Origin of the sequence: Flavobacterium fryxellicola, from assembly GCF_900143245.1 — a bacterium.
GTDB lineage: Bacteria > Bacteroidota > Bacteroidia > Flavobacteriales > Flavobacteriaceae > Flavobacterium > Flavobacterium fryxellicola.
Window position 1 is genome coordinate 1 of the sequence record NZ_FRDK01000014.1, and the last position, 55,042, is coordinate 55,042.

The window sequence follows — 55,042 nt, forward strand, 5'->3', positions numbered from 1 at the left end:
AAGTTTTAAGAGATCTATGTAATTTTCCAAAGCTTGTTATTTTGGCAGCTAAGTTAAGAAATCTTCAATTCCTCCCCAACTTTTAGGATTGATCCGTTTTTAGATGATTTCTTATATCGGTTAATGTCAATTGTATCGCAAAAGTGGAATAAATTATGTAGCGAGCAATAATCCAAATCCAACAACTCCTGTTATTCAAAACTACTTTCCTTTAATAAATGGACGTAATTTTTAATCGTGTTGTGATGAACACCTAGTTCTTAGGAGATTTCCCGATTGCTGAATTTCATCAACCTTAACATAATGATTTCTCTTAATTCCATAATTTCTAATAAACTTTGGACTTGATGTTCAGTGGTTTTGAATTATTAAAATAGACATCTTGTTTGTATAAATTAGTTCTAAGCATTTCTAGGTTACATCCTTTTTTTTATAAATAGCCAATATGGCAATTTTACCATAAAACTAAATAAAAATCGCATAACATTATCTGAAATGCAAACGCGATTTTTTGATCTTGTAATGGTATATCTTGAATTGGAATGCAAAGTAGATTTTCGGTGTTTTTTGTTGAATAGCAACAACTTGTTTATGCAGTTATTATAGTTCTTTTTTAAATTTAATAGCTTCTCTACGGTATTCCGTAAAGAAGCTTTTTCTATTAGTTATATGTTTGACTAATCATTTAAAGAAATAAAAAATCAGACACGTCCTATTTTACAATTTGACTTCAACTTTGTCAGTTTTTTAATAGTAGCCATACTAAATTTAAAATCTATGTTAGAGCAAAATCGACCGTATAGCAGAGTAGAAATTGACCGAGTTTTTGACCGAGTAAAAGCAGCCATGCACGTAACGGCTGCAGTAAGTGGAAAATCTAAGGGATTGAGCCAGGCACATTATTATGATGCTTACACAGGAAAGGAACTATTAGGCGGTGATGCTTACGACTACGAGCACATTCGATCATCAGAAGAAATTCACACGAGGTATAAATCTATCTTAACAGATGAACAAATCGCTTTAGTCGTCAACTGTGTGGAAAATGTCGCCGTTACACTTACCGCTATTATTAAATCTAAAGGAAAGAAAAAAACCGAAGATTGGTTGCGTAACAATGACAATATTGTTACCCACGGCATAGACTTGAAATTAGCTTTAACAAATTTAAAAAAAGCGGATGATGGCATTGAACGGATTGTAAAATGGTTTTAAATGTTTCCTTTTAAGATGATTTATTAGTAAGATTTATGCAAATGTGTGTTTCAACTTACCTGTTACCATAAATTATATTTCTAGATAAATCCTCTTTGTTCATTATTTGTAGCGACTTAATAATAATTTAGTAACATAGTAGATAAATTCATTTATATAAAGTACTTTAGTGGGAAGCTATTTTACCAAAACAAACCACTTTATTTATGAAAAGAAGATCTTTTTTAACCACTGCAACTTTAGCGTCTGCAGGTCTTACCTCACTTTTAATTACAGGTTGTACATCAAGTACCAAAAAAGACCAAGATTTGGTACCCGCTAACGTTATTGATACTAACTTTGAACTGGAAGAAGAAACTATTGCTAGTCTGGGAGAGAAATTAGCTTCTGGAAAATACACTTCGGAGCAATTAGTACAATTGTATTTAAAACGTATTGAAGCTGTTGATAAAAATGGTGCTCAATTGAATTCAGTTATCGAAATTAATCCTGATGCCATTGCCATTGCTGTTGCAATGGATAAGGAGAGCAAAGCAGGCAAAAGCAGAGGTCCTTTACATGGCATTCCAGTTTTAATAAAAGACAATATAGACACCGCTGATAAAATGCAAACTACAGCAGGATCTCTTGCAATGGTTGGTAATATTGCGTCAAAAGATGCTTTTGTAGTTAGAAAACTCAGAGAGGCAGGAGCTGTTATTATCGGCAAAACAAATTTGAGTGAATGGGCTAATTTTCGTTCTACGCAATCCAGTTCAGGATGGAGTAGTAGGGGTGGTCAAACTAAAAATCCTTTTATTTTAGATCATAACCCCTGTGGTTCTAGTGCGGGCTCAGGTGCTGCAGTGTCAGCTAATCTTTGCGTGGTAGCGATAGGAACAGAAACGGATGGCTCTATTGTTTGTCCCGCTTCGGTTAATGGAATTGTTGGTATTAAGCCAACTGTTGGTTTAGTAAGTCGATCGGGAATTATCCCAATTTCAAAAACACAAGATACCGCAGGTCCAATGGCAAGGACAGTATCTGATGCAGCTATTTTGCTTGGAGCCATTGTGGCTATTGACCAAGATGATGCTATAACTCTTGAAAGCAAAGGAAAAAATCATAAGGATTATACACTATTTTTAGATGTAAATGCTTTAAAAGGGAAACGTATTGGTGTAGAGAAAAAACCACAAGGTAATAATAAATATATAAATGCACTTTTAGATAATGCTATCAGCGTGCTAAAACAGCAAGGTGCAGTCATTGTTGAAATTGATTATATAGAAAAAATTAATGCTTTTGGAGAAGCTGAATTTGAAGTTTTACAATATGAATTTAAAGATGGATTGAATAGTTATTTGGCTATAGCCAATGCAAAAGTTAAAAATTTAAAAGAGGTTATTGATTTTAATATTAAGAATGAAGATAAAGCAATGCCTTACTTTAAACAAGAGACATTGGAGAGTTCAAATGCCAAAAAAGGGTTGGCAGATACAAAATACTTAGAGGCACTTAATCTAAGTTTTGAGGGAAGTAAACGTATTTTGGGCGCTGTTTTTGAAGAAAATAAGTTGGATGCTATAACCGGAATTACGATGGGGCCAGCTTGCAGTATTGATGTGATTTACGGGGATCGTTGGGGTGGATATTCCTTAACCTCTCCAGCAGCAATAAGTGGCTTCCCACATATTACAGTACCTTGTGGACAAGTTTATGAGTTACCTGTTGGATTGTCTTTTTTTGGAACTCCTTATAAGGAAGGCGAATTAATAGGTTTGGGTTATGCTTACGAACAAGCGTCAAAAAAACGTGTTAAACCAGAGCTTAAAGCTTCTTTTCTGTAATTAATTCTTATTTAAAAAGAGGTAAAAGAGCAAAAAGTGATTCACTTTTTGCTCTTTTTATGATATTGACCAATTTTTGTACTAATCAAGTTTCATCTGTAGGCAATAATATGCCAAATACTTTGGGCTATAAAGAAATAACCAGTCCAATTTTACCTTAAATTTTTTATCGGCAAATGCATCAAATGGTTTACAGCTTTGCCTCTGTTATTAAATTTGACCTTTAAACCAAGTTAAGAGTTAATTGTTGAACATTATGAAAATTGATAAATTAATCCTTTGTACTATTCTTTAAAGTCGACTGATAAAGAATTAACGCAATAGCGTTGACCAGTTTTCGTAGGGCCATCATCAAACACATGTCCGAGATGACTTCCGCAATTAGCGCATAGGATTTCAGTGCGTTTCATTCCGTGTGTCACATCCGAAATGTACTGTACTTTTCCAGGTATGGATTCATCAAATGAAGGCCAACCACAATGTGCATCAAATTTAGAATTACTTTCAAATAATGGCTCGCCGCAGGCGCCACAACAGTAGGTGCCTTTTTCATAATTCAAATTGTATGCCCCGGTGTGCGGATATTCAGTTCCTTTTTGACGCAGGATTCTATATCGTTCTTCACCTAATTGTTCTTTCCATTCCTGTTCGGTTTTTTCTATAGGATATTTCATGATGTACTACTTTTTTAAAAAATTATTATTTTGTATTTTACTGTTTAGCTGTTTACATTAAAACAGCATTTAGCTCATTGCAATTTAGTTATTTGTTTTTGATGAATTGAACTATTCTTTCTATTACTTTAGGATTACCAAGAATTTTTCGGTGTCCTAATCCGTCTGTTAATAGCAACTCTCCATTTCTAAGATGTTCATAAATATGTTTTCCTGCTTTTACAGGAACTTCTGGATCATCATTGTCATGGATTACCAGTACGGGAATACTGGTTTCTTTTGCTGCTAGAAAAGCAGAATAATCATTCATTTTTTCTCTATATTTTTTTTCGAAATGCAATCGTAAATGGGTGCTTACTTTTGCTTTCAATTGTAGTTTAGCTATAAAATCATCTATAATATCTTCTACAATATCACCGCTGCCAATTACTACGGCATATTGTACTGATAATCCTTGTTTTATGGCATTCAAAACAGACATTCCTCCCAAAGAATGACCAATGGCCACATCAAAGGGACCAAATTGCTTTTCAATTTCTAAAATTGTAGCAATAAAATCGACCATAATAGTAGTTTTTCCAGGAGATTTTCCATGTGCTGGAGCATCAAAACTTATAGTGGAATAACCATTATTTAGAAGTTCATCGGCTATTTTGAACAACTGTGTTCCGCGTCCGGACCAGCCGTGGACTAGCAAAATCTTCTTTTCACTTTTGCCATATTTGTATACAACTACTTCTTTGTTAATTGCAGGAATGGAAATCAGTTTTTGGATGCTCGTGCAATCCATTTCCAATTCTCTTTTTGGAATTTTGTGTTTTATAGGAGTAGTAAACAATTTAGCGGCAAATAAAGTAATCAGTTTTGGCGAGATAAAAGAGATTAATTTACTGGTTAATAAAATACTCTTAGGAATTTTCAAAGATTGTGTATGAATAGAACTTTTTTTTGTCATTATGATAAATTTTCAAGCGGGTTACTATTTTATAATTTTTTCACTAAATTTAGAAAAACATAAATGTAGTATTTTTTAAAAGGTTTTAGTTGGTATTAACATAAAAACAGATTTAGTACTTCTAGGAAATACTAAAAAATAAAGTCATTGAAGCTTCTTTCTTTCTAACAATAAATAAAGCAAAATTTCATACATGGAAATATTTCATATTAGTGCAGAGTGTTACCCTGTTGCAAAAGTTGGCGGTTTAGCTGATGTAGTTGGCGCATTACCAAAATATCAAAATAATGCAGGCAATGCAGTACGAGTAGTGATGCCTTGTTATGATACCAAATTCAAAAAAGAAAATCATTTTGAATGTGTTCATTGGGGACATGTAACGTTGGGTAATTTTAATTTTCCGTTTAATATCCTCAAAGAAAAAACAAATAAATTAGGATTTGAATTGTATCTGGTTGAAATTCCAGAATTATTTAACAGGAAAGAGGTTTACGGTTATCAAGACGATATCGAACGTTTCTTGTCTTTTCAAATTGCCACTTTAGACTGGATTATAGGAAGAGAAGATGTTCCGGATGTCATTAATTGTCATGATCATCATACCGGTTTGATTCCTTTTATGATGTTGTATTGTAATAAGTACGAAAAAATACACAATATACCATCAATGATTACGATTCATAATGGCTTGTATCAAGGACAGTTTGGTTTTGATAAATTAAAATATTTGCCTGAATTTGATTTGGCGCATGTGAATGTTTTAGAATGGGATAATTGTATTAATTCATTAGCTGTAGCTATAAAGTGTGCTTGGGCTGTGACTACGGTTTCGCCTAATTATCTGAATGAAATCAATTATTCAGCTAACGGTTTAGAATCCTTACTCAATTTAGTTCGTTACAAATCCAAAGGAATTTTAAATGGAATCGATATTGAGGTGTGGGATCCCGACACTGATCGTATGCTTGAAAAAAACTATTCTATTAAAAATTTTGAAAAAGGGAAACAAGAAAATAAAGAAAAATTGTGCAGCCTTTTTAATTTAGATCCCACAAAGCCTCTTTTTAGTTTTATTGGAAGATTGTTAGAAGAAAAAGGAGGAGATTTATTACCACATGCTGCAGCGTTAGCATTATCTGAGAATTTTCAACAAATTAATATCTTGATTTTAGGGTCTGGAAACACAACGATTGAAAACCAACTGAATAGTTTATTACCAGATTATAAAGGATTTTACAATACATTCATTGGATACAATGAAGAATTAGCACACTTGATTTATGCCGGTTCTGATTTTTTATTAATGCCTTCCCGAGTAGAACCTTGTGGTTTGAACCAAATGTATTCACTTAGGTATGGCACTATTCCTATTGTTAGAAGAACAGGAGGTTTAAAAGATACGATAGTAGATTTTGGTGATGATGGAAATGGTATTTGCCATGATCAGGCAAGTGTGGGAGATATATGTTATTCGATTCAAAGGGCAATATATTTATATGATGATAAACATCACTTGAATAAAATCAGAAAAATAGGAATGAACACGGACCATTCTTGGGAACGTGTTTGTCAAGAATATATAGAAATGTACAAACTAATAATTAACAAGAAATGAAAGCTAAGAAGAAAAATGTAATTGCAATTATTTTAGGTGGAGGACAAGGTTCCAGGTTATATCCGTTGACTGAATCAAGGTCTAAACCGGCTGTGCCAATAGGAGGAAAATATAGACTGGTTGATATTCCGATATCAAATTGTATGAATTCAGATATCTACCGAATGTTTGTCTTAACACAATTTAATTCTGCCTCACTAAATGCTCACATAAAAAACACCTATAACTTTAGTATTTTTAGCCACGCCTTTGTTGATATTCTTGCGGCAGAACAAACTCCTGACAATCCAACTTGGTTTCAAGGTACAGCTGATGCTGTGAGACAATGTATGCCCCATTTTTTGAACCATGATTTTGATTATGCTTTGATTCTTTCTGGGGATCAGTTGTATCAAATGGATTTTAATGACATGGTAGAAGAGCACATCAAACGGGAAGCAGATATTACCATTGCGACTTTGCCCGTTAATGCTAAAGATGCCCCTGAATTTGGAATACTAAAAACAAACTCCGAAAGTTGTATTGAATCCTTTATCGAAAAACCAGCTAAAGAATTGTTACCCGATTGGGAGTCTGATGTAAGTGAACAAATGAAGAGTGAAGGAAAACATTATTTAGCTTCCATGGGTATCTACATCTTCAACAAAAAATTGTTAGTGGATATTATGTCCAATAAAGACACCAAAGATTTTGGTAAAGAAATTATTCCTCAGGCTGTTGGACATAAAAAAATATTAAGTTATCAATACGAAGGATATTGGACTGATATTGGTAACATTGATTCCTTTTTTGAAGCGAATATTGGACTTACAGAAGACTTACCAAAATTTAATTTATTTGATAACGAAAATAAAATTTTTACTAGGCCAAGATTATTACCTCCTTCAAAATTTCAAAAAACTATTGTCGATAAATCATTAATTTCCGAAGGTTGTATTCTGAATGCCAAAGAAATAAATCATTCTGTAATAGGAATTCGCGCGAGAGTAGGAGATGGAACCATTATTCAAAATTGTTACATCATGGGTAATGACTTCTATCAGAACATAGATGATATGAATGAAGATCTTAAAAATGGACGGCAACTAGTAGGTATTGGAGAAAGATGTTTTATAAATAATGCGCTCGTAGATAAAAATTGCAGAATTGGCAATGATGTTTATATTAGTGGAGGTAGTCATTTAGAAGATTTCTCGAATGAATTGTATGCCATAAAAGATGGAATTGTTGTTATCAAAAAAGGAGCAATAATACCAGATAATTATACTATAAAGTAAATTAAAACTTTTTTTCTTAAATTAATATTCTGCTTTATTTAAAGTAGAAGCATAAAATTGCTATATGAGTAAAGTTATCTCGCATTCCCTTTTTACCGATTTTGACATTGATTTGTTTAAAGCAGGAAAACATTTCCGTCTTTACGAAAAATTAGGAGCACATCTTGTAACGGTTGATAACGTCGAGGGAGTATACTTTGCGGTTTGGGCTCCTACGGCGCATTCCGTTTCTGTTGTCGGGGATTTCAATTTTTGGACAAAAGGAGAACATCTGTTGCAAGTTCGTTGGGATTCTTCTGGAATTTGGGAAGGATTTATTCCAACTATATCAAAAGGTACAACCTATAAATATAGTATACAATCTAATAATGGTGGAGCGATTACAGAGAAGGCAGATCCGTTTGCTTTTTATTGTGAAAAGCCACCTCATACGGCATCAGTAGTTTGGGATTTAGAGTACCAATGGAAGGATACGGCTTGGATGGAAACGCGTCAAAACCATAATGGTCTAGACAAACCTTATTCCGTTTATGAAGTTCATTTAGGTTCTTGGAAACGTCATGCTGAGGATAATCGATTTTTGACGTATTTAGAATTTGCCGAAGATTTGGTAAATTATATAAAAGAAACGGGCTTTACTCACGTGGAGTTTATGCCCATAATGGAATATCCTTATGATCCGTCTTGGGGATATCAATTAGTGGGTTATTTTGCGCCAACTTCTCGTTTTGGAAACCCACAAGAATTTATGCTCTTGGTTGATAAATTGCATGAAGCAGGAATTGGAGTGATACTGGATTGGGTTCCTTCTCATTTTCCAGATGACGCACATGGTCTAGGATTTTTTGATGGGTCCAATCTTTTTGAACATCCAGATCGTAGAAAAGGCTATCATCCAGACTGGAAAAGCTTAGTTTTTAATTATGGACGAAATGAAGTTCGTTCATTCTTAATTAGCAATGCATTGTTTTGGTTGCACCATTACCATGCGGATGGACTGCGTGTCGATGCCGTTGCTTCAATGCTGTACTTAGACTATTCGAGAGAAGAAGGCGAGTGGGAACCTAATATTTACGGCGGCAGAGAAAATCTGGATACCATAAGTTTCTTGAAAGAATTTAATGAAGCTGTTTATTCTAATTTTGAAGGCGTTCAAACTATTGCCGAAGAAAGTACTTCTTTTCCTATGGTTTCCAGACCAACATCTGTTGGCGGATTAGGATTTGGTATGAAATGGATGATGGGTTGGATGCACGATACTTTAGAATATTTTCAAAAAGACACAGTTTACAGAAAATACCATCAAAATGACTTGACTTTCTCGATGACCTACACATTTTCTGAAAATTTCATGTTGCCACTTTCACATGACGAGGTAGTATATGGTAAAAAATCAATTGCAGGAAGAATGCCAGGAGACGAATGGCAAAAATTTGCAAATCTAAGATTATTATACGGTTATATGTTTATGCATCCTGGAACAAAATTATTATTTATGGGTTGCGAATTTGGGCAAAGCAGCGAATGGAATTTTGAAGGAAGTCTGGATTGGCACTTATTGCAATATCCGTATCATGAGGGAGTGAAAAAATTGATTACGGACTTGAATAAACTGTACAAAACGCAGCCTGCATTACACGAAAAGCAGTTCAGTCCTGAAGGTTTTGAATGGATCAATTATTCAGATCATCAAAATGCTGTAATGTCTTTCATCCGAAAAGGGAATGAACCAAAAGATGCTGTCATTGTAGTGTGCAATTTTACTCAAGTTGTGCGTCCTAATTACCGAATTGGTTTACCCAAGAAAGGAAAACTAATAGAAATTTTTAACAGCGATGCAGAAAATTATGGAGGTAGTGGAGTTTCTAATTCTAAAAAAATAATAATTGAAGCTATGCCTTATGACGGAAGAGATTATTCAGCTGAGCTGCTTTTACCTCCTTTGAGTGTTTCTGTATTTAAAATTTCATAAAACGAAGAGGTTTACAGATAAATCGAAGCTTATTTTTCTAACAATGACGTTTAGAGATAAAGAGGCATATTGAAGTTCACTAGAATCTTGGACTTGGTTTAATAGAAAGCATTTATCATAAATGTTTGGCCCACGAATTAAATGGAGAAATATTAATTTTTCTCCTGAAGCTGTATTTGATTTTAGTAATAAAAATTTAAATTTAATAGCTGTTTTGAGAGGCAATTTGTTTGTGGAAGATTTTATTATGCTGGAATTAAAAGCCGTTCAAGAGATAATTCTAAATCAAAGCAAACCTAATTAGTCAAATGAAAATCGCAAAAGAGCCAAAAAGAATTCTTGTAAACTTTACTGTAAAAAATATAATGTCAGAATGGAAATTTATATTTGTAAATGAATATAACAGCCAATTGCCATAAATAAAACGGAAAAATGAAGCTCATATCCCAGCCCTCTATGTATTTAAATTTGCTTGTTAAATTACATAAAAATCGCTCCTAATTCCTAACTCCCGTTGTCAAACAACTACAACGTTTTCGCTAATAAACCTCGCATATATAACTGTTTACAAAGTAATTTTGTAATTTTGAGACTTAGAAAAAGATTAAAATTAATACCATAAAAATGATCACAAATACAGAATTAGAATACAAAGGAGATTTATATCCTACTAAGATAATTGCTTTTGAACATGAAGTAGATTCAATATGTTTTCATACTGATAACAGTGTTATATTAAAAGTAACGGTATTAAGGGATAGTTTAATCCGATTTAGATTTACGACCAAGGGGTATTTTAGCAACGATTTTTCGTATGCAGTTGATAAAAGTCATTCTCATGGCTATAATTTTTTAGAAGTTTCTGAGGTAGAAGATTATTATCAAATTAAAACTAGTAAAGTACAATGCCGAATTCAAAAAATAGATATGAGACTTTCTATTTATGATTTGGATGAAAATATTATTTTAGAAGATGAATTGGGTTTTCATTGGGAGGAAAGTTATGAATACGGTGGAAACATCGTAAAAATGAGTAAAGCTTCTAAAGATGGGGAATGTTTTTACGGACTTGGCGATAAAGCGACCCAGTTAAACTTGAAAGGAAAAAGACTGGAGAATTTTGCTACAGATCAATATGCATTTCAAAAGGACCAAGAGCCATTATACAAAGTTGTACCTTTTTATATTGGCCTGCAAAATAAAAAATCCTACGGTATTTTCTTTGATAATACGTTCAGAACCTATTTTGACTTTTGTCATGAAAGAAGAAACGTTACCAGTTTTTGGGCTGAAGGAGGCGAAATGAATTACTATTTCATTTACGGACCGCAAATGCAAGACGTTGTTACAACCTATACAGATTTGACCGGTAAACCGGAATTACCACCGCTATGGGCACTTGGCTACCACCAATGCAAATGGAGTTATTATCCAGAAAGTAATTTAAAGGAAGTTGCAGCAAAATTCAGGCAATTAAAAATACCGTGTGATGCGCTTTATTTAGATATTGACTATATGGAAGGGTTTCGCTGTTTTACTTGGAACAAAGATTATTTTCCCGACCCTAAACGAATGGTAGCTGAACTAGCTGAAGATGGTTTCAAAACGGTGGTTATTATAGATCCAGGTATAAAAATTGACAAAGAATACGCTATTTATAAAGAAGCTTTAGAAAAAGATTTTTTCTGTAAACGGGCCGATGGTCCTTACATGAAAGGAAAAGTATGGCCTGGAGAATGTAATTTTCCAGATTATACAAATCCAGCGGTACGAGAATGGTGGGCAGGATTATTCAAAGAATTAATTTCGGAGATTGGGGTAAAAGGGGTGTGGAATGACATGAATGAACCTGCAGTAATGGAGGTGCCAAATAAAACATTCCCTATGGATGTGCGCCACGATTACGATGGAAATCCCTGCAGTCATAGAAAAGCACACAACATTTATGGAACTCAAATGGCTAGAGCGACCTATCACGGTGTGAAAAGATTTGCCTATCCTAAAAGACCTTTTGTAATTACGAGATCGGCATATGCGGGTGCGCAACGTTACACGTCTTCATGGACAGGTGATAATGTGGCCACTTGGGAACATTTATGGATAGCAAATATTCAAGTGCAACGTATGTCAATTTCAGGAATGGGTTTCACAGGATCTGATATTGGAGGATTTGCAGAACAACCTTCTGGAGAATTATATGCGCGCTGGATTCAATTGGGTGTATTTCATCCTTTTTGTAGAACACACTCTTCTGGCGATCACGGGGACCAGGAGCCATGGGCATTCGACGATGAAGTAATTAATATTACTAGAAAATTCGTAAATTTACGATATCAATTATTGCCTTATTTATATACCATGTTCTGGCAATACATTGAAGAAGGAATTCCAATGCTGAAACCCTTGGTGTATTATGATCAAGATGATATTCAAACACATTATAGAAATGACGAATTTGTTTTTGGAAATCAGATATTAGTTTGTCCTATTTTAGAACCCAATTCTGTAGGAAGAAGAATGTATATCCCAAGAGGCTCGTGGTATAATTATTGGACAAATGAGGAAGTTAAAGGTGGAAAAGAAATATGGGTAGACACGAAGTTTGACCAAATCCCACTTTTTGTGAAAGCAGGTGCTATAATTCCTAAATATCCTGTACAACAATACGTAGGGGAACTTGATTTTGATGAATTGACATTGGATATTTATTACAAAGCAGGTAAAGAAAAGTCAGTAGTTTATGAAGACGCCCAAGATGGCTACGATTACAAAAAAGGAAGGTATAGTTTTTTATCTTTTCAAACAACAGGTAAAGAAAAAGAACTAATTATTCAGTTACATAAAGAAGGGAAATATGATACTAATTATTCTAAGTACAAAATAAATCTTATTGGACTGCCATTTAAAGTAAATACTATTGAAATTGATAATGTTGAAGTTTCTTTTGATAGAAATACTTTAGAAAGAGAAGGCTATTTGATTGTTGATAAGGAGTTTACGTCGTTGCATATTACTGGGGAATAACAATAAATTTGAAACTTTTATATTTAATTATGTAAATTTAAAAGTTTATAAAACGTGTATTTTTGTATAATACTTAAAATATAAAATTATGAAAAAGCATTTATTTATAGGGATTCTTGCAGCAGGTATGATTTATTCTTGTGCAACTAATCCTCTTACAGGAAAAAAAAGTCTAAATTTTGTTTCTAATAGTGAGTTGTTTCCAACATCTTTTCAACAATACGGTACTTTTTTAAAGGAAAACAAAGTGATAACTGGAACCGCAGATGCTAGAAAAGTAGAAGCGGTAGGGCTGAGAATTAAAGCTGCTGCTGAGAAATATTTGACCTATTTAGGTCAATCACAATACTTGAAAGATTACCGATGGGAATATAAACTTATTGATAATAAAGAAGTGAATGCTTGGTGTATGCCAGGAGGGAAAATTGTGGTTTACTCAGGAATCTTACCTATTACAAAAGATGATGCTGGTTTAGCAACTGTAATGGGACATGAAGTTTCTCATGCCTTAGCAAATCATGGGGCGCAACGTATGAGTGCTTCTCAATTGCAACAATTAGGCGCTGTAGGAGTCGCAGTAGCAACTGGAGGTAAAAGTGAACAAACCCAACAAATATGGGGCCAAGCTTATGGATTGGGTTCTCAGTTTGGTGTAATGCTCCCTTTTAGTAGAAACCACGAAACTGAGGCTGACAAAATTGGACTTACTTTAATGGCAATTGCAGGATACAATCCTGATGAATCTATTGTTTTTTGGCAAAGAATGTCGGCTCAATCAGCAGGACAGGCACCACCAGAATTTATGAGTACGCACCCCTCTGATGCGACTAGAATAGCTAATTTAAAAGCTTTGATTCCAGAAGCTAAAGCTTTAGCTGCTAAAGTTGGAGTGATGAGAAGATAAAATGTTAAAATTATAATTTTTAGTTATAAAAGATTTAAAGGGCTATTCTCAAACGAGAGTAGCCCTTTTTCTAGAAAAACCTTTTGTAAAATAATACAAAACATAGTTTTAGATGAGTTCAAAGTACTTTTGTATCAAGTAAAATACAGAAGCAATTTGTTACTATCAAAAAAACACATTTTCAGATTTTTTAAATATAAATTAAATAAATTCGCGTCACAAAAAATGTAACATGGCAGATTTACCAAAAGGGAGTAAAAAATTATTGAATGCATGGGCTTTCTATGATTGGGCGAATTCCGTTTATACACTTACAATTGCGTCAGCAGTTTTTCCAATTTTTTATGAAGCTTTGTTTTCAGAGGGGAATCATTATATTACAATTTTTGGTTTTAGTTTGAAAAATTCAGCTTTGATTAGTTTTGTTACAGCGACAGCATTTTTAGTAGTTGCTTTTATCTCTCCGTTATTATCGGGAATAGCAGATTACGTAGGGAACAAAAAAGCATTTATGAAATTCTTTTGTTATGTAGGAGCACTATCCTGCATGGGATTGTATTGGTTTAATCTAGAAAATATCTACATTGGATTAGTGTTTTATTTTTTTGGATTGATTGGATATTGGGGCAGTTTAGTTTTTTATAATTCTTATTTGCCAGATATTGCTTTTGTAGAGCAGCAAGATAAAATTAGTGCGAAAGGATATTCGTTGGGATATATTGGAAGTGTTATTTTATTAATTTTCAATTTAGCGATGATAATGAAACCAAAAATTTTTGGAATTACAGGAACAGATGGAGAAGCTGCAATGAAAGCGATGCGCTATTCCTTTGTAATGGTAGGAGTGTGGTGGATCGTGTTTAGTCAATATTCCTATTATTTTTTACCAAAGGGAAATAAAAATGCTGACCGTAAGGTAACGCATCATGTTGTTTTCAATGGCTTTAAAGAATTGAAAAAAGTATGGTTTTTATTAAATGTAAATATTCCATTAAAGCGCTATTTAGGAAGTTTTTTTGTTTCTAGCATGGCGGTACAAACTTTAATGTTAGTAGCGACCTATTTTGGGGCTCAGGAAATAAATTGGTCTTCTGAGGAGGAAGGTACTGTCGGCCTAATTATTTGTATTTTATTAATCCAATTAGTAGCCGTTTTAGGAGCTGTTTTAACGTCAAGAGCTTCAGCAAAATTTGGAAATATTCCTACTTTGATTGGTATAAATTGTTTTTGGGTTATACTTTGCGCCGGCGCCTATTTTATTACCAAGCCAATAGAATTCTACATCATGGCAGGTTTAGTTGGGCTCGTAATGGGAGGGATTCAATCATTATCCCGTTCAACTTATTCAAAATTATTACCTAAAACAGACGATACCGCTTCTTTTTTTAGTTTTTATGATGTTGCTGAAAAAATAGGAATTGTAATAGGAATGCTTGTTTATGGGATAATTGACCAAATCACGGGAAGCCCTCGTTTAGCAATTGTATTTTTGGCATTATTTTTTGTTTTAGCTGTAGTTTTATTGAATAGAGTTCCGAAAAAAGGGGGTTTTAAATCCATAAAAACCTGATTAATAAAACAATTGAAGCAGAATTAGGACTTTGAAATAGCTCCTGAACCACTAACTTTAGTATCTTTTTTCGTTGGATTGCCAGCATATTCAATAGCACCTGAACCTGAAACTCTAGCATAGATACTTACTGAACAGAAAACAGAGGTGTCTCCAGATCCGGAAACAATTGCATTTACATTTTTAGCTTTTAAATTGGTAGCGTCTATGTCGCCTGAACCATTTAGATTACTAGTTAAATTTTTTGTAATTCCGGTTAGCTGTAGGTCTCCAGAACCGCTTAAATTAACCTCAATATCATTTGATTCTACTTCTAATTTCATGTCACCCGACCCAATTAATTTAGCCGAAAATGAATTTGATTGGATGCGGTTTTTAGAGGCGATAGCTCCAGAACCGGTTAAAAAAATCATATTAATACTTTCTACCGGTACAGTAATAACTATTTGTTTGCCTTTGCTGGTGCTGATGTATGTGTTTTTTTGGGTGTATATTTTTAATTGCTGATCTATAACTTCAACTTTGATCATAGGCAATAAATTTTCTTCTCCTTTTACCGTTATACCTCCTTCTTTTCCTGATACTAACTCTACATCAAAAAAACCTGTAACTACAATTGCATCATAAGAAGCAGTTGTTCTCGTTTGAGAAATTACTTTTCCATTTCCTTTAAATTTTGCGCTTGACGACCATTGTCCATGAGTCACAGCTGTTAATAATAGGGCACAAGTGACAACTAATTGAATTGAATTTTTCATAATTTTGTTGGTTAATTGGTTAATTGGTTAATTGGTAAATTTGTTTTTTGCTACTGATACAGTACCATAATCTGAGAGTACGACTATATTAATTAGTCCTCTCTTTTTATAATAACCGCTCTAATTCTTTGAGTTTAAAACTTCTTCATTGGAGTATAGTTCTAAGTCATTGTAATGCTTAAAGTTAGCATATTTTAACATAATATTAAAATCAAAAGCAAAATTTGATTTGTTTCACTTTCAATTCTTCGAAAGTACAATTATCTGAGATACCAGTTTTCGCTTCCTTAATTTTATAAAGTGTAGTGTCAAAATCTTCTGTTTTGAATTGATTATTTTATTTATAAAAATCTATACTAGAGTTTATGACAATTCGCTTTAGCAAAGCGCCAAAAGAAACTTCCTGCTTGTAACCGTTTATCTTCGTGACTGCCTTCAGAAAATCATCTTGCATAACATCTTCTGCACAATGGGCATCTTTAACAATGCGATACGTAACATTATACATCGCCTTTGCCTACCGATGATAAAATTCGCTCTGTGCTTTATGATTTTTTTGCTTGCAAAGCAAAATCAATTCTTCGATATTTTGATGGGTTAAACTCAAATAGTTTGTTGTACTTTATAATAATGAGGTGTTATTTGGGACTATGTTACACTATTATAAAAATAAAACTAAATTTTAATTTTGTGTAATCACGATTAGTTTTAGTTCTTGTTACAATTGAGTTTTAAATAATACTTTTTGATAAAAAATAGAATAGCTATAGTTTGTTTTGGCACAAAGATTGACTCCTTTAGGGTTATGCAAATTTTAAAAATTAAAGATTGTTTTTAGCTACAAAGACTCTTTTGAAATCCTATATTTGCTTAAAGGATTAATTTTTTAATGACAAAAAGACTTAAATAATACTATGTCAAATCATAAAATACTTACTATTGACAATCTGTCACTTCAAGAATTTGATTCGGAAGCAGATTTAATTCCACTTTTGACTCCAGAGGACGAGGAGGAAATGAATAATGAGGCATTACCTGAATTATTAGCGATCTTGCCATTGCGAAATATGGTTTTATTTCCAGGTGTTGTCATACCAATTACTGCAGGACGTGATAAATCAATCAAATTAATAAATGATGCTAACGCAGCTGGCAAAACTATTGGTGTTGTTGCTCAAATTAACGAGGAGGATGAAGATCCAACTAAAGCAGATATCCATAAAATAGGCACCGTGGCTCGTATTTTAAGAGTATTAAAAATGCCTGATGGAAATATAACTGTTATTCTTCAAGGTAAAAAACGTTTCGAAATTGATACTGTTTTAGAGGAACTACCTTATTTAACAGCAAAAATTAAAGAGGTTCCTGAAAAACGACCGAAAAAAAATGATACCGAGTTTGTAGCTATTCTAGATTCCGTCAAAGAATTAGCGATTCAAATTATTAAAGAAAGTCCAAACATTCCTAGCGAAGCAACCTTTGCCATCAAAAATATCGAAAGTCAATCCTTCTTGATCAATTTTGTTACTTCTAACATGAATTTATCAGTTAAAGAAAAACAAGATTTATTAGCGATTAATGAATTAAAAGAGAGGGCTTTAGAGACGCTGCGTTATATGAATATTGAGTTGCAAAAACTCGAGTTAAAAAATGATATTCAATCCAAAGTTCGTTTTGATTTAGACCAGCAACAACGTGAATATTTCCTGCACCAGCAGATGAAAACCATTCAGGAAGAGTTAGGTGGCGTTTCTCAAGAAGAGGAAATAGAGGAGATGGTACAGAAGTCTCTAACCAAGAAATGGGATGAGAAAACCAAAAAGCATTTTGATAAAGAATTGTCAAAAATGCGTCGTATGAATCCGCAAGCACCCGATTTTGGGATTCAAAGAAACTATTTAGAGCTGTTCTTAGAACTGCCTTGGAACGAGTATTCTAAAGATATTTTTGACTTAAAACGCGCTCAGAAAATATTAGATAGAGATCATTTTGGGCTTGAAGATGTGAAGAAAAGAATGATTGAACATTTGGCAGTTTTAAAATTGCGAAATGACATGAAATCTCCTATTATTTGTTTAACAGGACCTCCGGGAGTGGGTAAAACATCCATTGGACGCTCTATTGCAGAGGCTTTAGGTAGAGAATATGTACGGATTTCATTAGGAGGTTTGCGCGATGAATCAGAGATCAGAGGCCATAGAAAAACGTATATTGGTGCTATGCCGGGGCGAATTATCCAAAGCCTAAAAAAGGCGGGTACTTCCAACCCAGTTTTTGTTTTGGATGAAATCGATAAGTTGTCAAACAGCAATCAAGGTGATCCTTCATCCGCTTTATTGGAAGTTTTAGATCCAGAGCAGAATAATTCGTTTTATGATAATTTCCTTGAAATGGGATATGATTTATCAAAAGTGATGTTTATTGCAACTTCAAATACGATGTCATCCATTCAGCCTGCTTTAAGAGATAGAATGGAAATCATTAAAATGTCAGGATATACCATCGAAGAAAAGGTAGAAATTGCACGCCAACATTTGTTTCCAAGACAACTGAAAGAACACGGTTTAACGACTAAAGATTTAACCATTGGAAAAAAACAATTAGAGAAAATTGTTGAAGGATATACACGTGAATCTGGTGTTCGCGGTTTAGAGGCTAAAATTGCTCAAGTGATTCGTAATGCAGCTAAATCAGTTGCAATGGAAGAAGAATACAACAAGAAAATAACTGACGATGATATAATAAGAGTGTTAGGTGCGGCTAGGTTAGGAAGAGATAAATACGAGAGTAATGATGTTGCCGGAGTAGTAACTGGCTTGGCATGGACATCAGTTGGTGGTGATATACTTTTTATAGAATCGTTACTTTCTCCAGGAAAAGGAAACATGACCATTACTGGAAACTTAGGTACCGTAATGAAAGAATCGGCAACCATTGCTTTAGAATACATTAAAGCCAATGCTAATCTATTAGGATTAGATTCAGAGGTACTTTCTAAATATAACATTCACTTGCACGTTCCGGAAGGTGCTACTCCTAAAGATGGACCTAGTGCAGGAATTGCTATGCTGACATCATTAGTTTCGCTTTTTACACAAAAAAGAGTGAAGAAAAACTTAGCGATGACAGGAGAAATTACATTGCGTGGAAAGGTTTTACCTGTTGGCGGAATTAAAGAAAAGATTTTGGCTGCTAAGAGAGCCAATATTAAAGATATTATTTTGTGTCAACAGAATAAAAGTGATATTGATGAAATAAAACCAGAATACCTTGAAGGTTTAACTTTTCATTATGTGAAGGAAATGAGCGATGTATTGAAATTTGCTTTGACGGAGGAGAAAGTTAAAAACGCAAAGAATTTATAAGAAAAAGACTTTCTGAATTTTAAAATTCCAGATTCTAAAACCTGATTTTCAGTACTTAGAATTTGGAATTTTTATTTGCAAGTACCAGTTTTAAAATTGCCATTTATTGTATTTATAATTTTATCTTCGCAATTGCGTTTTACCTTACATCAACTGCCATTTTAAGCATGCTAAAAAAACTCATTTTATACGGTTTATTTTTTGTTTGTGTTGTGTCGTACAGCCAAATAGGAGGGAAATATACCTATCAGTTTTTGAACTTGGTTACCTCTCCAAGACAAGCAGCTTTGGGAGGAAAAGTAATCACGATTTATGATGATGACGTAAATCAAGTCCATTTTAATCCGGCTACTATTAATGCTGAAATGGACAACCATTTAGCTTTGAATTATGGTAGTTATTTTAAAGAAGTAACCTATGGAACAGCTTCGTATGCCTATACTTACGACCGTCATTTACAAACTTTTCAGGCTGGGGTAAATTATGTAAACTATGGAAATTTTGAAGGTTTTGATGAAAATGGTCAACCTACATCGGCCTTTACCGGTAGCGAAATAGCACTTTCTTTTGGCTATGCCTATAATATTCCCTACACTGATATTCATATTGGAGCAAGTGCAAAATTGATTTCCTCTAGTTTAGAAAGCTACCATTCTTTTGGAGGAGCATTGGACATTGGGGCTTTGTTTATTGATGAAAGAAACGATGTAAATTGGGCTTTAGCAATACGCAATATTGGCACACAATTCTCAACATACAATGGAACTAATGAGAAACTGCCGCTGGAAATTATTGCTGGTGTCTCACAGGAGTTAGAAAATGTGCCTATTCGTTGGCACCTTACCTTAGAAAATTTACAGCAATGGAATATTGCTTTTTCAAATTCAGCAAGAGCACAATCTTCTTTTGATGGAGAATCTACCGCAGAAAAAGTATCCTTTGTGAATAATGCCTTGCGACATGTAATCGTGGGAGTAGAACTTTTCCCTAAAAAAGCATTTAATTTGCGGCTTGGTTATAATTTTAGAAGAGCGGAAGAATTGCGACTTTTAGAACAACGAAATTTCTCAGGAGTCTCGTTGGGTTTTGGGCTTAAAATGAATAAACTGAAATTCAATTATTCGTATTCCAGATATACATTAGCAGGAAACACAAGCCTTTTTGGGTTAACAGTGAACTTTCAATAATAATTTTGACATAACATAGAACTTTAAATATTACATTTTGATTAAAAAAATTACTATCGCAATCGATGGATTTTCATCTACCGGAAAAAGTACTTTGGCCAAGCAACTCGCCAACAATTTAGGATATGTGTACGTTGACACTGGAGCAATGTATCGTGCCGTGACTTTTTTTGCCATGCAAAAAGGATATATAAATGCTGATTTTTTTGATAAAGAATCTTTAATAAACAGTTTGCCATACCTTATATTACAATTTAAATTTAATGCTGATTTAGGTTTTGCTGAAATGTATTTGAATGATGTAAATGTAGAAACTGAAATCAGAACGATTGAAGTGTCTCGTTTTGTTAGCAAAGTAGCTGAAGTTTCAGAAGTTCGTGCCAAATTAGTAGAGCAGCAGCAAGAAATGGGAAAAAATAAAGGTATCGTAATGGACGGTAGGGACATAGGAACCGTAGTTTTCCCGAATGCCGAGCTCAAAATTTTCATGACTGCCAGCGCAACTACAAGAGCACAAAGACGTTACGATGAGCTTATCCAAAAAGGAGATAACGTGACCTTTGAAGAAGTACTTAAAAATGTAGAAGAGCGAGATCACATTGATACACATCGGGAGGATTCTCCTTTAGAGGTAGCTCAAGATGCTATTGAGATTGATAATTCACATTTGAATCGTGAGGAACAATTTGCACTTGTTTTAGAATTGGTAAACGATACGACTAAAACGTTATAATTATTTGCAGATTTCATTTTTAATAGTAGATTTACGGCTTGTAAATTTTTTAAAGTAAAAAAACAATTCATCTCATGGGAATTAAAAATAGATTGGTAATAATGAGTTTTCTTCAGTTTTTTGTTTGGGGAGCTTGGTTGATTACAATTGCAAATTACTGGTTTGGGACAATGCAATGGGATGGTACACAATTTGGATTGGTTTTTGGCACGATGGGAATTGCTTCTTTGTTTATGCCAACACTAACGGGTATTATTGCCGATAGATGGATAAATGCTGAAAAATTATACGGAGCGCTACACATTTTGTATGCAGCGGTTTTATTTTACATACCACAAGTTTCCACTCCCGAAACCTTTATTTATATTATGCTTTTGGCCATGTGTTTTTATATGCCAACAATTGCTTTGAGTAATTCTATTTCTTACACCGCTCTTAAGTTAAACAACAAAGATGTGATCAAAAATTTCCCTCCAATTCGGGTTTGGGGAACGGTTGGTTTTATAGTAGCCATGTGGATTACAAATTTAACGGGAAATAAAGCAACAGAATATCAGTTTTATATAGCAGGAATAGCCGCGGTGGTATTGGGAATTTATTCTTTTACATTGCCAGAATGTAAGCCACAACGCTTATCAAAGGAGAATGCGTCATTAATGGAAACATTAGGTCTAGAGTCTTTCAAATTGTTTGCGGATTATAAAATGGCTTTGTTCTTTATTTTCTCCATGTTTTTAGGTGGAGCATTGCAACTTACGAACGCCTATGGTGATGTTTTCTTAGATGAGTTTAAGCATTTTCCAAAATATGCCGATTCGTTTGTTGTGGAATATTCAACAATTATAATGTCAATTTCTCAAATTTCAGAGACCTTATTTATTCTTGCCATTCCTTTTTTTCTAAGACGTTTTGGTATCAAGCAAGTGATGTTGATCAGTATGTTGGCGTGGGTACTTCGTTTTGGATTGTTTGCTTACGGAAACCCAACAACTGGTTTGTGGATGATTATTATGTCATGTGTGGTTTACGGAATGGCATTTGATTTCTTTAATATTTCAGGATCTTTATTTGTAGAAACCAATACAGATCCAAAAAATCGATCGTCAGCACAAGGTTTATTCATGATGATGACTAATGGTTTTGGAGCGGTTTTAGGGAGTTTTACTTCTGGGTGGGCAATCGATAAATATTTTACAAAATCATTTTCTAACACTACTGACTTAGCTGGTTTTTTAGAAACGGAAACGACCAATTCGAAAATGTTAGAATTTGTTGTAAGCCAAGGAAATTCAATAGGAGCAGATGGCTTGTTTAGCAAAGCTATTTTTATGAAAGATTGGCATACGATTTGGTTGGCTTTTGCCATGTACGCGCTGGTAATTGCGATTGCTTTTGCGTTGTTGTTTAAGCATAAACATGATCCAAAAGCTTTAGAGAATGTAAGTCATTAAAAAGTAGCTTCATAAAAATAAACCCAATAAAATTTTATAAATTTAACGGGGTTTATATTGTGCTTTTTTAATAATGTCCTTTAAGTGAATATACGAAAAGCGTATTGTCTTCAACTTTATAAACGTATCTATGTTCTGTAGTTATTCTTCGAGACCATTTTCCAGATAGTTCGTATTTTAGTGCCTCAGGTTTTGCAATGCCAGTAAAAGGTGATTTTAAAATATCGATAGTTATCGAAGTAATCTTTTTTAAAATACTTTTATTACTTGTTCTTATCCAATATTGTAAATCTAAATCGGCTTGCGGAAGATATACTATTTCCATAAACGATTGAGTTCTTCGATAGTGACTTTTCTGCCTTTACCTGCTTTGATATCTGTGTCGCCTTGTATTATTTTTTCAACAAACTCAGAATTATATGGTTTGCCTTCAGAGACCTCAAATTTAATTTTTAAGGCCGTCATAAATGCTTTTACAGCTTCTACTTGAGAGGCGTCTTCTGGATGTGCAGTAATACTTATTGTTGACATGTGCTGTGGAATAAATTAGTAAGAGTACAAAAATACAAAAAATAGATCATACACTGCATACTTAGATTTTCATAATCTTATTCAAAGCTTAAAAATTTGAAAAATAAATTAAGGAATTTACATTTGTCTACAAAAACTTTATTTAGTAGAAGTTTGTTATTTTTTTCTTTTTTGTGATAAAAAGGATCAGTATGAAGTTCCTAAAAATATAACGTTTAGCTTACTGCTTTGAATGATTAATTATTTTGCAATTACATATAAATGTGTTACTTTTGCAAACCTTTTGGTGAATAAGAGTTTCCTCTAGGGTTCAATTAATTATACAAACAACTTCTGCTGTTTTCTAACACATTCAGAAACTCGAGAGAATACAGAATACAAATTTTTAATCAGCATGTCTGAACAAGTAAAATCACAAGAAGAGTTTTTAGCAAATTTCAACTGGCACAATTTCGAAGAAGGTATTGATGCTGTTGATGAGAAAAACTTATTAGAATTCGAAGAACTAGTTTCAAAAACATTTATCGCTACTGATCAAGAAGAAGTGGTAGATGGTACAGTTGTTAGAATTACAGATAGAGACGTTATCGTTGATATCAACGCAAAATCGGAAGGTGTTATTTCTTTAAACGAATTCCGTTACAACCCAAGCTTAAAAGTAGGTGATACTGTTGAAGTATTAATTGACATCCGTGAGGATAAAACAGGTCAATTAGTGTTATCTCACAGAAAAGCACGTACTATTAAATCATGGGATAGAGTTATTTCGGCTAACGAAACAGGAGAAATCGTTAATGGTTTTGTAAAATGCAGAACTAAAGGGGGTATGATCGTTGACGTTTTCGGAATTGAAGCGTTTTTACCAGGATCTCAAATTGATGTTAAGCCAATTAGAGACTACGATGTATATGTAAACAAAATGATGGAATTTAAAGTTGTGAAAATCAACCACGAATTCAAGAATGTTGTTGTATCGCATAAAGCGCTTATTGAAGCGGATATCGAAATCCAGAAAAAAGAAATCATCGGTCAATTACAAAAAGGACAAGTATTAGAAGGTGTTGTTAAAAACATTACTTCTTATGGTGTCTTTATTGATTTAGGTGGAGTTGATGGATTGATTCACATTACTGACCTTTCTTGGTCAAGAATCAACCACCCATCTGAAGTATTGGAATTAGATCAAAAATTAAATGTTGTAATCCTTGATTTCGATGATGAGAAAACAAGAATTCAATTAGGATTGAAACAATTAAACGCTCACCCATGGGATGCTCTAGATGCTAAATTAGCAATTGGAGACAAAGTAAAAGGTAAAGTAGTTGTAATCGCTGATTACGGTGCATTTATCGAAGTTGCTGAAGGTGTTGAAGGTTTGATCCACGTTTCTGAAATGTCTTGGTCTACTCATTTACGTTCTGCTCAAGATTTCGTAAAAGTAGGTGATGTTGTTGAAGCTGTTATCTTAACATTAGATAGAGATGACCGTAAAATGTCATTAGGTATCAAACAATTGTCTCAAGATCCTTGGACTGACATCACTTCTAAATACCCAGTAGGTTCTAAACATACAGGTATCGTTAGAAACTTTACAAACTTTGGAATTTTCGTAGAATTAGAAGAAGGAATTGATGGATTAATTTACATTTCTGACTTATCTTGGACTAAGAAAATCAAACATCCATCTGAATTTGTAAATGTTGGAGAAAAATTAGATGTAGTAGTATTAGAATTAGATGTTGATGGACGTAAATTATCTTTAGGTCACAAACAAACTACTGCTAATCCTTGGGATCAGTATGAAGGTTCTTTCGCTGTAGGAACGATCCACAACGGTGAAATTTCTGAAATCGTTGACAAAGGAGCTACTGTAGAATTTGGAGATGATATCGTTGCTTTCATTCCTACGCGTCACCTTGAAAAAGAAGACGGTAAGAAATTGAAAAAAGGAGAATCAGCTGATTTCAAAGTAATCGAATTCAACAAAGAATTTAAAAGAGTAGTTGCCTCTCACACTGCGATCTTCCGTGAAGAAGAAGAGAAAAATGTGAAAACTGCTACTGAAAACACTTCATCTAACTCTTCTACAAATGCACCAGCTGCAACTTTAGGAGACAACAATGATATGTTAGCTGCATTGAAAGCTAAAATGGAAAAATCAGAGAAAAAATAATTTCTTTAAATTTTTTAAATAGAGATAGCCTCACAGTAATGTGAGGCTTTTTTTTGCTTTATAAATTGATGTTTTAATTTTTAGGAGCAGCATAATCGATTTTCATTTCACTAATCCTCCCGCTTTTCGCAGTATCTTTTATAAAGCTTCCAGCCTTTAAAAGGCTGGAAGCTTTATAAAAGGATACTTGCTTCAATCGGGGCTAGTTTACACGTTCTATTTTTATAAGGCTATTAAAAAACAATTATTGTATTTCGCTTACAATCAATGCTTTAAATATTTTTTTATTTTTTTTAAAACCAAATCGACTCTTTGTGCGTAAATGCTTTTATATAACTTTAAAAAATAGATTATTATGAAAACTAGAAAATTTTTATCGATTGCATTTATGACATTAGTATTTGGAGCTACTTCTTTCGCTCAAAAAACAGTAATGGTGGGTGGAGCAGCAATGTATCCAACTAAAAATATTGTTGAAAATGCAGTAAACTCTAAAGATCACACTACGCTTGTTGCAGCCGTTAAAGCTGCAGGATTAGTAGAAACGTTGCAAAGTAAAGGACCTTTTACGGTTTTTGCGCCAACAAATGCTGCTTTTGCTAAATTACCAATGGGAACTGTTGAAACGTTATTGAAACCTGAAAACTTAAAAATGTTGCAAACAATACTTACCTACCACGTAGTTGCAGGAAAAATGAACGCTTCTGATATAGCAAAAGCTATTAAAATGGGAAAAGGTAAAGCGACTTTAAAAACAGTTAGCGGTGGAACGCTTACGGCTTGGATGAAAGGGAAAAACTTATATATTACTGATGAGAATGGTGGAAAATCTAAAGTTACAATTGCAGATGTAAACCAATCAAATGGTGTGATTCACGTTGTAAATGCTGTAGTATTGCCTAAACAATAATATTTAAGAAGAGGTTACTATTGCGCTATTTTAAAGAGCTCTGCTATTTGCAGGGCTCTTTTCTATAAAAAAAATCCCATTCGTAGACCGAATGGGATTTAGTATTCTATAAAATGAATTTATCTCAAAGTGGCTCCAAGTTCAGTTTCAAAATTCTTTTGCAGCTTGCTCATAATTTTATCAATTTGAACATCTGTCAATGTTTTTGAATTGTCCTGAATAGTGAAACTCAAGGCGTATGATTTTTTACCTTCTGGAAGTTTTTGTCCTTCATATACATCAAATAAATTAATGTCTTTTAACAATGCTTTCTCCGTTTGACAGGCAATTGTGTAAATACGGTCATATGTTACACTTTGGTCAATTAATAAAGCCAAATCTCTACGAACTTCTGGATATTTAGGAATCTCAGTGTATTTTATTTTGCTTGAAAGTAATTTCAAAATTAAGCTCCAATTAAAATCTGCAAAAAACACTTCTTGTTTGATTCCAAAATGTTTTAAAATTGATTTTTTTACAACTCCTAATTCTACTAGAATTTCGTTTCCAACACTAATCGCAATCCCTTCAGAAAACACATCTGAAGTTACAGGTACATTTTGTGTTTTTTGAATGCCCAAACGAGAAAGAATTCCATTTGCAAACCCTTTAAATAAAAAGAAATCGGATGGTTTTTGAGTTGATGTCCAGTTTTCCTGATTTCTGTTACCAGTAAGGAATAAACTTAAATGCTTTTTTTCTTCATAACCGGCAAGGTAGTTATGATATGTTTTTCCAAATTCGAATAATTTCAAATCGGCATTTTTACGATTGATATTATACGATACTGCTTCTAATCCTGAAAACAGTAAAGACTGTCGCATTGTTGACAAATCAGCACTCAACGGATTTAACATTGTCACGTTATTTGTTGGATTCAAATCCTCTGAAAGTGCAACGTAGGACGCGGTGGTTAATGAATTTGCCATCATTTCATTGAATCCCTGAGAATTTAATTGTGTGGCAATCACATTTTGTATTTTGTAATCTTCGTTTCTAGGCGAATTAGAAACGGTAGCATTTAGTTTTTTAGAAAAATTAATATTGTTGTAGCCATACACTCTTAGTATCTCCTCTATAACATCTATTTCTCTCTGGACATCAACGCGATATGCAGGAATTGTTAATCCTAATCCAGCATCTGAGACACTATTTACTTTGATATCTAAAGAAACTAATATTTTTTTAATCGTATCTTTTTGTAATTCTTCCCCAATAATTTTTGCGACTTTACTAAAGTTTAAGAATACGCTGAAATCTTCTATTTTCTTTGGATAGACATTAAAAACGTCAGATGTAATCTCTCCACCCGCCACTTCTTGTATTAATAACGCAGCACGTTTCAAGGCATACTCTGTAATAGTAGGGTCAATTCCTCTTTCAAAACGAAAAGAAGCATCCGTGTTTAGCTGGTGTCTTTTTGCTGTTTTACGAATACTTACGGGATTAAAATAAGCACTTTCTAAAAATATAGAATTCGTATTTTCAGAAACTCCAGATTTTTTACCGCCAAAAACACCGGCAATGCATAAAGGACCTTTTTCGTCACAAATCATTAAATCTTCTTCGTGTAAAGTTCTTTCAACATCATCAAGGGTCGTGAATTTTGTGCCTGCAGGAAGCGTTTGCACTATTATTTTACCATTAATTTTTGCAGCATCAAAAGCATGGAGTGGTTGTCCTAATTCATGTAAAACATAATTAGTAACATCGACAATATTATTTTTAGGATTTAATCCTATTGCTTTCAATCTGTTTTGCAACCATGCAGGAGATGTTTTAACCTCGATCCCTGAAATAGTTACACCGCAATAGCGAGGGGCAAGTTTAGGCTCTTTTACATCTATATCAATTTTCAAAGTTCTTTTATCTACTCTAAAATTACTAACCGATGGGGTAATTAATTCTACATTTATACCACTTTGTAAAAGTCCAGCTCTTAAATCGCGAGCTGTTCCTAAGTGGCTCATGGCATCAGCACGATTAGGAGTAAGTCCAATTTCAAAAACTTCATCATCTTCAATTTTAAAAACGGTTGCAGCAGGTGTTCCCGGTACTAATGCATCGTCTAGAATCATAATACCGTCATGGCTGTCACCAAGGCCAATCTCATCTTCTGCACAAATCATTCCGTGGCTTTCCTGTCCGCGTATTTTTCCTTTTTTTATAGAAAAAGCAACTCCTGCTGCATCATATAATGTAGTTCCTATAGTAGCGACCGGTACTTTTTGACCCGCAGCAACATTATTGGCACCACATACAATTTGTACAGGAATACCGTTGCCTAAATCTACGGTGGTTATTTTTAGTCTGTCAGCATCGGGATGTTGGACGCAAGTGAGAACATGCCCTACAACAATACCTTCTAATCCGCCTTTTACGGATTGGTATTTTTCTACTATTTCCACTTCTAGACCTAAGTCCGTAAGTAATGCAGCAGTTTCATCCGATTTCCAATCTATTTTGATGAATTGTTTTAACCAATTGTAAGATATTTTCATTTTATGTTTTTTTCAAGATTGCAAATATAAGGATTGCAGGTTGGAGTAAGAAACAATTTTTTTTGTTTTTTATAATTCATTCGTAGTAATAAGCACGTGTAAGAAATGTTAATTTGGCATCATTAATTATAAATAAATGTGAAATAAATAATAAAATTAGGTTAAAAAAACAGATAGTAAAATTTAATGCTACTAGTTGGATGATTAATGCTATTCTAATAATAAATAAGAACCTAACTTTGGGTAAATCTAAAAATAAAACCAAATGGATAACGTAGTACAAAGACCTGAATTTAAGGCAAAATATGATAATTATATCGGTGGTAAATTTGTAGCACCAATAAATGGTGACTATTTTGACGTGGTTTCTCCAATAGATGGAAAAGTTTTTACGCAAGCTGCGCACTCTAGCAAGGAAGATGTAGCATTTGCTGTTGATAAAGCTTATGACGCTTTTCAAACTTGGGGAAAAACTTCTGCTACGGAACGCAGTAACTTATTGAATAAAATTGCTCAAGTTATCGAGGATAATTTGGAATATATAGCAACGGTTGAAACAATAGATAATGGAAAAGCGATACGGGAAACTTTGGCTGCAGATATTCCTTTGGCCATAGACCATTTTCGCTATTTTGCTGGTGTAATAAGAGCAGAGGAAAGTTCAATTGCCGAATTGGATTCGCAAACTGTTTCTATTGCTTTGAGTGAACCTTTAGGGGTAATTGCCCAAATTATTCCTTGGAATTTCCCTATTTTAATGGCAGTTTGGAAATTGGCTCCCGCTTTGGCAGCAGGGAATACGGTGGTTCTAAAACCGGCAGAAAGCACACCAATTTCTATTTTAGTATTAATGGAATTGATTGGGGATATTCTTCCTCCTGGAGTTATAAATATTGTGAATGGTTTTGGGGCCGAGTTGGGTAGAGCTTTGGTAACCAATAAAAAAGTGTCAAAAGCGGCATTTACCGGTTCGACTCCTACAGGTCGTTTAGTCATGCAATATGCTACTGAAAATATTATTCCAGTTACGTTAGAATTAGGCGGAAAATCACCTAATATTTTTATGGAATCGGTTGGTGATGCTGATGATGATTTCTTTGACAAAGCAGTTGAAGGTGCTGTCATGTTTGCTTTAAACCAAGGTGAAATATGTACTTGTCCTTCCAGACTATTAGTACATGAAGCAATTTATGATAAATTTATTGCCAAAGTTATTGAAAGAACTGCTGCCATCAAGATGGGAAATCCGTTGGACAGAACTACGATGATGGGTGCACAAACTTCTTTGGTTCAAAAAGAAAAAATACTGACCTATATTAAATTAGGAAAGGAAGAAGGAGCTGAATTATTAACAGGAGGGGAAGAAAATCAACTGGAAGGGGAATTAGCAGCCGGGTATTATATCAAACCGACCCTTTTCAAAGGACACAACAAAATGCGTATTTTTCAAGAAGAAATATTCGGACCTGTTTTAGCAGTTACTACTTTTAAAACGACTGAAGAAGCAATTGCAATTGCAAATGATTCAATGTACGGTTTGGGAGCAGGACTTTGGACGCGCGATGCACACGAAATTTATCAGGTTCCAAGAGCGATTCAGGCGGGTCGTGTTTGGATAAACCAATACCATTCTTATCCTGCGGGAGCTCCTTTTGGAGGATATAAACAGTCCGGAATTGGCCGTGAGAATCATAAAATGATGCTATCACATTACCAACAAACAAAAAACATGCTGATTTCTTACGATAAAAAGAAATTAGGTTTCTTTTAGAATGAATTATTAATTGAAAAAGGAAAGGTAAAGTGCTTTCCTTTTTTTTATAAATCGAAATATTATGCTACCAAAAACAATGAAGGCTGCGGTGATTAGAGAATTTGGGTCATTACTAAAGATCGAAGAAGTAGAAGTTAAACGTCCTGGTCGAAATGAAATTTTAGTAAAAATAATAGCAAGTGGTGTTTGCCATACGGACTTACACGCTATTGAAGGGGATTGGCCAGTTAAGCCAAAAATGCCATTGATCCCAGGACATGAGGGAGTAGGATATGTTGTAGCGGTAGGTCCAGATGTAAAGAATGTCAAAGAAGGGGATGCTGTTGGGGTGCCATGGTTATATAGTGCTTGTGGTGGCTGTGATCACTGTATCACGGGTTGGGAAACGTTGTGTGATACCCAGCAAAATGGAGGATACAGCGTAGATGGAAGTTTTGCCGAATATGTGATTGCCGATGCAAGATACGTTGGGCATTTACCTTCGAATGTAAATTTTTTGGAGATGGCACCCATCCTTTGCGCAGGTGTCACTGTTTATAAGGGATTAAAAGAAACGGAAGTTAAACCTGGAGAATGGGTAGCTATTTCAGGAATTGGTGGTTTGGGTCACGTTGCCGTCCAATATGCAAAAGCTATGGGAATGCACGTTGCTGCCATTGATATTGCGGATGATAAATTAGAGTTGGCAAAAAAATTAGGTGCTGATTTAGTAATCAATGCTAAGAATCAAAATCCTGGTGAATTTCTTAAAAAAGAAGTAGGTGGAATGCACGGATCTTTAGTTACGGCTGTTTCTCCAATCGCCTTTAAACAAGGATTAGAGACCTTAAGACGAAAAGGAACCATGGTGTTGAACGGACTTCCTCCTGGAAATTTTGACTTGTCGATTTTTGATACGGTCTTAAATAGAATTACAATTCGGGGTTCTATTGTAGGAACACGAAAAGACTTGCAGGAAGCGATACAATTTGCTGTAGAAGGAAAAGTTAAAGCAACCGTTACATCAGCAAAGTTAGAGGATGTAAATGATGTTTTTGAAAAAATGAAAAAAGGACAAATTGAAGGACGTGTCGTACTTGAAATTGCCAAGCAATAATATAAATTAGTAAAACAGAAAATTTGTGTTCGCATAAGTTTTCTGTTTTTATTTGTACCCATAAACAGATGATAAAAAGAATTGATGCCACCGAAAAGGCAATAGAATTGATAAAAATTTTGCAAGTAAAACATGGGGATTTAATGTTTTATCAGGCAGGTGGGTGCTGTGAAGGAACACAACCCCAATGTTTTGAAAAAGGAGGTTTTTATCAACGACTAGGCGATGTATGTATTGGTTTAGTAGAAAATACGGAGTTTTGGGTAGACAAAGATTTATTCGAATACTGGAAGCATGCACATTTTACTTTAGATGTAATTGATGCTTTTGGAGTAGGAGGATTTTCATTAGAAACCCCGTTAAAAAAAACATTCCGAATCGATTATCGGATTTTTACTCCAGAGGAAGAAAAGTCCCTTGAACCCGTTACTTATATTGAATAATTTAATTCACGCACAATAATTGGTATTGTTTGGGTGTAATACCCTCGTGTTTCTTAAACAAACGAATAAAGTAATTACAATCCTCAAACCCGGACATGTGGCAGACTTCATTAATTTGTATCGTAGGATTTTGGAGTAATTGTTTGGCACATCTCATTTTTTCATTAATTACAAATTCTATGGGACTCATTCCTAATTCTTTTTTGAAAAATCGATAGAAAGAAGTTGTGCTCATACATGCTTTTTCACTCAAATGTTTCATGTTAAAGTTTTCTTTTAAATTCAACCGGATGAATGCTACAACTTCGGTAATGGGATTCTTTGGATCTATAAAGAGTCCATTTTCAATTGCTTTGGCAGTTTGAGTTTGAATAATGCGAATCAATAATTCCTGTAAAGTCAAGTCGGCTAGAACATCTTTGGTTATTGAAGTACTCATGCATTCGTTTATCAGTTTATTAATCGTTGTGGCTAATGCTGCATTGTTATAAAAGAAATAGCTTTGGTAATTCAAGTGCCAGAATTGATCATTCCCCTCTTTTGGATAGCGCTCATTCAAAAATTGTAAGGTATCAGTTATTTTTTTTTGGTCTATCGCCAAAGCCAAACATTGCGTTGGATTGTTTCTAGAAGCTTCCGGAAAATCAATTTTCATTTCCACATTCGAAGGAATCACTACAGTTTCTCCCGGCAAATATACAAAGCTTGGATCATCAAAAAGGTGCATTACTTTTTTGCCTCTCAACATGCTGGTGACCACTAAATCATTAAACTTTAAAGGAACTAATGTCGAAGATTCGTAGTTCTCAAAAAGATTGAGCTCGCAATGCTTCAAGGAATATACGGTTCTGTTTTCTACTAATGTTTTCAACGATTTCTCGTTTGAGAGATGTGGAGGATGAATAAAAGCACGGTTACTAGTCATAGTTTTAAACTTTAAAAAGTCAAAGCTTAAATTTAATGAAAATAATTAGATTGTTAAAGGTGTTTAACAAAATTTAAATTAACTCCTCAACATGTTTTTTAATGTTTTCTGCCATTTTCCTCGTTGGTAAATCATTGGCGTCAGTTCCAAAAGGATCTTCGATTTCTTCAGCAATGAGCTCTAAACTCGCTAAAACATAAAAAATAAATACGACAACTGGAATTACATAATAGCCCAGGCTAAAGACATATCCAAAAGGCAAAGTTAGGACGTAAATAAAAATAAATTTTTTTATAAAAGCACTATAAGAGTAGGGTATAGGCGTATTTTTTATTCGTTCACAAGCCCCGCAAATATCTGTAAAAGATTGTATTTCAGTATTCAAAATAATCAATTGGTCTCCTGTAATTTTGTTGGAAACATATAAATCATTGATTTTTTGAAATAATATTTTGGCCACCTGATTTGGTTTGTGTTTGTGATGATCAATTTCTAAATCGACATCATCAAACAATTGCATACCCGTTTCACTATCATTTAAATGTTTGTGTAAAACGGAGGCATACGTGGGAATCACTTTCCGAAAAAAATTACGATCTTTTTCATCCTGCAATATGATTGATAATTTGATCGCTAAATTCCGACTGTTATTTACAAGTCCGCCCCATAATTTTCTTCCTTCCCACCATCTATCATAAGCAGTATTGGTGCGGTAAGCCAACAGTAAGGAGATTACGAAACCTAACATTCCGTGCATTATTGAGATATTTTTGACATGGCTACTATCTGGTAAATGCCAATATTCAATTTCTAAATAACCGATTCCACCAGAATAAATCCCGATAATAACCATCATTGGTATCAGTTTTCTAAAGGTGTCTCCTTTGCTTAATTGGAAAATAAAACTGATCCAGTCTTTGGGATTATACGAAGTCATTCTGAATTTTTATTTACAAAAGTATATTAAAAAATTAGATTGCCAGCTAATTCACGAAGTGCAATTTCAGATAATTTACCTTGAAATTGCGCGTTGCTGTAGCGCACTTTGGCATTCACATAATTCAATTGTGCCGTTCTGAATTCTAACGTTGTAATAGTCCCAATTCGAAATTTATCTAAAGTAATACTCAAATTTTGTTTGGCAATTGACTCATTTTTTTCCTCTAAAACAATCAATTCTAAATTGGTCAAATACGTTTGGTAAGAAGTAGACAATTGTGAATTTAGCGCTAAATTTTGCTGGTCTATACTCAATTTAGAGTTTTCAATAAGAATCTTGGCGATTTTTTCATTCCGGTTTTGTGCAAAACCATCGAATAGATTCAATGAAGCACTGAAGCCATAATTAAAGCCTCTGGATTGAGATTGCACCACAAAACCAAGACTAGATTGACTTTCAGAAAAATTATAGGCAGTATTTACGCGAAGGGTAGGATAACGTGCCGCTTTAATTTGTTTTAATTCTAATTCGGCTACTCTTTTAGTAATAATTTGGGCTTCCAATTGAGGATTTTGTTTCTCGGCTAAAGCTTTTAGTTCCGGTAATAATAATAAAGAATCGACTTCCAGTACATCAATTACTTTAAAATTGGTCGTTACCTCTCTCGCCATTAGCTGGTTTAGTAAAATCTTGCTATTAGCATACAATTCTTTTTGTCTTAGCAGCGCTACTTGATCCGTATTCAAATCTACTTGTGCATTCAAAACTTCTAATTTAGATGCTTTTCCAATGGTAAATCTATTTTGTGCCAATGTTAATCGCTGGTTAGAAATGACGATTGTTGTATCTAATGCCGCCAATTGTTGCTGTTGTTGTACTAAATCGTAATACGCAGCATTTACATCGCTAATTCTTGTGATTAAGGTCAGTTTTAATTGTGCTTCGCCTAGCTTTTGTAATTCTTTGAGCTGATCTAATCGGGCAAACATTCTCAGTCCGTCAAAAATAGTCCAATCTAATCCAACACCGTAGGTCAAATTATTATTTTTGGCATTATCTAATTCATTTTTTGTACCATCCTGACGCGTTTGTGAACTATTTTGAATACTGTTGTTATCTATCACATTTGCGGTAACAGTTGGCAGCATTCCAGCATTTCCAATAGCCACGTTCGTTTTTTCAATAGTCAAATTATTAGTAGCAATTTTTATTTCATAATTATTTTCCAATGCAATTTTTACCGCACTTTCTAAAGTTAAGACTTCTTGTGCATTGGTTTCCATTGCACAAAAAAAGAGTAAGATTAAGCTTTGCAATAGTATTTTAGAGTGTGTCATATTTTTATTTTTTGACTTGGATTATTATTGTAATTGTTATATAATCCCAAACATCAGCGTTCCATTAAATTATTTAACTTCTTTCTCGTATTCTTCAATATGGTCAAATTCAGGATAATGTTTACGAGCTCTCGACCACATTAAATACATGGCTGGTATGACAAATAAAGTTAAAACTAAGGAGAAAATAGTTCCCCCAACAATGACAACTCCCATTCCAATTCTACTAGTTGAGGCAGCTCCTAAGGACAAGGCAATAGGCAATGCACCTAGGGAAATAGCTAAACTTGTCATTAAAATTGGCCTCAATCTCGCTTCTGAAGCTTCTAATATCGCCTCAAATTTTGGTTTTCCTTGTTCCCGCAACTGATTGGCAAATTCAACAATTAGAATTCCGTTCTTGGTTACTAAACCAATAAGCATTACGGTTCCAATTTGGCTGAAAATATTCCAAGTCTGGTCAAACAACCACAACGAGAATAATGCCCCTGCGACGGCCATTGGTACAGTCAAAATAATGATGAAAGGATCTATGAAACTTTCAAATTGTGCTGCTAATATTAAGAATATTAATAATAAAGCCAATCCAAATGCGAAGGCAGTATTTGAGCTACTTTCGACAAAATCCCTTGATTCTCCCCCTAAATCGGTGGTAAAAGTATCATCAAGCACTTTAGCCTTAATTTCATTCATGGCATCAATTCCATCGCTAATACTTTTGCCTGGAGCAAGACCTGCAGAAACCGTTGCAGCCATATAACGGTTGTTATGATACAGTTGTGGCGGATTACTTTTTTCTTCGATGCTTACCACGTTATCCATTTGGATCAATTGTCCCATATTGTTTTTTACAAACATCGAGGTTAAATCCAGTGGTTTTGAACGGTCTTTTTGGTCAAACTGTCCAATAACCTGATACTGTTTTCCATTTCTCATAAAGTATCCAAAGCGTTGTCCACTCAAGGAAAGTTGCAATGTTTGTGCAATGTCAATCACGGATATCCCTAGACTTTCGGCTTTTTCTCTGTCAATGGTGACATTAACTTCAGGTTTGTTAAATTTTAAATTTACGTCACTAACTGCAAAGGTTGGGTTCTGAGCCACTTCATCCATAAAAAGAGGAATTTTTTCTTCCAGTTTTTTAAAGTTGGGTGCTTGTATAATGTATTGAATTGGCAATCCCCCGCGTCGGTTTACTGCTATGGTTGGTTGTTCAATAACAGAGGTTTTTGCGTCTGGATATTGCTTGGTCCACTTGGTCAATTTCTCTGCAATTTCTTTTTGTGAATCGGTTCTTTCATTTGGTTGAACCAATGATACGCGGATGAAACCACTGTTTACGGACGAGGATCCAAAACCAGGGGAGGTAATTACTAGAGCTACTTTTTTTCCTGGAATAGAGTCATCTACTAATTTTGATATTTCCTGCATGAAGCGATCTGTGTATTCATAAGAGGATCCTTCTGGTGTGGTCATTCGCAATACAAAACCACTGCGGTCATCATACGGTGCAGTTTCTTTTTGTAAGAGGTTAAAAAACAAGTATATTAACCCAAAACAAGCAATAAGAATAGGGAAACTCAACCATTTCTTTTTCATAAAACTACTCAATGAACTGGCGTAACCGCTATTTAATTTTTGAAAATAAGGTTCAGTTCGAATGTAGAATTTGGATTTCTTTTGTTCGCCACCTTTCATGAGATAGGCATTTAACATTGGGGTTAAGGTCAACGATACAAAAGCCGAAATCAAAACGGCAGCACCAATCACGACCCCAAATTCCCTAAACAAGCGCCCGACGAATCCTTCAAGGAAAATCACAGGCAAAAATACCGCTGCTAAGGTGATTGAAATCGAAATTACGGCAAAAAATATTTCATTAGATCCTTTGATAGCCGCCTCGATAGGCGTCATACCTTCTTCTACTTTTTTGAAAATATTTTCGGTGACTACAATTCCGTCATCAACCACTAATCCTGTTGCCAAAACAATTGCTAACAAGGTCAATACATTGATGGAAAAACCAAAAAGCCACATGATAAAGAAAGTAGCGATTAGCGAAACGGGAATATCTATCAGTGGTCTAAACGCAATAGCCCAATCCCTGAAGAATAAATAAATAATTAAAATCACCAAAATAATGGAAATCCCTAATGTTTCCGCTACTTCAATAACTGATTTTTTTACAAAAATCGTATTGTCAATAGCAATATTTAGCTTGATGTCTTTTGGTAAATCCTTTTTTAATTTTTCGAATTCTTTGTAAAAAGCAGTCGAAATATCTAAATAATTGGCCCCTGGTAGTGGCACAATTGCAACACCCACTAACGGTGCTCCAGATTGTGTCATTTTAGTTTCTGTATTTTCAGGTCCAAGAATTGCGGTTCCTACATCACTAAAACGCACCACTTTTTCATCTTCAGCGCGAATAATAATATTATTAAATTCGGCAGCAGTAGAAAGGTTTCCCACCGTTTTTACCGTTAATTCGGTATTATCACCCGTCAGTTTTCCGGACGGTAATTCAACATTTTGCTTGTTTAACGCATCTCGTACTTCAGAAACGGTACATCCATACGAAGCCAGTTTTACTGGATCAATCCACAACCTCATGGCATATCTTTTTTGGCCCCAAATTTGGACACCACTCACACCAGGAATGGTTTCAAGCCTTTGTGAAATGACATTTTCAGCATAATCACTAAGCTCTAATGCATTTCGTGTATCACTTTGAACGGTCATCGAAATAATCGCATCCCCATTGGCATCCGCTTTAGAAACTACTGGCGGAGAATCAATATCTTGTGGTAGGTTTCTAACGGCTTGTGATACTTTATCACGGACATCATTGGCTGCATCTTCCAGATTTTTATCCAAATTAAATTCAATCGTAATGTTGCTGCTTCCTTGTGCGCTAGAAGAGGTTACATTTCTGATTCCGTCAATGGAATTTATCGCCTTCTCAAGCGGTTCCGTAATTTGAGATTCGATTATATCTGCATTTGCACCAGCATAATTGGTACGAATGGAAACTTGCGCGGGATCAATTGAAGGAAACTCTCGAACGCCAAGAAAGGTGTATCCAATTAAACCAAACAAAACGATGGCTAAATTAATTACTATGGTAAATACAGGTCTTCTAATACTTGTTGTGGATAAACTCATTTAGATTTTAGATTTTTAATTGCTGATTTTAGATTTTTAATTGCTTTGAAGGAATCTAATATCGCAATCTACTTAATTGTAACAGTCACAGGAGTTTCGTTTTTTAAGGATATCACACCGCTGGTAATGACTGTATCGCCTGCTTTTAAACCAGAAAGTACCAAGATGGTAGCATCTGTTCTCGTTGCCGTTTCTATCATTACCTCTTTGGCTTGGCCATTAGAGGAAATGAAAACTTTTTTGCCGTTTTGTATCGGGATAATGGCTTCAGTAGGAACAACAATTGCATCTTTTATAATGTCCAAAGGCAATTCAACATCTGCAAAAGTGCCTGGTAATAATGTACCTGTTTTATTTTCAGCGATGGCACGAACTTGTAATGTTCTCGTTGCGATGGCCACTTCGGGTTCAATAGCGTATACAATAGCGCTAAATGTTTCATTAGAACCAGCCACTTTAAAGGTGAGTGTCGTATTCGTTTTTACTTGGCTAGCATATTTTTCTGGGATTGAAAAAGTAATTTTTAGTTTTCCCGTATTTACTAGTTTTGCTACCAATATCGCAGGTGTAATATAAGTTCCAGGCGAAATAGAACGCAATCCAATTCTTCCAGAGAATGGAGCTCTAACAGATGTTTTGGCAATTTGCGCCTTTATCAATTGACTTTGGGCTTGCGCCGATTTTAAATCAGCTCTCGCTAAATCATACTCTTCCTGACTGATAGCTTCTTTTTGTAACAGCAATTTGGCTCTTCTTTCGTTTTCCGAGGCTAATCCTTCTCTAGTAGAAGTTTGCCGCAACTGTGCTCTTAACTCTAAATCATTTACCTTAAAAAGCACCTGCCCTTTACTCACGTTGCTCCCTTCCTTAAAATAAATGCCTTCTACAATTCCAGAAACTTCACTTCGGATTTCAACTTGTTCATTCGCTTCAATAGAACCAGAAAGGGACAAATTATTGTCAAAAGTTGCTGGTGTTGCCACAATTCCGTTTACGCTCATGGATTTGCCTTTTCCTTTGGAATCTTTAGAATCTCCGCTTCCCCTTTTATTTTCTGTGATTCTGTAACCAATAAAGCCAATGATTCCAATAGTTAACAAGGCATAAACTAAGTATTTAATTTTCATAAGTGTACTATAAAGTAGGATTAGGTTTCAGTATAAATAGTTAAAAAGCAAATTTAGGTTTTAGAAATGGTATTTATGATGTTGTTGATTTTTATTTAACGTTTGTACATACAACTATACAAATTCTAAAGGTAAAATAATGCAAATTAATAAAATCATTACTAATAGGACTCCAAAAAACAGCATTAGTTTAATCAACAAGTAAAAAATAGTTTTCAAAAGGATTTATTGTAAAAATGAAAGCAAATAAATGTGTCAATTTGCTTAAACTGTACCTTATATTCCTAAAAAATAGGTGTTAGACAAAAATTAACTGATGTAATTCCAAATGTTTTTCTTTTTAGTCATTTCTATAAAAACAGCTCTTAAAGAGGCGTGCTCTGGTTTTTGCATTCCCGCATCGTCCTTGAGTAATTTTAAAGCATAATTTCTGGATAGCGCCAAAGTATCTCTATCGCGAACCAAATCAGCAATTTGAAGGTTTAGCACTCCGCTTTGCTGCGTTCCCATCAAATCACCGGGACCTCTCAGTTTTAAGTCGACTTCGGCAATTTCGAAACCATCATTCGTTTGTACCATGGTTTCCATTCGGGTTTTACTATCGGCACTTAATTTATGACTGGTCATCAAAATACAGTAGCTTTGTTCTGCTCCACGACCCACGCGACCTCGAAGCTGATGCAGTTGCGATAGTCCAAAACGTTCTGCACTTTCAATAATCATCACACTCGCATTAGGGACATTTACACCCACTTCAATCACAGTGGTGGCAACCATAATATTGGTTTTTCCTTCCGAAAAGCGTTTCATTTCTGCTTCTTTATCAGCAGGTTTCATTTTTCCATGAAGAATTGAAATCGAATAGTGCGGCAAAGGAAAATCCCTTGAAACACTTTCGTAACCGTCCATCAAATCTTTGAAATCCATTTTTTCCGACTCCTGAATTAAAGGATAAACAATATAAATTTGGCGTCCCAAAGCAATTTCGTCCCGCAGAAATTTCCAAACTTTTAATCTGTTGCTATCAAAACGGTGTACAGTTTGAATGGGTTTCCGTCCCGGAGGCAATTCATCGATTACTGAAATGTCTAAATCGCCATACAAACTCATTGCTAACGTTCGCGGAATTGGTGTTGCAGTCATGACCAAAACGTGTGGCGGAATTACATTTTTTTTCCACAATTTAGAGCGTTGTTCTACACCAAAACGGTGTTGCTCATCAATTACAGCTAAGCCTAAATTCTTAAATTTTACTTTGTCTTCTAATAAAGCATGCGTTCCGATAAGGATGTGTAACGTGCCGTTTTCTAGTTCTTCATGGATAATTCGGCGTTGCGCAATTTTGGTCGAACCCGTTAGCAAGCGGATATTTATTTTAGGCCCAGAACCTTCAGCTGCAGCCAATTCTGATAAACCAACAAAATGCTGGTTGGCCAAGATTTCTGTTGGTGCCATTAAGCAGGCCTGAAAGCTATTATCCAGTGCCAATAGCATGCTCATAAAAGCCACAATTGTTTTTCCAGATCCCACATCACCTTGTAGCAATCGATTCATTTGGGCGTTGCTACCCATGTCGGTGCGTATTTCCTTAATCACTCTTTTTTGCGCATTTGTCAGTTGAAAAGGCAAATGATTTTGGTAAAAATCATTAAAATAGTCACCCACTTTTGCGAATGGATGTCCTTGAATTTTATGTTTGCGAATCAGATTTTTCGTGATTAATTGCAATTGGATAAAGAATAATTCTTCAAATATTAACCGGAATTTGGCTTTCGCCAAAACGTCTGCGCTTTTAGGAAAATGAATGTTGAATAAGGCTGTTTTTTTAGGAATCAACTTCAATTCGTTGATCAAATAATCTGGTAAAGTTTCCGTGAAAAGTGCTTGGGTTTCCAGAAACAATTGTTGCATCAGTTTATTTATTACCCGATTCGAAATTCCGCGATTGGTCAAGGTTTCTGTCGAAGGATAAACGGGTTGCATCGCGGAACGCAAACTTTGTTCGTGCTCGCCCATCAATTCAATTTCGGGGTGCGGCATATTAAAGGTATTCCCAAAAGAAGAGCACTTGCCAAAAATCACACACATTTCATTGAGCTTTAAACTCTCCCGAATCCATTTATGGCCTTGAAACCAAACGAGTTCCATTTGTCCCGTATCGTCTACAAACGTAGCGACCAGTCGTTTTTGATTCCGACCAAACTCAACCGTTTTAATATTGATGATTTTACCAATGATTTGAACCTCAGCGGCATTATTTTGCAATTCATTAATCTTGTAATAGCGCGTGCGGTCAATATATCGGTTGGGAAAAAAATTAACCAAGTCCACATACTTGTAAATTCCCAATTCCTTGCGCAGCAATTCGCCCCGATTGGGACCAACGCCTTTTAAATATTCGATAGGAGTGAGGAGCAGGTTATTAGACATTACAAGTATTCAAATTAAAATTGCAGATTTTATAATTTCGAGGCTATTCTTCACACACTCGATTCTTTTTTGTTTCCACAAGCGAAGGTAGTTTTTTGTTTGGAAATTTAAAAATGGTAAAATTGAGTAAAAAGCCAGATGTTATCGATGGAAAGCACTAAAAAGTTCTGCGATATTTCAAAGATATTTCTTTTCGTAGAAGCTATTCTCGCTATTCGTTGCAAGCTTTGCGGCATCAAACCTTTTTTCTAAGTTGGGGCAGGAGCTTCCTTCGGTCGCTCTGCCACAACTAGAAAAAATGGTTTTCTGCTCGCAAAGGCTTTCCACTGCTATCAAGGCTAGGAAACGCGGTGTAAATGACTAAAATAGTATGAAATCACGATTATTGGTTTTTCGTTCTTTATTTTGACAATTAAGGGAAATCATATTCGAGATCAACGTTAGGAAATAACTTAAAAAAAAATCTGGAAAAAAATCGACGGATTTTAGACGTCATTTACATTCGATCGATTTGTATTGTATTTCAAATCTTTAAAAGCTTGGCCATTATCCTTTCACTAATTTCAGAGTTTGAATTTAAATACGTTTCAAAAATTCAATAGCGTCGGGCTTCAGCCCAATGCGTATAAATGCAAAGGAATTTGGCTTTAGCCAAAACTTATATATTGGTTTTGGCTAAAGCCAAATTAAATTTTACTGTTAAAAACGGGCTAAAGCCCGCTCCAATTGATTTGTTTTCAAAAAGAAATAAGTGACCTCAGTTATTTCGGAAATGATTTTGAAAAATAATTTTCTAAATAAAAAGTACGATAATTATTATTATATTTGAAAATCATAAAAATTAAATTAATCCACATAAGAAATAGTAGATGCTTTCTTGTTGTTGTTTTTTTTTTGCTAACGAAGTGAATACATATTAAACTTTCAAAGTTTATTGTTTATAATTATACAATACTATTAGCTACGGATTAAAAAAAATTAGTAAAAACCTATTAAAATATCGAATAATATCAAAAGATGAAAAGGGAAGACTTTATGAAGTTCTTCCGTAATAATGAAAAATTAATTAAACTGACAGGCGATTATAGAGGGCAGAGTTTCCGACCATTATTTGTGAGAAGTTCCGATTTGAATGAAACTTTACTGGACGATATTTTATCTGATTAGTAGGTTTCTAATCTTGAAATAATAGAAATTGGAAGATGATAAAAATAGATTAACAAAGCAGAAGATAAATATTTTATCCCCAAAACTTTCCTTAAATTCTCACTTACAACATTAACAAAAACTCAATCAAATTTACCAATCATGAAAATATCAAAAACAATTTATTTAATTCTAGCGATTTTATTCTTGATCTCTTTTATCTATTCCTTATTTGATGCGGGAACGAATCATAAAGTTCTATTTTGGGAAACTAATATTTGGGTGTATCGCTTGTTTCGTTTGGCAGTTGCTGTTTTATTTATGAAATCGTATTTAGATCTTCGAAAAAAACAGAATGTTAGTGAATAAGGGATTATTTTAAATGATTAAAAAAATTAAAACATCGATAGAATGTTGAAAGTTGTACATTTTATAGTTAATTACTAAATTGTGATTTCAAATTTAAACGCAATACCTTCGCAAAATATAAAAACACAACAATGACAACTCATCTCGCATTACTACGTGGCATCAACGTTTCCGGTCACAGCATGATTAAAATGGAAGTTTTAAAAACGACTTTGGAAGCTATCGGTTTTCAAAATGTACAAACCTACATACAATCAGGTAATGTTTTTATAGACACCGAAGAGGAAAATGCGGCTGCTGTTGGGTTTAAAATTAAACAGGAAATTTTCAAGGTTTTTGGTCACGAGGTTCCTGTGGTGGTTATTAGTAAAGGAGATTTAGAAGCTTGTCTAAAAAACAATCCTTTTTTAAAAGATAAAGAAGTGGATAGTAAAAAATTATACGTCGCTTTTATTTCCACCACTTTGTCAAGTAACAGTATGAATGATTTAAGAATAAGCCAGTTCAAACCAGATGAAGCCAATATTGATGGAAATAAAATTTTTATAAAATATGCAGTAGGTGCTGGTAAAACACGCTTTGATCAAAAATACATCGAGAAAAAACTAAATGTAATTGCCACAATACGAAATTGGAATACCGTTACACAACTTCTTAAAATGTACGAAGAGCGATAAAACTAATCGCTTTTTTTTAATCACGAAAGCGGAATCTCTTGCTACAGCGATTCTTGATGGTAATTGCATTTTTATATATTTAATAGATTATAGAAATAAGATATAATCGCTAAAAATTAAAATAAAAGCTGTTTTTTTTTGAATCTCAATTTTGTTTGTACTATTAAATTTTCCATAAAAGACTGCCTCTAAAAAATACAAAAGACAGAATTTGAGTATTTTTGTAAAAGTGCGTTTTGCTGATTTATTCGAAGGAATTGGAAAATCTCAGATAGCACATCTTTATAATATTCAAAAAAGTTACAGCAAAATGGTCGCCCCATATAAATTTATTAAAGAAAAAGAAAGAATAAAATTACTAAAATCATACTCGATTTTAGATAGTTTACCAGAATCAGATTATGATAATTTGACAACATTGGCTTCGCAGATATGTGAAACTCCTATTGCCTTAATTACTTTTATCGATGATGACCGCCAATGGTTTAAATCCCGCAAAGGCTTAGATATTTCTGAAACGCCAAGAGACATTTCTTTTTGCGCTCACGCAATTAACAATCCTAACGAAGTTTTTGAAATTAACGATGCTCGAAAAGACAGTCGTTTTTATGACAATCCTACCGTAGATGGTTCAAACAATGTTGTTTTTTATGCTGGTGCACCGATAAAAAATTTGCATGGACTTCCGCTTGGTACAATTTGCGTTATTGATCATAAACCTAAAATTTTAACAGAGGAGCAAAAAACAGCATTGCAAGCGCTAGCGGACCAAACAATGAAATTACTTGAGTTGCGTCTCAACAAAATTGAACTTGAAAAAACGATGGTTGCACTGAAAAAAAAGAATGATGACTTAGAGCGATTTGCCTACATTGCTGCTCATGATTTAAAATCTCCTTTGGCAAATATTTCTGGTTTGAGCGATTTTTTCACAGATAACTATGGCAATTCAATTGATAAAGAAGGTAATGAGGTTATTAATTTGATTAAAAGTTCAACAGTAAAATTAAAGGAAATGATTGATAATTTATTGCTTTACAGTAAATCTAGTTTACTAGATAAAGAAAATTGTAGTGATGTACTTATCTCTGATCTGGAAAAGGATTTTTCAAATCTTTACATTTTTAAAGATAATTGTATCATTACTTTTAAAGCTACCGTAAATTCTATTTGCGTTAATAAAGGCGCTTTTGAACAAATATTGAATAATTTAGTCACAAATGCAATAAAGTATAGTGATAAAGAAAAAATCCAGATTGACATTGTTATCACTGAAGAGCGCGATTTTTATATGGTTACTGTAACTGATAATGGTATTGGAATTTCAATAGAAAATCAAAAAAATATTTTTGATTTGTTTACAATAGTTAATAGTGTAGATCGATTTGGCGCTAAAGGAACGGGAATTGGTTTAGCGACTGTAAAAAAATTAGTTGAAGATCTTGGTGGCACTATTTCAGTATATTCAAAGGTTGGCAAAGGATCCAAATTCATTTTTACGTTGGCACGAAATTAAAACTACTTGTTTTTTCAAGTATCATTTGGGAATTAAATCACAGTACCAAAATCCAAATTTGAAAGGATCAGAAAAATTTGTTTCACGAATTGTGCTGGAGGAATTCTCTTGTTTTGGACTTTCATATTTTTGATACGATGTCTCTCCAATATCGAAATAGATGGGTTTAGAGAAAATGGGTCCATCAAAAGTGAAAGTGTGAAATTCGCCGTTTTCACCACAAACATCTACATTTTCAGGTAAATCGTCGATGAAATCTTGATTTAGTATTCGTCCGACAAAACTTTTATCTAAAAAGCGTTCGTTGACACAAACCACAATCGTTTTGAATCCAAGTCTTAAGAATTCTTGAATTAGTTCGTGAGTTGGGATTTTCCAAAGCGGAAAAATACCTTTAAACCCTATTTCGGCTAATTTTTCTTCTCGATATTTGCGCAAATCTTCTAAAAAAATATCTCCAAAAACAGAATGGGTAATCCCTTGTTTTTTTAGTTTTACCAATGTTTCAGTCATGATCCTTTCATAAACTTCCATGGTAGGCATTTCAGGAACTTGCATAATTTCAAGCGGCAACCCAATGCTTTTGGCTTGCTGTTGCAATAACTCCACTCGCACGCCATGCATGGAAATGCGCTGCAATTCTTGGTTGATACTCGTCAGCAAACAGCTAATCTCAAAGTCGGGATTTTGTGCTATTTTGTATAGGGCAAGTGCAGCATCTTTTCCACTGCTCCAATTAAGTAGGGCTTTCGTTTTCAATTTAGTTTTCATGTCTTTTCTGAACGTAAATCTACAAAATTTGTCGGGTTAGTTTGTGAAACCTTTGTAACTTTGGGAATTGCATCATTAAATATGCTAGTAATGAAATACCTATTCTTTTTTATTTCCACATTGACATTTGCCCAACAAAATCAATCGGTTGATTTTAAAACGGTTCTAGGTAAAATCACCATTAATCCAAGGGAAAAAATTGTGTCAGGAGATGTCAATTATAATTTTGAAGTGTTAAAATCCATAGATACTATTAAAATTGATGCGCAAAACATGGAGATTTCTAATTTGAGACTTAATGGAAAACCAATCGATTATAAAAATACCCAAAAGCAATTACAACTTATTTTCCCCTTTAAAAAAGGAAAAAACAACCTGACTTTTCAGTATTTGGCGAAGCCAAAGCAAACTATATATTTCGTTGGTACGGAAGAAATGGAGAATCTACAAATTTGGACACAAGGGCAAGGGAAATACACAAGTCATTGGTTTCCTAGTTTTGATGATGTAAATGAAAAAGTTGTTTTTAATATGAACATCGTATTTGATAAAGACTATCAGGTAATTTCAAATGGTACGTTGCAATTCAATTCGGAATTGAATGGACTTTCCGTTTGGAACTACCGTATGCAAAAACCAATGAGTTCTTATTTATTGATGCTTGCCATTGGAAAATTTGAGAAGCAAACTCAAGTATCAAATTCGGGCATTCCGTTAGAGATGTATTATGAATCTAAAGATAAAGCTAAGTTTGAACCCACATACCGTGATTCAAAAAGAATGTTTGATTTTTTAGAAAAACAAATAGGAGTGAAGTATCCATGGGAAATTTATAAACAGGCACCTGTTCGTGATTTTCTATATTCTGGAATGGAAAATACTTCGGCAACTTTATTTTCTACTCGTTATGTAGTCGATTCGATAGGATTTGAAGACCGAAGTTATACCAATGTCAATGCACATGAATTGGCGCACCAATGGTTTGGAAATTTGGTCACAGCTGAAAGTAGCAAACACCATTGGCTTCAAGAAGGTTTTGCTACCTATTACGCCTTATTAGTCGAGAAAGAATTATATGGTGAAGATTATTTTTATTCCAAATTATATGAATCGGCACAGCAACTGAAGTATGCTTCGAGAACAGATACTATTCCTGTCCTGAATTCCAAAGCAAGTTCATTGACTTTTTATCAAAAAGGCGCTTGGGCATTATTTGTTTTGCAGGAAGCAATAGGTGAGAAATCCTTTAGAAAAGCGGTAAAAAACTATATAAAAAAACATAAGTTCCAGAGCGTAAATACCCAGGATTTTTTTGCTGAAATCAAGAAAGTGTCTAATTTTAACCTAGATGATTTTAGTAAAGTATGGCTTGAAGAAAGTATATTTAATACACAGCAAGCTAATCGGTTACTAGAAAAAAATGAGGCTGTAAAGATGCTTTTAGACGTAGATAAAATGCGAAATAGTGCCTTATCAGATAAAAGAGATTTTTTTGAGGCAGTCATGAAATCCAATGCGTATTTTTCGGTAAAAGAAGGAATTCTAAATCAATTAAAAAAAGAAAAATTTGAAGATAAAAAGCAGCTGTTAATACTTGCTTTGGAAACCAATAATACACAAGTTCGTCAAGGAGTAGCTGGCAATTTGAATGTAATTCCAGCCGAATTTAGGGAGAAATATGAAACTTTATTGGATGACAAATCGTACCAAACTCAGGAAATAAGTTTATTTAATTTATGGAATAACTTTCCCGAACAGCGTTTTAACTATTTGGATAAATCAAAAGATTGGATTGGATTTAGTGATTATAATCTTCGGAATTTATGGTTGTCGTTGGCGTTAACAACGCCAAACTATGTACAAGATAAAGAGCAATTAATAAACGAGTTAATAGGCTATTCGTCTAGTCAATATGAAGCTACTACACGTCAAAATGCGTTAGAAAACCTGATAACTTTTAAATTAGTAAACGATACGGTTTTGAAAAATTTAGTCAATGCAACCACACATCACATGTGGCAATTTTCTAAATTTGGCAGAGATACCATAAGAAAATTATTAAAAAGTTCAGAAACGAGACTTGCGTTGGAAAAAATAATTCCTGATTTAAACGAAGTAGAACAATTTCAACTGCAACGTTTGCTAAAAGAATAAATTGGTTTTAGATTGATTTTTTTTTAGATTTGGGTTTGATATTTTTTAAATAAATCTTCATCTCATTACCTTCGATTTAAAGTGGGGTTCTTAAAGATGAAAAATAGCAGATAGAAGGATATAAATAGGTTTTCATAGCGTCTAAAAGTAGTGTTGCACTTCGTCTTTTTGAAGTATTAATATTTAATGTAGTAGCAAAACAATAGCACCCAAAATCTGATTTATAACCAAAGCAAATCAATTTAAACGAGATAATAAGATGGGAATAAAAAACTATATTTTTGCTTTGTTGGTGCTATCGGTTTGTAGTTGCAGTACGCAAAATGAGCTACTAAAAAAGACATTGGCCTCCGACAATCCCAATATCAAGAGGGTTATGGAAAATCCAAAGCAATATGAGCTTCAAATTATCTACACTCAAATTATCAGAGATCAAAAGGGAAAAATTTCATTTAGGGATTACACGTATCATTTAGACGCTAAAACTTACTTTTATCCGGCGAGCACAGTAAAATTGCCTATCGCAGTTTTGGCTTTAGAAAAATTGAATACAATTCCTAATACTTCTATTCATACAGCATATACAATAGAAGGGAACGCAGCTAAAATAAAATTTTCGGAAGAAATCTCAAAAATTTTTGCCGTCAGCGATAATGTAGCCAGCACAAATTTACTTGAATTCATTGGCTTTGATTATGTGAACCAAAAGATGAGAGAAAAAGGGTTGCATCCTTTTCGATTAAGCCACCGCCTTTCAGCTCCAGACTCGAGAAACCCTTTAATAAAATCGACAACAATCTACAAAGATGACAAAACGGTCGAAGTTTTTCCTTCAAAACTGAATGAAAGTCCCGTTCCTCTAGTGCTTTCAGGTATCAAAAAAGGAGTGGGCTATAAAAATGCCGAGGATAAATTAATAAAGGCACCTTTCGACTTTTCTAAAAATAATTACTACCCACTACAAACCTTACACAATACTTTAAAACGAATTGTATTTCCTCAAGCGTTCAAAGAAGCAGAACGTTTTAAAATAACAGAAAAAGATAGAGAATTTATTCTTTTTTCAATGCAAAACCTACCTAAAAATGCAGGCTTTGATCCTGTTACTTATTATGATGGTTATTGTAAATTTTTTATGTTTGGAGATACTACATCAAATATTCCGTCGAATATAAAAATTTACAATAAAGTAGGCACTGCGTATGGCACCATGATTGATTGTGCTTATATTCTTGACAAAGAAAACAAGGTTGAATTTATGCTGTCTGCGACTATTTTGGCTAATAAAGATGGTATTTTTAACGATGACACTTATGAATATGAAAGTATAAGCCTTCCTTTCTTAGCAGAATTAGGGCGTCAATTGTATGATAAAAGCAAACAATAATTTAGTTTGGCTACCTCTCACTTTATTTTTTGGAGTGAAAGAAATAATGTAACCGTAAAATATATAAATGCATGGCAGAATTGTCCTATTCAGCAGCATGATAAAGGTATTGCTTCCTTAAAAAGTAGTAAAGGGTTTGAAAATCAGTAAAAATCACTTACATAAATCGCAATTTGCAGAATGGCTTGCTTACCACAATTGTGCCACTTCGTTTTTGATATAAGCCAAAGCCGCATTGCTTGGAGATTGTTTTTCCATTAAATCATTCAATAGAACTTCACGTAACTTATCAGCAGAATCTACACGATCACTTCTGTTGGCAGCACGTATCATTTGGATTGTCGCATTTTTTGCAGTTACAATGATGGTCCAACATTCATCTGACATGTAAATTTGTTGTGTTGAATTATGTTCAAATTCCTGCTCGATTTGCGCCATTACAAGATTTTCATAATCATTTTTATCTTGGGAAAGAGGAGTAATGCGAATCAATAATTTGGTAGGATTGATGCGTTCTAAATACAAGGCCATGCGCTCGTATGCTTGCAAACGCAGTGGTAAAGCATCTTTCTGAGCTTCTTTTTGTAACAACCAGCGTCTGGTATTTTGCTGGTCTTTAAAATAAGAGTCAAATAAAAAATAGGCAACGCTACCAGTTATTAGCGAAGGTATTGTGTAAGCTAGAATTTCTATGATTTTTGTTAAGTCCATTTTGGTGTAAAAATTTTGGAACAAAAATATACTTTTTTGATTAAAAATCAATTTCTATTTTATAGCAATTAATCAAACCGAATAGTATTTTTGTCGTTAGTAACGCTACTTTTTAAATTAAAATACCGTAATGGAGACTTATGTACTTGTTTTACTTTGTTTAGCCGCCTTTGCTGCAGGCTTTATTGATGCAATTGTTGGCGGTGGTGGCTTGATTCAAACACCTATGGGACTGATTTTGATGCCAAATCTTCCCGTTTCTACAGTTATTGGAACTCTAAAAGTGCCTGCTTTTAGCGGAACATCATTTGCAGCATATCAGTACCTCAAAAAGGTAGATATGAACTGGAAATTACTAAGTATTATGATGCTGCTGGCATTTCCATCGGCCTTTTTAGGTTCTACTTTGTTAACGTATGTTAGCAATGATTTTATGAAACCTTTATTGCTTGTTGTCCTTTCATTTTTAGTTATTTATACTTATGCGAAGAAGAATTTTGGACAACATGTTGAAAAGATACAATCTAATACAACACAAATTTTTAATGCAATAGGAATTAGCTTTATAGTGGGTTTGTATGATGGATTTATAGGTCCTGGAACAGGCAGTTTTCTGGTGGTTGCATTTATCGCTATCATGGGATTTGATTTTTTACATGCTTCCGCAAATGCTAAAATGGTGAATTTATCAACTAATTTTGGTTCCATTTGCCTCTTTATTTTGAAAGGTAAAATTATTTGGGCAATAGCAATACCGATGGCTGTGAGTAACGCATTTGGCGGATGGATGGGTGCTAAATTAGCGATAAATAAAGGGAATAGTTTTATAAGGGTATTCTTTTTGGTGGTTGTAATTGGTACTTTAATCCGTTTTAGCTACGATGTGTTTTTCAAATAATAAATAAAGAATCTCTGATAATAATTGCCAGTAAAATGAATTAGCTGATTGTTCTTTTTTGATACTTAAAACCTCAGTCAAAATCGCTATTTTTGCATAATATAATTTAAAAATTTCCATGCATAAATATATCGATCAACTTAACGAAGCGCAACGCGAACCCGTTTTACAAAAAGACGGTCCTATGATAATTATTGCAGGCGCAGGTTCTGGTAAAACGCGGGTGTTGACTATAAGAATTGCTTATTTGATGCATCAGGGAATCGATGCGTTCAGTATATTGTCTCTGACTTTTACTAACAAAGCAGCCCGAGAAATGAAAAAACGGATCTCTGACATTGTAGGTGCAGGTGAGGCTAAAAACCTTTGGATGGGAACCTTTCACTCTGTTTTTGCACGAATTCTACGTTCCGAAGCAGACCATTTAGGGTATCCTTCTAACTTTACTATTTACGATTCTCAGGACTCACTGCGTGCCATCTCTGGAATTATAAAAGAAATGCAATTGGATAGAGATGTGTATAAACCCAAACAGGTTTTAAGTAGGATTTCTAACTTTAAGAATAGTTTGATTACGGTAAAAGCCTACTTTAATGATCCTGATTTACAAGAAGCGGACGCGATGTCTAAAAAACCTCGAATGGGAGAAATTTATCAAAATTATGTAGATCGATGTTTCAAGGCAGGAGCAATGGATTTTGATGATTTGTTATTGAAAACAAATGAACTACTGACCCGTTTTCCTGAGGTTTTAGCTAAATATCAAAACCGTTTCCGATATATATTAGTGGATGAGTACCAAGATACGAATCACTCACAGTATTTAATCGTTCGCGCATTATCAGATAAATTTCAGAATATTTGTGTAGTAGGTGATGACGCGCAAAGTATTTATGCTTTTCGTGGAGCCAATATTAACAATATTCTCAATTTCCAAAAAGATTATGAAGGCGTAAAAACCTTTCGATTGGAACAGAATTACCGTTCGACTAAAAATATTGTGGAAGCAGCAAACACCATTATTGATAAAAATAAAGTTAAACTCGATAAAATAGTTTGGACGGCTAATGATTTTGGTCCAAAAATAAAAGTACATCGTAGTTTAACAGACAATGAGGAAGGTCGGTTTGTCGCTAGTACCATTTGGGAAGAAAAAATGCAAAAGCAACTACCCAATGGTGCTTTTGCTATTCTCTATCGGACTAATGCGCAATCTCGTGCTATGGAAGATGCTTTAAGGAAAAGAGATATTCCGTACCGAATCTATGGCGGACTTTCCTTTTATCAAAGAAAAGAAGTGAAGGATGTTTTGTGTTACCTGCGATTAGTGATCAATCCAAAAGATGAGGAAGCTTTAGTGCGGGTAATTAATTATCCAGCTCGTGGAATAGGGAATACTACTATCGAAAAATTAACCATTGCTGCCAATCATTATAAACGTTCCATTTTTGAAGTAATGCAAAATATAGAACGCATTGATTTAAAATTGAATTCAGGAACAAAGCAAAAACTTCTGGATTTTGTTACAATGATTCAAAGTTTTCAGGCGATAAATGAAAATCAAGATGCATTTTATCTTGCAGATCATGTTGCTAAAAAAACGGGATTGATACAAGAATTAAAGAAAGATGCTACTCCGGAAGGAATGGCTAAAATTCAGAATATTGAGGAACTATTAAACGGAATCAAGGATTTTACTGATGGCCAAAAAGAGGTAGATGGCGCTAGAGGAGCATTATCTGAATTTATGGAAGATGTGGCTTTGGCAACGGATTTAGATAAAGATACTAGCGATGAAGATCGTGTGGCGTTGATGACAATTCACTTGGCTAAAGGTCTTGAATTCCCCCATGTTTTTGTAGTAGGAATGGAGGAGGATTTGTTTCCAAGTGCCATGAGTATGAGTACCAGAAGTGAACTTGAGGAAGAACGTCGCTTGTTCTATGTGGCTTTGACACGTGCGGAACACCAGGCTTATTTAACGTATGCGCAATCGCGCTACCGTTGGGGGAAATTGACCGACAGTGAACCTTCTCGTTTTATTGAGGAAATCGATAGTCAATATCTGGAATATATGACGCCGCCCGAAAACAATTACCGTTATAAACCGATGATTGATAGTGATATTTTTGGTGATGTTGATAAATCTAAATTACGTCTGGCGAAACCTATAGGAGGAACACCACCTAAATACAACACGGATAGTGCCCCTAAATCAGATATAAATGTTCGGAGACTGAAACCAGTTTCTAATAATTTGGCTTCAGGAGCGGCAAATTTATTTGATAATAAACTGGCTCCGGGAAATATTGTCCTGCACGAACGCTTTGGAAAAGGAGAAGTTATAAATCTTGAAGGGATAGGAGCGGATAAAAAAGCTGAGATCAAATTTGATGTCGGTGGTATAAAAAAATTACTACTGCGGTTTGCAAAACTAGATATTATTGGATAAAAACTTGTTGTAGCTTGTAGATTCATCGTTCTTTTTTAAAAGATCTTTAAACTTCAAACCCTTAAACTTTAAACTAAATAAAATGGCTCAATTTATAAAAATATACCCCGATAAACCCAATGAAGTGGCAATTGCCAAAGTAGTTAAGGTTTTAAAAGATGGAGGATTAGTGATTTACCCCACAGATACCGTCTACGGATTGGGTTGTGATATTACGAATACCAAGGCTTTGGAGCGCATTGCAAAGATAAAAGGAGTAAAACTTGATAAAGCAAATTTCTCTTTTATTTGTCATGACTTGAGCAATATTTCAGATTACGTGCGACAAATAGACACAGCTACTTTTAAGATATTAAAAAGGGCTTTGCCAGGACCGTACACTTTTATTTTACCAGGAAACAATAATTTACCTAAAGAATTCAAAAAGAAAACTACGGTAGGGATTAGGGTTCCTGATAATTCAATTGCCTTGGAAATTGTCAAGTTGCTTGGCAATCCTATTGTATCGACTTCCATTCATGATGATGATGATGTGATTGAATATACCACTGATCCAGAACTGATTTTCGAAAAATGGCAAAACCTTGTAGACCTAGTTATCGATGGCGGTTATGGTGATAATGTAGGTTCTACAATAATCGATTTGTCCGGCGAGGAGCCTACTGTAGTAAGAGTAGGTAAAGGAAGTTTAGATATTTTGTAAAAATGTAAAAATTTGGCAAAATATTTGATACTTTATTATAAATTTTTATATTTGCTGATAGTTTACAATTTTTAATTACAAAATAATAGCATGTTATTCTTAATTATATTTAATTGGTTGTTAAAGAAAAATTGAGGATACATAAAGGCAGGCCAATTGGCCTGCTTTTTTTGTTTCAATCTAAAGTCAATTTTTGTACAAGTTTCAGAATAGAAATATAGCAAAAAAAAACGCCTCAAATTTGGAGGGCACTGAAAAACATCGTCTGTTTTGATTTGTGTCATTTTTATAGACCAAAAAAAACGCTTATAATCGAATTTTTAAGATTCGTTATAAGC

Annotated in this window: 41 protein-coding genes and 1 pseudogene; 27 read left to right on the forward strand and 15 right to left on the reverse strand. The window is 34.2% G+C overall.

Translation table 11 applies throughout. The features are described 5' to 3' along the window. Nucleotides 1-777 precede the first annotated feature (777 nt). Complete coding sequence (locus BUA03_RS14980) at nucleotides 778-1,215, forward strand: hypothetical protein (RefSeq protein ID WP_066080822.1); 438 nt, start codon at nucleotides 778-780, stop codon at nucleotides 1,213-1,215. Nucleotides 1,216-1,421: 206 nt separating this feature from the next. Continuing rightward, nucleotides 1,422-3,044, forward strand: coding sequence for an amidase (locus BUA03_RS14985; RefSeq protein WP_066080826.1), 1,623 nt, complete (start codon nucleotides 1,422-1,424; stop codon nucleotides 3,042-3,044). A gap of 284 nt (nucleotides 3,045-3,328) precedes the next feature. On the opposite strand, the gene msrB is transcribed toward BUA03_RS14985, so the two are convergent. Both msrB and BUA03_RS14995 read right to left on the reverse strand, forming a co-directional pair. Further along, on the reverse strand, nucleotides 3,329-3,718 hold the full coding sequence (msrB, locus tag BUA03_RS14990; protein ID WP_066080829.1) for a peptide-methionine (R)-S-oxide reductase MsrB: 390 nt from the start codon (nucleotides 3,716-3,718) through the stop codon (nucleotides 3,329-3,331). A gap of 88 nt (nucleotides 3,719-3,806) precedes the next feature. Then, nucleotides 3,807-4,673 (reverse strand): alpha/beta hydrolase, encoded by an 867-nt coding sequence (locus tag BUA03_RS14995; RefSeq protein ID WP_066080832.1) that lies wholly within the window; start codon nucleotides 4,671-4,673, stop codon nucleotides 3,807-3,809. 193 nt (nucleotides 4,674-4,866) lie between these two features. Here BUA03_RS14995 and BUA03_RS15000 point away from each other — a divergent pair, with 193 nt between their 5' ends. From BUA03_RS15000 to BUA03_RS15030, 7 genes and pseudogenes are all read left to right on the forward strand, one after another. Further along, complete coding sequence (locus BUA03_RS15000; RefSeq protein WP_066080835.1) at nucleotides 4,867-6,288, forward strand: glycogen synthase; 1,422 nt, start codon at nucleotides 4,867-4,869, stop codon at nucleotides 6,286-6,288. Further along, nucleotides 6,285-7,565, forward strand: coding sequence for a glucose-1-phosphate adenylyltransferase (locus BUA03_RS15005; protein ID WP_066080838.1), 1,281 nt, complete (start codon nucleotides 6,285-6,287; stop codon nucleotides 7,563-7,565). Before BUA03_RS15000 ends, BUA03_RS15005 begins: the two co-directional genes overlap by 4 nt. Nucleotides 7,566-7,629: 64 nt before the next feature. Next, nucleotides 7,630-9,537, forward strand: a complete 1,908-nt coding sequence (glgB, locus tag BUA03_RS15010; protein ID WP_066080841.1) for a 1,4-alpha-glucan branching protein GlgB — start codon at nucleotides 7,630-7,632, stop codon at nucleotides 9,535-9,537. A gap of 95 nt (nucleotides 9,538-9,632) precedes the next feature. Continuing rightward, nucleotides 9,633-9,737: pseudogene (locus BUA03_RS17215) on the forward strand (hypothetical protein); the annotation flags it as partial. A gap of 424 nt (nucleotides 9,738-10,161) precedes the next feature. Further along, nucleotides 10,162-12,561 (forward strand): glycoside hydrolase family 31 protein, encoded by a 2,400-nt coding sequence (locus BUA03_RS15020; RefSeq protein WP_066080846.1) that lies wholly within the window; start codon nucleotides 10,162-10,164, stop codon nucleotides 12,559-12,561. An 88-nt stretch (nucleotides 12,562-12,649) separates the two neighbouring features. Next, nucleotides 12,650-13,465 carry a M48 family metallopeptidase gene (locus tag BUA03_RS15025; RefSeq protein ID WP_066080849.1) on the forward strand — a complete coding sequence of 272 codons (816 nt, stop codon included), beginning with the start codon at nucleotides 12,650-12,652 and terminating at the stop codon, nucleotides 13,463-13,465. A 232-nt stretch (nucleotides 13,466-13,697) separates the two neighbouring features. Next, nucleotides 13,698-15,035, forward strand: a complete 1,338-nt coding sequence (locus tag BUA03_RS15030; RefSeq protein WP_066080852.1) for an MFS transporter — start codon at nucleotides 13,698-13,700, stop codon at nucleotides 15,033-15,035. 23 nt (nucleotides 15,036-15,058) lie between these two features. On the opposite strand, the gene BUA03_RS15035 is transcribed toward BUA03_RS15030, so the two are convergent. Beyond that, nucleotides 15,059-15,793 carry a head GIN domain-containing protein gene (locus tag BUA03_RS15035; RefSeq protein ID WP_066080855.1) on the reverse strand — a complete coding sequence of 245 codons (735 nt, stop codon included), beginning with the start codon at nucleotides 15,791-15,793 and terminating at the stop codon, nucleotides 15,059-15,061. 337 nt (nucleotides 15,794-16,130) lie between these two features. After that, nucleotides 16,131-16,301: an RNA polymerase sigma factor gene (locus BUA03_RS17010; RefSeq protein ID WP_082854339.1), complete on the reverse strand. Its 171-nt coding sequence runs from the start codon at nucleotides 16,299-16,301 to the stop codon at nucleotides 16,131-16,133. Nucleotides 16,302-16,707: 406 nt separating this feature from the next. Between BUA03_RS17010 and lon the strand changes: the two genes are divergently transcribed. From lon to BUA03_RS15060, 4 genes are all read left to right on the forward strand, one after another. Next, nucleotides 16,708-19,158 (forward strand): endopeptidase La, encoded by a 2,451-nt coding sequence (lon, locus tag BUA03_RS15045; protein ID WP_066080858.1) that lies wholly within the window; start codon nucleotides 16,708-16,710, stop codon nucleotides 19,156-19,158. A gap of 167 nt (nucleotides 19,159-19,325) precedes the next feature. Beyond that, on the forward strand, nucleotides 19,326-20,345 hold the full coding sequence (porQ, locus tag BUA03_RS15050) for a type IX secretion system protein PorQ (RefSeq protein ID WP_066080928.1): 1,020 nt from the start codon (nucleotides 19,326-19,328) through the stop codon (nucleotides 20,343-20,345). Between the two features lie 40 nt (nucleotides 20,346-20,385). Continuing rightward, nucleotides 20,386-21,078 carry a (d)CMP kinase gene (gene cmk, locus BUA03_RS15055; RefSeq protein WP_066080931.1) on the forward strand — a complete coding sequence of 231 codons (693 nt, stop codon included), beginning with the start codon at nucleotides 20,386-20,388 and terminating at the stop codon, nucleotides 21,076-21,078. 74 nt (nucleotides 21,079-21,152) lie between these two features. Then, on the forward strand, nucleotides 21,153-22,529 hold the full coding sequence (locus tag BUA03_RS15060; protein WP_066080861.1) for a nucleoside permease: 1,377 nt from the start codon (nucleotides 21,153-21,155) through the stop codon (nucleotides 22,527-22,529). A 67-nt stretch (nucleotides 22,530-22,596) separates the two neighbouring features. On the opposite strand, the gene BUA03_RS15065 is transcribed toward BUA03_RS15060, so the two are convergent. After that, nucleotides 22,597-22,854 carry a Txe/YoeB family addiction module toxin gene (locus tag BUA03_RS15065; RefSeq protein WP_066080864.1) on the reverse strand — a complete coding sequence of 86 codons (258 nt, stop codon included), beginning with the start codon at nucleotides 22,852-22,854 and terminating at the stop codon, nucleotides 22,597-22,599. Next, nucleotides 22,845-23,060 carry a DUF2683 family protein gene (locus tag BUA03_RS15070; RefSeq protein WP_066080868.1) on the reverse strand — a complete coding sequence of 72 codons (216 nt, stop codon included), beginning with the start codon at nucleotides 23,058-23,060 and terminating at the stop codon, nucleotides 22,845-22,847. The genes BUA03_RS15065 and BUA03_RS15070 overlap by 10 nt, the downstream gene beginning before the upstream one ends. A gap of 394 nt (nucleotides 23,061-23,454) precedes the next feature. On the opposite strand from BUA03_RS15070, the gene rpsA reads away from it, so the two are divergent. Beyond that, a complete protein-coding gene (gene rpsA, locus BUA03_RS15075) occupies nucleotides 23,455-25,233 on the forward strand; it encodes a 30S ribosomal protein S1 (protein ID WP_066080871.1) in 1,779 nt (592 codons plus the stop codon). Between the two features lie 355 nt (nucleotides 25,234-25,588). Then, on the forward strand, nucleotides 25,589-26,143 hold the full coding sequence (locus BUA03_RS15080; RefSeq protein ID WP_066080874.1) for a fasciclin domain-containing protein: 555 nt from the start codon (nucleotides 25,589-25,591) through the stop codon (nucleotides 26,141-26,143). A 119-nt stretch (nucleotides 26,144-26,262) separates the two neighbouring features. Here the strand turns inward: BUA03_RS15080 and pheT are convergent, their stop codons facing one another. Next, the gene (gene pheT, locus BUA03_RS15085) at nucleotides 26,263-28,683 is read right to left on the reverse strand and encodes a phenylalanine--tRNA ligase subunit beta (RefSeq protein ID WP_066080877.1); all 2,421 of its coding nucleotides are present in this window, start codon (nucleotides 28,681-28,683) and stop codon (nucleotides 26,263-26,265) included. Nucleotides 28,684-28,948: 265 nt separating this feature from the next. Between pheT and BUA03_RS15090 the strand changes: the two genes are divergently transcribed. The 3 genes from BUA03_RS15090 to BUA03_RS15100 all read left to right on the forward strand — a co-directional run bounded on the left by BUA03_RS15090 (nucleotide 28,949) and on the right by BUA03_RS15100 (nucleotide 31,996). Further along, nucleotides 28,949-30,454, forward strand: coding sequence for an aldehyde dehydrogenase family protein (locus tag BUA03_RS15090; RefSeq protein ID WP_066080880.1), 1,506 nt, complete (start codon nucleotides 28,949-28,951; stop codon nucleotides 30,452-30,454). Between the two features lie 64 nt (nucleotides 30,455-30,518). Then, nucleotides 30,519-31,553, forward strand: coding sequence for an alcohol dehydrogenase AdhP (gene adhP, locus BUA03_RS15095; protein ID WP_066080883.1), 1,035 nt, complete (start codon nucleotides 30,519-30,521; stop codon nucleotides 31,551-31,553). A gap of 68 nt (nucleotides 31,554-31,621) precedes the next feature. Continuing rightward, nucleotides 31,622-31,996 carry a DUF779 domain-containing protein gene (locus BUA03_RS15100; RefSeq protein WP_066080886.1) on the forward strand — a complete coding sequence of 125 codons (375 nt, stop codon included), beginning with the start codon at nucleotides 31,622-31,624 and terminating at the stop codon, nucleotides 31,994-31,996. 1 nt (nucleotide 31,997) lies between these two features. Here BUA03_RS15100 and BUA03_RS15105 read toward each other — a convergent pair whose 3' ends face one another. The 6 genes from BUA03_RS15105 to recG all read right to left on the reverse strand — a co-directional run bounded on the left by BUA03_RS15105 (nucleotide 31,998) and on the right by recG (nucleotide 41,920). Continuing rightward, a complete protein-coding gene (locus BUA03_RS15105) occupies nucleotides 31,998-32,921 on the reverse strand; it encodes an AraC family transcriptional regulator (protein WP_066080890.1) in 924 nt (307 codons plus the stop codon). 73 nt (nucleotides 32,922-32,994) lie between these two features. Then, on the reverse strand, nucleotides 32,995-33,858 hold the full coding sequence (locus BUA03_RS15110; RefSeq protein WP_066080893.1) for a bestrophin family protein: 864 nt from the start codon (nucleotides 33,856-33,858) through the stop codon (nucleotides 32,995-32,997). A 26-nt stretch (nucleotides 33,859-33,884) separates the two neighbouring features. Beyond that, the gene (locus BUA03_RS15115) at nucleotides 33,885-35,198 is read right to left on the reverse strand and encodes a TolC family protein (RefSeq protein WP_066080896.1); all 1,314 of its coding nucleotides are present in this window, start codon (nucleotides 35,196-35,198) and stop codon (nucleotides 33,885-33,887) included. 69 nt (nucleotides 35,199-35,267) lie between these two features. Next, complete coding sequence (locus tag BUA03_RS15120; RefSeq protein WP_066080899.1) at nucleotides 35,268-38,363, reverse strand: efflux RND transporter permease subunit; 3,096 nt, start codon at nucleotides 38,361-38,363, stop codon at nucleotides 35,268-35,270. A 68-nt stretch (nucleotides 38,364-38,431) separates the two neighbouring features. Then, nucleotides 38,432-39,490: an efflux RND transporter periplasmic adaptor subunit gene (locus BUA03_RS15125; RefSeq protein ID WP_066080904.1), complete on the reverse strand. Its 1,059-nt coding sequence runs from the start codon at nucleotides 39,488-39,490 to the stop codon at nucleotides 38,432-38,434. Between the two features lie 309 nt (nucleotides 39,491-39,799). Beyond that, nucleotides 39,800-41,920: an ATP-dependent DNA helicase RecG gene (gene recG / locus BUA03_RS15130; protein WP_066080907.1), complete on the reverse strand. Its 2,121-nt coding sequence runs from the start codon at nucleotides 41,918-41,920 to the stop codon at nucleotides 39,800-39,802. Between the two features lie 1,017 nt (nucleotides 41,921-42,937). On the opposite strand from recG, the gene BUA03_RS16750 reads away from it, so the two are divergent. From BUA03_RS16750 to BUA03_RS15145, 4 genes are all read left to right on the forward strand, one after another. Continuing rightward, nucleotides 42,938-43,087 carry a hypothetical protein gene (locus BUA03_RS16750; RefSeq protein WP_157492203.1) on the forward strand — a complete coding sequence of 50 codons (150 nt, stop codon included), beginning with the start codon at nucleotides 42,938-42,940 and terminating at the stop codon, nucleotides 43,085-43,087. 141 nt (nucleotides 43,088-43,228) lie between these two features. After that, nucleotides 43,229-43,435 carry a hypothetical protein gene (locus BUA03_RS15135; RefSeq protein WP_066080910.1) on the forward strand — a complete coding sequence of 69 codons (207 nt, stop codon included), beginning with the start codon at nucleotides 43,229-43,231 and terminating at the stop codon, nucleotides 43,433-43,435. Between the two features lie 131 nt (nucleotides 43,436-43,566). Further along, nucleotides 43,567-44,112 (forward strand): DUF1697 domain-containing protein, encoded by a 546-nt coding sequence (locus tag BUA03_RS15140; RefSeq protein WP_066080913.1) that lies wholly within the window; start codon nucleotides 43,567-43,569, stop codon nucleotides 44,110-44,112. A gap of 211 nt (nucleotides 44,113-44,323) precedes the next feature. Beyond that, nucleotides 44,324-45,628, forward strand: a complete 1,305-nt coding sequence (locus BUA03_RS15145) for a sensor histidine kinase (protein WP_245792686.1) — start codon at nucleotides 44,324-44,326, stop codon at nucleotides 45,626-45,628. 21 nt (nucleotides 45,629-45,649) lie between these two features. On the opposite strand, the gene BUA03_RS15150 is transcribed toward BUA03_RS15145, so the two are convergent. Then, nucleotides 45,650-46,399, reverse strand: coding sequence for a Dph6-related ATP pyrophosphatase (locus tag BUA03_RS15150; protein WP_082854340.1), 750 nt, complete (start codon nucleotides 46,397-46,399; stop codon nucleotides 45,650-45,652). A 90-nt stretch (nucleotides 46,400-46,489) separates the two neighbouring features. On the opposite strand from BUA03_RS15150, the gene BUA03_RS15155 reads away from it, so the two are divergent. Beyond that, nucleotides 46,490-48,553, forward strand: a complete 2,064-nt coding sequence (locus tag BUA03_RS15155) for a M1 family metallopeptidase (RefSeq protein ID WP_066080938.1) — start codon at nucleotides 46,490-46,492, stop codon at nucleotides 48,551-48,553. Nucleotides 48,554-48,812: 259 nt separating this feature from the next. Beyond that, nucleotides 48,813-49,940, forward strand: coding sequence for a serine hydrolase (locus BUA03_RS15160; protein WP_066080916.1), 1,128 nt, complete (start codon nucleotides 48,813-48,815; stop codon nucleotides 49,938-49,940). Nucleotides 49,941-50,129: 189 nt separating this feature from the next. Here BUA03_RS15160 and BUA03_RS15165 read toward each other — a convergent pair whose 3' ends face one another. Next, the gene (locus BUA03_RS15165; protein WP_066080943.1) at nucleotides 50,130-50,651 is read right to left on the reverse strand and encodes a DUF7935 family protein; all 522 of its coding nucleotides are present in this window, start codon (nucleotides 50,649-50,651) and stop codon (nucleotides 50,130-50,132) included. Nucleotides 50,652-50,781: 130 nt separating this feature from the next. Here BUA03_RS15165 and BUA03_RS15170 point away from each other — a divergent pair, with 130 nt between their 5' ends. The 3 genes from BUA03_RS15170 to BUA03_RS15180 all read left to right on the forward strand — a co-directional run bounded on the left by BUA03_RS15170 (nucleotide 50,782) and on the right by BUA03_RS15180 (nucleotide 54,704). Then, nucleotides 50,782-51,549, forward strand: a complete 768-nt coding sequence (locus BUA03_RS15170) for a sulfite exporter TauE/SafE family protein (protein WP_066080919.1) — start codon at nucleotides 50,782-50,784, stop codon at nucleotides 51,547-51,549. A 118-nt stretch (nucleotides 51,550-51,667) separates the two neighbouring features. Then, a complete protein-coding gene (locus BUA03_RS15175) occupies nucleotides 51,668-54,001 on the forward strand; it encodes an ATP-dependent helicase (RefSeq protein WP_066080922.1) in 2,334 nt (777 codons plus the stop codon). 82 nt (nucleotides 54,002-54,083) lie between these two features. Continuing rightward, the gene (locus BUA03_RS15180; RefSeq protein ID WP_066080925.1) at nucleotides 54,084-54,704 is read left to right on the forward strand and encodes an L-threonylcarbamoyladenylate synthase; all 621 of its coding nucleotides are present in this window, start codon (nucleotides 54,084-54,086) and stop codon (nucleotides 54,702-54,704) included. The last annotated feature ends 338 nt before the right edge of the window (nucleotides 54,705-55,042 follow it).

Excerpts from the sequence above, each read along its gene's own strand:
- BUA03_RS14980 (WP_066080822.1), top strand. The coding sequence starts at position 778 with ATGTTAGAGCAAAATCGACCGTATAGCAGAGTAGAAATTGACCGAGTT.
- BUA03_RS14985 (WP_066080826.1), top strand. The coding sequence starts at position 1,422 with ATGAAAAGAAGATCTTTTTTAACCACTGCAACTTTAGCGTCTGCAGGT.
- msrB (WP_066080829.1), bottom strand. The coding sequence starts at position 3,718 with ATGAAATATCCTATAGAAAAAACCGAACAGGAATGGAAAGAACAATTA.
- BUA03_RS14995 (WP_066080832.1), bottom strand. The coding sequence starts at position 4,673 with ATGACAAAAAAAAGTTCTATTCATACACAATCTTTGAAAATTCCTAAG.
- BUA03_RS15000 (WP_066080835.1), top strand. The coding sequence starts at position 4,867 with ATGGAAATATTTCATATTAGTGCAGAGTGTTACCCTGTTGCAAAAGTT.
- BUA03_RS15005 (WP_066080838.1), top strand. The coding sequence starts at position 6,285 with ATGAAAGCTAAGAAGAAAAATGTAATTGCAATTATTTTAGGTGGAGGA.
- glgB (WP_066080841.1), top strand. The coding sequence starts at position 7,630 with ATGAGTAAAGTTATCTCGCATTCCCTTTTTACCGATTTTGACATTGAT.
- BUA03_RS15020 (WP_066080846.1), top strand. The coding sequence starts at position 10,162 with ATGATCACAAATACAGAATTAGAATACAAAGGAGATTTATATCCTACT.
- BUA03_RS15025 (WP_066080849.1), top strand. The coding sequence starts at position 12,650 with ATGAAAAAGCATTTATTTATAGGGATTCTTGCAGCAGGTATGATTTAT.
- BUA03_RS15030 (WP_066080852.1), top strand. The coding sequence starts at position 13,698 with ATGGCAGATTTACCAAAAGGGAGTAAAAAATTATTGAATGCATGGGCT.
- BUA03_RS15035 (WP_066080855.1), bottom strand. The coding sequence starts at position 15,793 with ATGAAAAATTCAATTCAATTAGTTGTCACTTGTGCCCTATTATTAACA.
- BUA03_RS17010 (WP_082854339.1), bottom strand. The coding sequence starts at position 16,301 with ATGTATAATGTTACGTATCGCATTGTTAAAGATGCCCATTGTGCAGAA.
- lon (WP_066080858.1), top strand. The coding sequence starts at position 16,708 with ATGTCAAATCATAAAATACTTACTATTGACAATCTGTCACTTCAAGAA.
- porQ (WP_066080928.1), top strand. The coding sequence starts at position 19,326 with ATGCTAAAAAAACTCATTTTATACGGTTTATTTTTTGTTTGTGTTGTG.
- BUA03_RS15060 (WP_066080861.1), top strand. The coding sequence starts at position 21,153 with ATGGGAATTAAAAATAGATTGGTAATAATGAGTTTTCTTCAGTTTTTT.
- BUA03_RS15065 (WP_066080864.1), bottom strand. The coding sequence starts at position 22,854 with ATGGAAATAGTATATCTTCCGCAAGCCGATTTAGATTTACAATATTGG.
- BUA03_RS15070 (WP_066080868.1), bottom strand. The coding sequence starts at position 23,060 with ATGTCAACAATAAGTATTACTGCACATCCAGAAGACGCCTCTCAAGTA.
- rpsA (WP_066080871.1), top strand. The coding sequence starts at position 23,455 with ATGTCTGAACAAGTAAAATCACAAGAAGAGTTTTTAGCAAATTTCAAC.
- BUA03_RS15080 (WP_066080874.1), top strand. The coding sequence starts at position 25,589 with ATGAAAACTAGAAAATTTTTATCGATTGCATTTATGACATTAGTATTT.
- pheT (WP_066080877.1), bottom strand. The coding sequence starts at position 28,683 with ATGAAAATATCTTACAATTGGTTAAAACAATTCATCAAAATAGATTGG.
- BUA03_RS15090 (WP_066080880.1), top strand. The coding sequence starts at position 28,949 with ATGGATAACGTAGTACAAAGACCTGAATTTAAGGCAAAATATGATAAT.
- adhP (WP_066080883.1), top strand. The coding sequence starts at position 30,519 with ATGCTACCAAAAACAATGAAGGCTGCGGTGATTAGAGAATTTGGGTCA.
- BUA03_RS15100 (WP_066080886.1), top strand. The coding sequence starts at position 31,622 with ATGATAAAAAGAATTGATGCCACCGAAAAGGCAATAGAATTGATAAAA.
- BUA03_RS15105 (WP_066080890.1), bottom strand. The coding sequence starts at position 32,921 with ATGACTAGTAACCGTGCTTTTATTCATCCTCCACATCTCTCAAACGAG.
- BUA03_RS15110 (WP_066080893.1), bottom strand. The coding sequence starts at position 33,858 with ATGACTTCGTATAATCCCAAAGACTGGATCAGTTTTATTTTCCAATTA.
- BUA03_RS15115 (WP_066080896.1), bottom strand. The coding sequence starts at position 35,198 with ATGACACACTCTAAAATACTATTGCAAAGCTTAATCTTACTCTTTTTT.
- BUA03_RS15120 (WP_066080899.1), bottom strand. The coding sequence starts at position 38,363 with ATGAGTTTATCCACAACAAGTATTAGAAGACCTGTATTTACCATAGTA.
- BUA03_RS15125 (WP_066080904.1), bottom strand. The coding sequence starts at position 39,490 with ATGAAAATTAAATACTTAGTTTATGCCTTGTTAACTATTGGAATCATT.
- recG (WP_066080907.1), bottom strand. The coding sequence starts at position 41,920 with ATGTCTAATAACCTGCTCCTCACTCCTATCGAATATTTAAAAGGCGTT.
- BUA03_RS16750 (WP_157492203.1), top strand. The coding sequence starts at position 42,938 with ATGAAAAGGGAAGACTTTATGAAGTTCTTCCGTAATAATGAAAAATTA.
- BUA03_RS15135 (WP_066080910.1), top strand. The coding sequence starts at position 43,229 with ATGAAAATATCAAAAACAATTTATTTAATTCTAGCGATTTTATTCTTG.
- BUA03_RS15140 (WP_066080913.1), top strand. The coding sequence starts at position 43,567 with ATGACAACTCATCTCGCATTACTACGTGGCATCAACGTTTCCGGTCAC.
- BUA03_RS15150 (WP_082854340.1), bottom strand. The coding sequence starts at position 46,399 with ATGAAAACTAAATTGAAAACGAAAGCCCTACTTAATTGGAGCAGTGGA.
- BUA03_RS15155 (WP_066080938.1), top strand. The coding sequence starts at position 46,490 with ATGAAATACCTATTCTTTTTTATTTCCACATTGACATTTGCCCAACAA.
- BUA03_RS15160 (WP_066080916.1), top strand. The coding sequence starts at position 48,813 with ATGGGAATAAAAAACTATATTTTTGCTTTGTTGGTGCTATCGGTTTGT.
- BUA03_RS15165 (WP_066080943.1), bottom strand. The coding sequence starts at position 50,651 with ATGGACTTAACAAAAATCATAGAAATTCTAGCTTACACAATACCTTCG.
- BUA03_RS15170 (WP_066080919.1), top strand. The coding sequence starts at position 50,782 with ATGGAGACTTATGTACTTGTTTTACTTTGTTTAGCCGCCTTTGCTGCA.
- BUA03_RS15175 (WP_066080922.1), top strand. The coding sequence starts at position 51,668 with ATGCATAAATATATCGATCAACTTAACGAAGCGCAACGCGAACCCGTT.
- BUA03_RS15180 (WP_066080925.1), top strand. The coding sequence starts at position 54,084 with ATGGCTCAATTTATAAAAATATACCCCGATAAACCCAATGAAGTGGCA.